Here is a 57,671-nt window from a genome sequence, read left to right on the forward strand (position 1 = left end):
AAACGTATAAAAGTGAAACTAAAAGGCCTGACTCCGATAGAATATCGAACTCAGGCCTTGAAAGCCGCTTAACAGAAATGTCCAACTTTACGGGGTCACTTCAGAAGGTGGCTTTTAAATTTTATTGGGTGCTACGACCCGTAAGCGAAAGTTACGCTTGTGGACGCATTGCCGGGAACAAGATCACGTCACGGATTGTGTGCGTGTTTGTAAATAGCATTGCTAGACGGTCGATACCGATACCTTGACCCGCTGTTGGTGGTAGGCCGTGCTCTAGTGCTGTGATGTAGTCTGCATCGTAGTACATTGCTTCATCATCACCCGCGTCTTTCGCGTTAACTTGCGCTTTGAAACGCTCGTCTTGGTCTTGTGCATCGTTAAGCTCAGAGAAGCCGTTCGCTACTTCACGACCACCGATGAAGAACTCAAAACGGTCTGTGAAGAACGGGTTGTCATCGCTACGACGAGCTAGAGGAGAGATATCCGCTGGGTAGCCTGTGATGAACGTTGGTTGAATTAGCTGAGGCTCAGCCGTTTCACCAAAGATCTCTTCAAGAAGCTGACCACATGTCCAGAACGTTTCCACTTCAACGTGTACAGATTTCGCGATTGCTACCATCTTCTCACGGTCTTGTAGGTCTGCTTCTGTTAGTGCTTGAATCTCAGCATGCTCAGGGTTGTAGTGCTTGATCGCATCGAACATGCTCATACGCGCGTACTTGCCACCGAACTCAACGGTTTCGTCACCGTAAGGCATAGAAGTAGAACCAAGAACGTCCATAGCCGCTGTGCTTAGCATCTCTTCAGTTAGATCCATAAGGTCTTTGTAATCAGAGTACGCTTGGTAGAATTCCATCATTGTGAATTCTGGGTTATGACGTGGAGACAGACCTTCGTTACGGAAGTTACGGTTGATCTCGAATACACGATCAAAACCACCAACCACTAGACGCTTAAGGTAAAGCTCAGGTGCAACACGTAGGTACATGTCGATGTCTAATGCGTTGTGGTGAGTGATGAATGGACGTGCAGTCGCACCACCAGGGATCACGTGCATCATTGGCGTTTCAACTTCTAGGTAGCCTTTTGAGCTCATGAAGTTACGGATTGAAGAAACAAGCTTAGAACGCACGATGAATGCGTTGCGAGAATCTTCGTTCACGATTAGGTCAACGTAACGCTGACGGTAACGCATCTCTTGGTCAGTTAGACCGTGGAACTTCTCTGGTAGAGGACGAAGAGCTTTAGTCAGCAGTTCAAACTCTTCCATGTTCACGTAAAGATCGCCTTTACCTGACTTATGAAGTGCACCTTTAACACCGATGATGTCACCGATATCTAGGCCTTGGTACTTCTCTTTCAGTACTTTTTGTACGTCTTTCGCTGCGTATGCTTGGATACGACCAGAAGTTTCTTGAATCGCAAGGAATGGACCACGCTTCGCCATTACACGACCAGCGATCGCAACGATGTGGTTAAGCTCTTCTAGCTCTTCCTTAGTCTTCTCACCGAATTCCGCTTGAAGATCGCCAGCTAGGTGCTCACGGCGGAAATCATTTGGGTGACCATTTGCTTTGCAGCTTTGGCGGATGTGATCCAGCTTGCTACGGCGCTCAGCAATTAGTTTGTTTTCTTCTTGTACGTTTTCGTTTTGAACAGCATCAGTCATTGAGATGTACCCTGCTTGTATAATTTGAACAGCTATATTTTCGCAAATATAGTCGGTAAAAAGCTTACAGACCTGATTTCAGGCTAGCTTCAATAAATTTGTCTAAGTCACCGTCAAGAACCGCTTGAGTATTACGGTTTTCAATGCCGGTGCGTAAATCTTTGATACGTGAATCATCCAGTACGTAAGAGCGGATTTGGCTGCCCCAACCGATGTCTGATTTAGTATCTTCATTCGCTTGTTTTTCAGCATTTTGTTTTTGAATCTCAAGTTCAAAAAGCTTAGCACGTAGCTGCTTCATCGCTTGATCTTTGTTCTTATGCTGCGAACGGTCATTCTGACATTGAACCACGGTGTTGGTAGGAACGTGAGTAATACGTACCGCCGATTCCGTGGTGTTTACGTGCTGACCACCAGCGCCCGAAGCACGGTATACGTCAATACGTAAGTCAGAAGGGTTAATGTCGATCGTAATGTTGTCATCAATCTCTGGGTAGATAAACGCAGATGCAAATGAAGTATGACGACGGCCACTTGAATCAAATGGTGATTTACGAACTAGACGGTGAACACCTGTCTCTGTACGCAACCAACCGTACGCGTACTCACCAGAGATACGTACTGTTGCACCTTTCAAACCAGCAACTTCACCTTCAGATACCTCGATAACTTCCGTTTTGAAGCCCTTCGCTTCAGCCCAACGCAAGTACATGCGCAGCATCATTGAAGTCCAGTCTTGTGCTTCAGTACCACCTGAACCCGACTGTAGATCGATATAACAATCTGAAGCGTCATGCTCACCAGAGAACATACGACGGAACTCAAGTTTACCTAACTTAGCTTCAAGCTCCGCTAGTTCTGGTTCAATTTCGTCGAACGTTTCTTGATCTTCTTCTTCAACCGCTAGCTCTAGAAGGCCATCAACATCCTCAACACCTTGGTCAAGTTGGTCAATCGTTTCTACTACCGCTTCCAGTGCAGAACGCTCTTTACCTAGCGCTTGAGCACGCTCAGGTTCGTTCCATACATCCGGTTGTTCTAACTCTGCGTTTACTTCTTCTAGACGCTCTTTCTTAGCGTCATAGTCAAAGGTACCCCCTCAGGATATTTGTGCGCTCAGACACATCCTGCAGACGGTTTTTTATAGGATTGATTTCAAACATTTTAGCTCATCATTTATGAGTAGAATTTAACCGGAGAATTGTACTCAAAAGTGTGACGGAGATACAGAAATTTTTAGAGGGCAAACCAATATTCAGTCACTTACAACAATATAAAGTTTTAAGCTCAGAAATTGGTGCCATTGCGGGCGATTTAGGAAAGAAAACAAGCCCTAATTTCACATCCGAGCTTGTTGTTTTGATAAGGCGAATGAAGCCGTAATCTTATTGAAGTTAGGCTATTTTGCTTCGATGTGGTCAACCATTAACTGCAATGACTGGTTACCACGAAACTCGTTAATATCCAGCTTATAGGCAAGATGTACCGTTTTCACTGAGGCATCTGGCCAGCGGCGCAAATCAACATTGAAAGCGATGCCGTCGATCATCACATTGGTTGGATGGCCTTTGTAAAGCGGCTCTAACATTAGCTTAAGGTGTTTTTCACCCACCAGCTTTTGATGCAGTACTTTAAACTCACCATCGAAGATAGGCTCTGGGAATGCTTGCCCCCAAGGACCACCCGCGCGTAGCGTTTCAGCGGTGTGCATAGAGAACTCTTCAGGCAGCAACTCTCCGTCAGACAAGATAATGCCCTTGAGTGCCGTTTCTCCGAGTTCTTGTTTCACTACATCGTTGAACAATTTGCTAAAGCGTTCAAAATCCTTTTCCATGATCGTTAAGCCAGCCGCCATTGCGTGGCCACCAAACTTAAGAATCAAACCTGGGTTTTGAGTGTCGATACGGTCTAGCGCATCGCGCATGTGCAAACCCGGAATCGAGCGGCACGAGCCTTTAATGCTCCCCTCTCCACCATCGGCGAACGCAATCACAGGGCGATGGTATTTGTCTTTGATACGCGAAGCCAAAATACCAATCACACCTTGGTGCCAATCACGTTGGAATAGTGCCAAGCCGGAAGGCAAGTCGTCTTTACCAAACTCAAGTCGTTCACAGAAAGCCATCGCTTCTTGTTTCATGCCCTCTTCGATCTCTTTGCGAGTCTGGTTCAAACCATCAAGTTCACTCGCCATGCGACGTGCAGCGTGGATGTTGTTACTCATCAGTAGCTCAACACCAAATGACATGTCGTCAAGTCGGCCGGCGGCATTGATACGAGGACCCAGTGCAAAACCAAAATCCGAAGCGACCAAACGTTTCGCATCTCGTTTTGCAATCTCAATCAAGGCTTGAATACCCGGACGAGCTTTACCCGCTCGAATCCGTTGCAAGCCTTGGTGCACCAAGATTCGGTTGTTTTCATCAAGTGGCACCACGTCCGCAACGGTGCCTAGAGCGACAAGGTCAATCAGCTCCATTAGCTTAGGTTCTGTCATGCCACGTTCAGCAAACCAATTCAGTTTACGCATGTGAACACACAGTGCCATCATCAGATAGAAAGCCACGCCAACACCAGCGAGGGCTTTAGACGGAAATGCACAGCTCTCTAGGTTCGGGTTCACCATCGCATCAACCATAGGCAATTCACTGCCCGGTAAGTGATGGTCAGTGACCAGAACTTCCAGCCCTTTCTCTTTGGCAAAACGCACCCCTTCAATCGAAGAGACACCGTTATCAACCGTCATGATCACTTCCGCACCAATCTCGATTGCTTGCTCCACAACTTCAGGGCTAAGACCGTAACCATCTTCAAAACGGTTGGGAACTAGGTAATCAACATTTGAACTGCCTAGCATACGCAGCGCAAGTACCGACAACGCAGAGCTAGTTGCACCATCGGCATCAAAGTCGCCAACAACAATAATGCGTTTTTGATGCTGAATCGCCTTAAACAACAATTCGACAGCGGCATCAATACCCCCTAGCTTTTGATAGGAGTGTAGACCTTTCGCTGCAGTCTCAAGTTGGTCTGCACTGTTAACTCCGCGGCTCACATAGATGCGTTTTAACAAATCTGGTAAATGAGCAGGTAAAACGGAAATGTCGACCTCAGGACGGCGTTGAATCTCTATCATATAAAAATGGGCCTGATATCAATCAGACCACTCCTTAAATCAAAAACGTGGGATATAAATAAGTCATACAGTCGCCATATTAACTGATGACGACTGTGACAACTCTGCTAAAGACGAAACTACTGCTCTAGACGCTGAAGCAGCTGTGCTGGCGGTAAGTAACCACTCACCAACTCACCACTTGCTAATACGATTGCAGGAGTGCCATTGATGCCAAGCTCACGACCCAGTTGGTACTGCTTAGCGATAATCTGTTTCTTCTCTTCAAGGTCTTTACTTGAAGCTGGCATCTTACGCTCTACCTTAGCATTGTGCATTGCGGCTTTTGGATCGTCAGAAGCCCAGATAGCCGCCATTTGATCGGCCACTTGGCCCGTAGCACCCTGACGTGGGTATGCCATGTAACGTACTGTGATACCTAAGTCGTTGTAGCCTTGCATTTGGCTGTGAAGACGAACGCAGTAACCGCAAGTAATGTCAGTAAACACGGTCACAACGTATTTTTCGTTATCTGCTTTATATTCGATAACCGTATCAGACAATGCCGCTACTTTCTCAGCATTGATTGGCGCTTGACGCTCTGCCAATACGTCGCTGAATTTGCCGTTTTCATCCAGAGAGTAAAGTGTGCCTGCTAGAAAATGGTCACCCGCTGGAGAAGAGAAAATAATGCCACTGTTGGTTTGAATCTCTAAAAGACCATCAATATCCGAAGGAACAATCTTATTGACCTTGATGCCGATTTTTTCAAAACGCTTGGTGAGCGCCGCAGTATCAATATCTTGAGCTGAAGCAACCTCTGCGGCTGTTGTGGTTTGTTCTACTTTCGCTTCTGATGCATTACATGCAGTGATCATCAGCGGCAGCGCTAATAGAGGAAGACGGCGTAATACGCTCATTAAGTTCACCTTAAAAATAAATGGATTTAAGCACGAGGGTGATGCTGAGTATGAATTTGCTTCAGCCTTTCAGTCGCCACGTGAGTATAAATTTGGGTTGTCGATAAGTCACTATGCCCAAGTAACATCTGTACGACCCTAAGATCGGCACCATAGTTCAGTAAATGAGTGGCAAAAGCGTGTCTCAAAACGTGCGGGGACAGCAATTCTGTGTCAATACCTGCGATAACCGCGTAATGCTTAATACGATACCAGAACGTCTGACGGGTCATTTGTTTAGCACGTTTGCTTGGAAAAACCACATCTGAACTGTTTTCACCAAGCAGTTGCGGGCGCCCTTGTTCAATAAAACTCTCAATCCAGTCCACAGCGTTTTCGCCCATTGGCACCAAGCGCTCTTTACCGCCCTTACCAATAACACGTACCACGCCCTGTCTCAGGCTGATGTTCTCCATCGTTAGGCTAACCAGCTCCGTCACGCGCAAACCGGTTGCATATAATAACTCAAGCATCGCCTTATCGCGAAGTTCAATCGGGTCATTCGGATCAGGTGCATCGAGCAAAGCATCCACTTGCTCTTCACTCAAATCTTTTGGCAGACGTTGTGGCAGCTTAGGACTAATCAACAACGCGCTCGGATCATCCGCTCTGACTTTCTCACGATGCAGGTATTGGAACAAACGACGAATCGCCGACAACATACGAGCACGGGAGGTCTGCTTAAAATCGGCATCAACCAACCAGCTTTGGTAATCCTGTAATCCCGACAGACTAATAAAGTCGAGGCGATAATTATTCTGTTCCATCCACGTTAATAGTTTGGATAAATCAGTACGATACGAGACAAGAGTATTCTCTGATAACCCTCGCTCCATCCACATAGCATCTAAAAACTGTTCAACGAGACCGTGGTCTGCGCTCTGCCCTTGAGGCGACTGCATAGTGTTACTCACAATATTGGAAACTGTTTTGAGAGTATGCCAGAGCAAATATGAATGCCATAAAAATTACAGCTTGAGCGGATAATCGCTGCAATCGAAGTCGATTTATGGTTAGAATTCGCCATCTGAAATTAAAATCGAACGTTTGCTATGAAAATTGGATTATTTTACGGCTCAACCACCTGCTACACAGAAATGGCAGCAGAAAAGATTCGCGGCATTATTGGTGAAGACCTAGTTGATATCCATAACGTGAAAGAGACTCCTCTTTCATTGATGGCAGATTACGACCTGTTACTGCTAGGTATCTCGACGTGGGACTTTGGCGAAATCCAAGAAGATTGGAATGAGCTGTGGGACGACATCGCGACAACACCAGTAAAAGGTAAGGTTGTAGCACTGTTTGGCTTAGGTGACCAAGAAGGTTACGGTGAGTGGTTCCTAGATGCGATGGGTCTATTGCATGACGAGCTCAAAACGGCCGGAGCTCAATTTGTTGGCTTCTGGCCAAACGACGACAGCTACGAGTTCGAAGCGTCTAAAGCGCTCACAGAAGATCAATCACAATTCGTCGGCTTAGCGCTGGATGAAGACTCACAATACGAACTCAGCGACGACCGTATCGCAAGCTGGGTAGAACAAGTTCTGGTTGAGTACAGCGAGAAGCTATAAGCCATGTAAGCTCTCGAACAGCTGTTCATATCAAAGCACACAGCATACAAAAAGGCCTCATTACTGCGAAGTAATGAGGCCTTTTCTATGTCATCTAGAATGACTATCTAATCTCAATCAGAGATTAAACCGTCTCTTCTGCCATCTCTTGCTCTGCTGACTTACCAACAAAGAACATACAGATGATTGCTGCCGCAGTTGGAAGTAACCAACCCATGCCGATCTCAAACAGAGGAAGCATCTTCAATGCAGATACATCAACACCCGCTACTTTCGCACCATCGATAAGAGCGAACAGTAGTGACACTAATACCACAACGCGGTACGCCGCTTTTGGATTAGGGAAACGGCTACGCAAGAACGTCAGTGCTACCAATGCGATCGCTACTGGGTAAAGTGCAAACAATACAGGAACAGACAGAGAAATAAGCTGAGAAAGACCAACGTTCGCTACCGTAGCACAAGCAACACCGTTGATGATTACCCAAGTCTTGTAAGACAGCGGCGTTAATGAGCTGAAGTAGTCAGAACACGCAGACACAAGGCCAATCGCTGTTGTTAGACACGCTAGTAGTACGATAACAGAAAGTACTAGCTGACCTGAAGGACCAAACAGTGATTGAACGTATAGGCTTAAGATCGCACCGCCATTGTCAGCGCCTGCAGCAACCGTTGAGCTTGTCGCGCCAAGGAAGAACAGAGAGATGTAAACAAACGCTAGACCAGCCGCTGCAATACAACCTGCACTGATCAGGTACTTAGTTGTCGCCGCACGGTCAGTGATGCCTTTGCTGCGGATAGAATCCACAATCAGCATACCAAACATCAGTGAAGCAAAAGTATCCATGGTGTTGTAACCTTCAAGGAAACCTTTTGTCAGCGGTTGAGTAATGTATTCACCGTGAGCAGCAAGAATGTCACCTTGAGGATTAACGAATACAGCGATAGCCAGTACAACCAAACCCACAAATAGAGCCGGTGTCAGTACCTTACCGATGACGTCAATAAGCTTACCTTGAGACCATGAGAAGAACATGGCAACCACAAAAAACGCGATAGAAAAGAAAGTTAGGTGGGCTTGAGAGGCATCGATGAAGAACGGTTTCACCGCCATCTCATAAGCAACAAGGCCGGTACGTGGTGCAGCAAATGCAGGACCAATAATAATGAAGATCAACACAGCCATGATGGTTGCTGCTTTCTTAGGAAGATCTTTAGTCAGGTGACCCCAAGAACCACCCGCAATTGCAACAGCTACGATAGTGATTAACGGCAGACCAACGGCAGTCAGCAGGAAACCAGACATCGCTGGAAGGAAATGATCACCAGCCAATTGACCAGCTAGAGGTGGGAAGATGATGTTACCCGCACCCAAGAAAAACGCAAAAAGCATAAAGCCCAATGCCATTATATCTGTTAGTTTTAGACTCTGTTTCACAGATAATCCTTAATTATATTTATGAATTTATGTTGTGCTTACGTGAATGTTACAGCGAAAAGCTGCCATTCAATCTATAAAATAGTCGCGCATAATGACGAAACAACTGGCTAGCTGCAAGTCACGACACAAAAACACCATATAAATTTGCATATACAAACAAAAAGCAGTGGATTCCACTAGATATGAAAAAATAGCCACAATTATAAACTAACCATAATTCACAACAATAGTTTCTCAAACAGAACATTGATCCATACAAGTGGTTAACATTAGAGCTAATCACTTAAAATATCTCGATACTCAGAACATTCATGAAAGACAAAATCGTGCAGACTAAAAGCTTCAATTTTAAGCAATTCTCAATTTACGGTGGGCAAAGCGGTATGCCAGTCAGCACCGATGGTGTACTCCTTGGCGCATGGGTAAGCATTACACCCAAGTCCTCGGCACTCGATATTGGAACTGGCACCGGGCTTTTGGCCTTGATGGCCGCGCAGCGTTCTACAGACGTCTCGATCTCCGCGATCGATATTGATCCACATGCGATTGAGGCTGCGACCATTAATATTGAGCAGTCGCCATGGCAAGATCGCATCACTCTGTATAATGGCAGTGTACTCACCACCGACTTTCCGAAAAAGTTTGACGCGATAATCTGCAACCCACCCTACTTCAACTCTGGGGAACAGGCACAGCAGAGCCAAAGAGCCACCGCCAGACATACCGACAGCTTGGATCACCTGCAACTTGCTAAACGATGTTTCGAGATAACAACCGAAACTGCAACCGCCAGTTTTATACTGCCAACGCCTGAGGGAGAAGGTTTTATCAAGCTTGCCAAACAGTGCGGTTGGTACTTGGCCAAACGTCTTGATGTCAAAACAACAGACAAAAAGCCCGCGAGTCGAATATTGTTTGAGTTATCGAAAGATCCTGCGTGTGAGGCCGATTTGCAGCGTGAATCGCTTACCATTCATCATCAAAATGGTTATAGCGAGGCATTTATAGCGCTCACCAAAGATTTTTATCTCAAGATGTAGCAAATACCATGTGATCCTAATCACTAATGCTTCTATAATGTCCGACTACTCTTTTTTATCGTCTGCTTTTTGAGGCAGAAACATTTATTGCTTGTGGAGAAACAACAGTGATCAGAACCTTTGCAGAACTCGATCTAAACCAAGAGCTGCTTAAAGCAATTGACGAAATGGGCTACGAACGCCCAACACAGATACAAGCTGAAGCTATCCCACAAGCGTTAGATGGAAGAGACGTTTTGGCTTCTGCGCCAACAGGTACTGGTAAAACAGCCTCATTCGTACTGCCAGCACTGCAGTACCTTCAGGATTTCCCACGTAAGAAAGCGGGCCCTGCTCGTATGCTTATCCTGACGCCGACCCGTGAATTAGCAATGCAGATCACTGACCAAGCTCGTGAGCTTGCGAAATACACTGCGCTAAACATCTTCACCATCACAGGTGGTGTGATGTACCAAGAGCACGCAGACATTCTTGGCACCACGCAAGACATCGTTGTTGCGACTCCAGGTCGTCTTATGGAATACATCGAAGCTGAGCGCTTTGATTGTCGTGCGATCGAATGGCTGATCCTAGACGAAGCAGACCGCATGTTAGACATGGGCTTTGGTCCTGTTGTTGATCGCCTATCTGCAGAGTGTCGCTGGCGTAAGCAAACTTTACTTTTCTCAGCAACGCTAGAAGGTAAAGGTGTTGAAGGTTTCACTGAAGACCTACTGAACAACCCAGCAGAGATCGACGCAAAATCATCACTACGTGAGCGTAAAAAGATCACTCAATGGTACCACCGTGCAGACACAGCTGAGCACAAACTCGAGCTGCTAAAACACATCATTACTAAAGAAGCTGAGCGTAGTATCGTGTTCTTAAAGACTCGTGAGCGTTTAGGCGACCTGCGCGCACTACTAGAGAGCGCTCAGATTCCATGTGCTTGGATTCAAGGCGAAATGCCTCAAGATCGTCGTAACAATGCAATTGCTCGTTTCCGTGATGGCACAGTAAACGTACTGCTAGCAACTGACGTAGCGGCTCGTGGTATCGACCTTCCAGACGTAAGCCACGTAATCAACTACGACATGCCACGCACGGCTGATGTTTACCTACACCGAATCGGCCGTACCGCTCGTGCAGGTAAAAAAGGCAACGCGGTTTCTCTAATCGAAGCGCACGATCAACTGATGATTGAACGTGTTGCTCGTTACACCAAAGAAGCGATCAAAGAGCGCTTTGTTGAAGGTATGCGCCCAACACACAAGAAAGCGGCTGTAACCAAGAAAAAGAAACCAAAGAAAGAAGATAAGAAAGCGGTAGAGAAACAGAAAATCGCGAAGAAGAAAAAAATCGCGAAGAAAAAGAAAGCGGCTAAGAAGAAGTAATTTGGCTGCTTCAACGATTCAATAAAAAAGCCCCATGCAGTTCGCTGCACGGGGCTTTTCTCTATCTGGCTGGTGTCTCGCCATAGAGCGTGACGACCATTAATCAATAACGTCTAGTTTTGCTCTTCACGCTTGAAGACCAACTCTTTCACATTCGACTCTTCTTCTACGAAGTAATAACCCGCAGTATCAAACTGAGTCAGCGCTTCAATTGAGTCCACTTTGTTCTCAATGATGTAGCGAGCCATCATGCCGCGCGCCTTTTTCGCGTAGAAACTGATCACCTTGTATTGACCATTCTTACAGTCTTTAAATACCGGTGTAATTACTTGGCCATCCAAGTTCTTTGGTTTTACCGCTTTGAAGTACTCGTTAGATGCTAGGTTGATCAGCACATTGTCGCCTTGAGCGTTCAGCGCTTCATTCAGCTTGTCTGTGATGATGTTGCCCCAGAACTGGTACAAGTTAGTACCACGAGCATTTGCTAAACGCGTGCCCATTTCTAAACGGTAAGGTTGCATCAAATCAAGTGGCTTTAGTAAGCCGTAAAGACCAGAAAGCATACGCAGATGATTCTGTGCATAGTCAAAATCTTCATCCGATAGTGTTTCAGCGTCTAGGCCTGTGTATACATCACCTTTGAAGGCAAGGATGGCTTGACGTGCATTCTCTTGGGTAAAAGTTTCGCTCCACTGCTCAAAGCGCGCTACGTTCAGCCCAGCGATCTTATCGCTCACTTTCATCAATGCAGAGACATCTGCAGGTGTCAGCTTGCGGCACTCTTCAATCAGTTCAGCAGAGTGTTCAACAAACTCCGGCTGACTAAAGCGTTCTGTCGCTAGTGGTGATTCGTAATCAAGTGTTTTGGCTGGAGAGACGACAACTAACATAACTTTACCCTAATCGGTTATCTAACTGGATGCTGCTAGAGTATAGAAAAAACATCAACTTGTCTTTATGACTCTTCCTATTACTTTGATAGATGATTCTAACCACCCACTTTCAATCACCAAAACCGCAAAATAACAAACGGTAGACAAAGAAAAAGGCTAAGGTCGAAACCTTAGCCTTTCTAATCGTTTTAGGATGAGCGGTTTATCGCTCCAACAAAATTACTTCTTGTTGTTGTCCCAAATACCGTCTTCCAGTTGAGACTTAAGCTCTGGGAAGTCATTTGAATCAAATGTCGGTACTTTACCTGCGTCTAGTTGACGATTGTAATCTTTCGCTAGCTTAATCACGATGCCTGATAGCAGGATAATCGCCACCAAGTTAACAATCGCCATTAGACCCATCGATACATCAGCCAGTGCCCATACCGTTGGTAGCGTTGCTAGAGAACCAAACATAACCATACCCAGCACAATAATACGGAACAGCACTAGGCCTTTCTTGTTGTTGTGCTCTAGGAAGATAAGGTTCGTTTCAGCGTACGAGTAGTTTGCAATGATTGAAGTGAAAGCGAAGAAGAAAATCGCTACCGCTACAAAGATGCCACCCCATGAACCCACTTGTGCTGTTAGTGCACGTTGAGTCAATTCGATACCCGTTACTTCACCGTGTGGTACATACTCGCCCGACATCAGGATGATTGCTACTGTCGCAGAACAGATAACGATCGTATCCATGAACACACCTAGCATTTGCACATAACCTTGTGATGCTGGGTGCGGTGGATAAGGCGTAGCAGAAGCTGCTGCGTTTGGCGCAGAACCCATACCTGCTTCGTTCGAGAACAAACCACGTTTAATACCGTTAATCATCGCTTGTGCAATTGCGTAACCTAGGCCACCCGCAGCCGCTTCTTGCAGACCGAATGCACTCTTGAAGATAAGAGCGATCACTTCAGGCACTTTCTCGATGTTCGCAAACATGATGAACAATGCGATAGCAAGGTAAGCCAATGCCATGATAGGAACGATGATTTCTGCAGTACGTGCGATCTTACGGATACCACCGAAGATAACGAATGCAGAGATAATTACGATTGCTACACCTGTGTAGCTACGCTCAAAGTCAAACGCAGTGTTCATCGCGCTTGCGATTGCGTTCGCTTGAACCGCGTTGAATACAAGACCAAATGCGATGATTAGGAAGATAGAGAATAGAACCCCCATCCAACGCATGCCTAGGCCTTTCTCCATGTAGTATGCAGGGCCACCACGGTAGTTACCGTCGTTGTCGCGTGTTTTGTATAGCTGTGCCAGTGTGCTCTCTGCAAACGATGTTGCCATACCTAGCATTGCAATTAGCCACATCCAGAAGATAGCACCAGGGCCACCAGCAGTAAGTGCAACAGCAACACCTGCCATGTTACCCGTACCTACACGAGCAGCAAGACTAGTACAAAGAGCTTGGAAAGAAGAGATACCAGCACTGTCTGCTTTACGGCTGTTCTTTAGAACCGAGAACATGTGGCCGAAATGGCGGAATTGAATGAAGCCTAGTCGTACGGTGAAGTAGATACCCACACCAACCAGTAAATAAACTAAGATAGATCCCCAAAGGAGATCGTTCATCAAATTGATTAAGTCTGTCACGTGAACCTCGTAATTGAGTTTAAGCACCGATCATGCTTCCAAGCCTTCCCCTAGATCACCTATGCCAGTGTCAATAGTTGTGTCGGCATTAGTTTTATATTTATTTGTTGCGATCTAGATTGTAAATGTCGCTTCATGCATCCATTTTACGTATCGGTGTATTTTTTGACGGGCGGATAATGCAGCGAGATGACCTAAAAATCAATATGCAAATGAATTTATATTAAAATGACATTTCACTAATAACACACCTTTTGTTAACACATTTTTCAACAATCCAGCCCAATAAAAGTCACATTATCGGGACATAATCTCAACATCAACAACCGACCCCACCGAATAAGAACGACACACTGTAAAAGTAACGTCAGCCTAGGTTTTACAAGGTATAGTGAAGATCTGTGTTTTTTTCTAGAGTAATAAGATCCCCGTCTCGTACAGTACAATACGCACTTAAATGCATTATCACTAAAATACTATTCCTTTCGCACAATGAATTAACATTCAATAACCTTTAATTTAATCGTTTACTTCGGTTTGTTTGCTCGTTTTTTGCACACAAAAATCACCACAATGTGTGAGCATGCATAAAAAACTAGAACAAAAGCTTCATAGTTTTGAAACAAATGAGAAACAAATCAAGGTTATGGTGAACCTAAATATGATATTTAATAGTTCGTAAGAACTAGTCCCACGGAAGGAGATATGGCTTATGGATAACTTTCAATTCGATGAAATATCAGAACTAGAAATGCCACGTGCAACTCAGAAAACACGCTCTAAACCACTCAAGCGTAAGTGGCGTGAAATTGAGGCAATCAATGACCGTAGACAGCTTGAGAAAGAGCTGCGAGAGATGAACCTAGGACTTGATTTCAGCCTTGACGATATAAAGCTTTAATCAGCACGATAAGAAAACAGATAGCAAAAGGCACCTATGAAGGTGCCTTTTTTATTTCATTTGGTGATATCGTACGCTGCGAGTCATTTTGAAATTTCCGTTGTGAGGGAAAATCCCCTTTAATATAGAGGGGAATACTGACTCGCTAAACACACTCTTGTTCATTTTGTCGCACGCGCGCCGCGAGTTGACGATACTGATCAGCAATCGTATCCCCAAACACGGGGTCATCTTCAGGTTGAAGCCATTGCGATTCAACCTCTTGCCAATCCTTCACTGTAAATGCTTGCACGATCATAGGTAACACATGCTTCTCTTCATACTCCATATGCTTTCGCTGCGCTTTAACAAAGCTTTCGAGTTGATCGATGAACACCTGCTGTGGCACCACGGCATCTTGGAGGATCATGTCTACCACACCTAAAAAGTCAGCCGTTTTCTCAGATAGCAATTGATGCTCGAGTTCCAAGTCCTCAATTGCTTGGTCACTGCCATATTGCTTAAGGTAATAGCGATAAATGACGTCTTCTTTAGGGTGATGCACTTTGTCTGAATGGTTCATCAAGTAGTGAACCACCTCAGCGATCAGGCTATAGTTTATTTCTCGCTCCTGCTTTAGCAGCTCTAACTTATTGTTGAGTATCGCGAGTAATCGAGCCATATAGCCATGCTCTCGTCTTATCCTTTCAATCATCATAGTATTGCACTCCATTACACCTACTATTTATAAGTGTATACGAAGATGCCGAGTTATGATTTGACCCTGCTCAGAAAACAACCAACCTACACTTCTGCAGGTAGGCGCCAGTCTATAGGTTGCTGATCCATAGAAGAAAGCAGTTTGTTAGCCGTTGAAAAATGCTGGCAACCAAAGAAACCGCGACGTGCCGACAGCGGTGAAGGATGAGGTGCAGCTAACACATGATGTTTCTGGGTATCAATCGCTTGGCCTTTCTTCTGCGCATGCGCGCCCCACAACAAGAAAATAATCGGCTCAGAACGCTGGTTCAGCTTTGCAATAATGGCATCGGTAAAGGTTTCCCAGCCACATTTGGCATGTGAGTGTGCTTGTGCCTCTTCTACTGTTAAAACAGTATTCAACATCAACACCCCTTGTGATGCCCAAGCTTCAAGGTAACCATGGTTAGGCGCTTCAAAACCTTCGATATCTTGTGCCAGTTCTTTGTACATGTTGCGTAGAGAAGGTGGGATTTTAACGCCGGGCAATACAGAGAAAGCTAAGCCGTGTGCTTGATTAGCACCGTGATAAGGGTCTTGTCCTAGGATAACCACTCGCACAGACTCAAAGGGCGTCATATCAAAAGCGCTGAATACCTGCTCTTGAGGTGGGTAGATGGTTTTCCCACTATTACGTTGCTGTTCGACGAAAGCGAGAACACTTTGGAAGTACTCTTTCTCACGTTCGTCATTAATAATGGATTCCCAAGTCTTTGGTGTGCTCATCGTTTTACTTCCCAATCATCATGGTTTCTAGGTTTCGCCAGTCAAAAAATAGCTGTATAGGCTAACTGTCCTAAATAAGGCGCTAGGGCGTGTTGACCTTTCGTGGTTAAATTTTGTTCGAGATAAAAGCGTTTTAATCGCGGCGAGGGAGAATTAGCCTAGTCATTCTAAGCAAATCTCCCTCAACAAAGAGTAAACCGCTTTTAGCCGAACCCTTCGGGCAGCGTTTGCTGGTCATTTCTACTGCGTTAGCGGCTTCTCATGTAGGCTAGCTACACGTCAAAGCCTCTGCCTTGTATAAATACCCAGCAACTCGCTGCAAAAATCAGCTCGAAAGATCAACACGCCCTAGTTATACCTCATACAGCTATCAATAAACATGATGTGTAGGGTTCACTTGTTGATGAATCATAATAATCAGTTCAAGTTGTGTTGATCTCGATTAACCGCTTTTCTGCTGAGTACGATGGTGACCATGGCTATGCACATGACGATTTGGAGTCGGTAAACGACGAGCGGCAGAAACAGTTGAAGTTTGGGCTTTTGAATACATAAAGGCACCTCCTATAAGACATCGTGAACTACATATTCACTTAGTAGCTATGAAAGAAAGGTGCCAATTCTTATAAAAAGAAGAAAATTAATTTTCCCCTCTATTATTACGCCTCTTCCGTCGCTAGCGTTGCTGAGCGATGAAACATTCTAAGTTGTTGAATCTCCTCTTTCCAGATCGTCGAATCAATCGTTTCTAAGATAAGAGGGATTCCGTTAAAGCGGGAATCTGAGGCAATATACTCAAAACAATCCCAGCCAATTTCGCCTTTTCCTAAAGAATGGTGTCTATCAACTCGGCTCGCGAACTCAGCTTTTGAATCATTGATGTGCATTGCTCTTAGATAGTGCATACCCACGATGCGGTCAAATTCAGCGAAAGTGTGTTCGCACGCTTCTTTTGTTCTTAGGTCATAACCCGCTGTAAAGGTGTGGCAGGTATCTAAACACACGCCAACACGCGATTTATCTTCTACTTGCTCGATAATCTCTGCTAGGTGCTCAAACTTCCAACCCAAGTTAGTGCCTTGGCCTGAGGTATTCTCGATCACCGCAATCACATCTGGAACCGCTTGATGGGCGAGGTTAATCGACTCTGCGATTTTAGCTAGACACTCAGTCTCAGAGATCTTTTTAAGATGGCTGCCAGGATGGAAGTTCAAAAGCGTTAACCCAAGCTGGTTACAACGTTCCATCTCATCAATAAAGGCAGCGCGTGATTTCTCTAGTTTCTCTTCTTCTGGTGCGCCGAGGTTAATCAAGTAGGAGTCGTGAGGAAGAATGTGCTCCGCTGAAAAGCCCAACATTTTGCAGTTGGCTTTAAAGGCGCTAATAGTTTTCGCCTCTAACGGCTTTGCAGCCCATTGCCTCTGGTTTTTAGTAAACAGTGCAAACGCATTAGCACCTATCTCTCGAGCTCTCATTGGAGCCTGATCAACACCACCGGCTGCCGACACATGAGCGCCAATAAACTTAATATTTGTTTCAGGTTTTGACGATGAAATTTTGTTTGTCATTAAATCACTTCACACTTTCAGAATGCATAATAAATAAAGGGCCGTATCGGTTATCGCTCAATAAAAGTGCAACAAATGTAGTAAAATTACAACAAATATAACCGTTAAATATTTTTTATAGTTTAAAATATTTTGTAATTAGTTTGTTTTCAAAGGTTTTATTGATTTACCTCAAAATAATCACCTTTGTAAAAATATGGTTTTTGGTTGTTTTTTGACTTAAATCAATGTTAACCTCACAAATATTAGGTATATATTACCCAGCTCAATAAAAATCGAAAGTTAACACCATAATCAAACCACATTCAGTGGACTAGGAGATAGTTATGATCCAAGGTATTCAAATTACTAAAGCAGCAAACGACGACCTACTAAACTCAATCTGGCTACTAGACAGCGAAAAGAATGAAGCTCGTTGTGTTGCAGCTACTGCTGGTTTCGAAGCTGACCAAGTTATCCCAGCTGCAGACCTAGGTGAATACGAGAGCCGTGAAGTTGCTATCGAAGCAGCACCACGTATCGAAGGTGGTCAACACCTAAACGTTAACGTTCTTAAGCGTGAAACACTAGAAGACGCAGTTGCTCACCCAGAGAACTACCCACAGCTAACTATCCGTGTATCGGGTTACGCTGTACGTTTCAACTCTCTAACAACTGAACAGCAACGTGACGTTATCGCACGTACGTTCACTGAGTCTCTATAATCTCAGAAACTAGAGTGTTAAAGATTTAAAAAGCTTGGTCAGAGATGACCAAGCTTTTTTCGTTTTTATGCTGCTCACATTTGCCTATACACCGGCTACGGCGCATTTCGCTGAGAAGGATCTTTAGTAAAGGCCTTAGCTAACGTTGTAGGATCCACTTTGTATCTCTGTAACGCTGCACCTTGTGCCCACCACATCAATTGATGGAAGGTTCGGTTCATGTATTCATCCCATTGATCTTGCTCTGACTCTTGGGCAACACAACCCTCTTCATCAAAGACTTCTTGTGCTTTAGGCAGATGAATCATCGCAGAAACCGGTAAACAACCGAGTTCAGATAAGAAGGTTCGCATCGAAACCGACGCTCTTGCCCCGCCCCACTGCCCTGCAGAATACGTCACAATCGCACTCGGTTTATATGAGAATAACGAGCTACCAAAATGGTTAAGAATATTGGCCAGTGCTGGGCTCATTGAATGATTATATTCCGGGCTTACCATCACGTAGCCATCAGCTTTGGCAATCTTATCGGCTAACTCCGCAAGATGTGCAGGTACTTTGGAACGATGGTAAGAAAACTCAGGCTTAAATACGTCACCAAAGTCGTAATCCAGTGGGTCGATAATCTCAACCGTATGATCTGAGTGTTTATTCGTTAGTAGTTTTGCACACGCCTTGCTGACTCTCACTCCTAATCGAGCAGGTCTTGGCGGTGTACTCTCACGTACAGAGCCAAGGAAAATCAAAAAATTCATACTATCCCTTTCCGTTGAGCTTGGGTTAAAACTATTAACCAGATAAACCATTTAACCCGAGGAAATGACCTAAATAAAGTTAACTTTATAAGCTATTGGGCAATAAAAAAGGTGAATGACTGCTCATTCACCTTTCTCTTAACCATCAGGTTCTACACGCAAATAAAAATTACGCCGGTTGAACTCGACGAAGTACTGCTTTTAGTGCTTCAAAATCATTATCTAAATCTTCAGATAACAACTCCATTGCAGCGTGTTTAGCTAGCGGACCTGGCAGTTCAATGTCTGAACCTAGGATATCATCAACCACTTCTTTGAACTTCGCTGGGTGCGCTGTACATAGGAACAAGCCAGTTTCATTCTCTTGAAGCTGCTCTTCAAGCAGGCGGTAAGCAATCGCACCATGCGGTTCACATAGGTAACCTTGTGCTTTTAGGTCACGTACTGATTCAGAGCTCTGCTCGTCAGATACTTTACCTTTGCCCAGTGTATCCAAGCCCCAGCCTTTCAGTTGGCAAAGCTCTTCGATACGTGGCCAGTTGTTTGGTTGGCTCACATCCATTGCGTTCGATGTTGTCGCAACTGTCGGTTTTGGAGCCCACTCGCCAGTTTCTAAGTAACGAGGAACCGTGTCATTTTCATTGGTAGCGGCGATAAAACGCTTCACTGGTAGACCAAGCGCTTTCGCTAATAGACCCGCAGTTAGATTGCCGAAGTTACCACTTGGTACCGAGATAACCAGGTTTTCACGTTGCTCTTTGGTTAGCTGAGAAGCCGCTTCAAAGTAGTAACAGATCTGAGCCATCAAGCGGCTGATGTTAATAGAGTTCGCTGAGTTAAGACCAATCTCTTCACGCAGTGCTGCGTCATCAAATGCATCTTTTACTAGCGCCTGACATGCGTCAAAGTCGCCATCAATCGCTACCGTGTGGATGTTCTTACCTAGCGTACAGAATAGTTTTTCTTGTAGCGGGCTGATCTTGCCTTTCGGGTAAAGAATCACAACGTTGATGTCTTCCATGCCGTAGAAAGCATGCGCAACCGCTGCACCAGTATCACCTGATGTTGCTGTCAGGATAGTGATTTGACCACCATTCGAAACTGCCGCTAGAGATTGAGCCACAAAGCGGCCACCGAAATCTTTAAACGCCAGTGTTGGACCATGGAAAAGCTCAAGCGCGTAGACGCCATCTTTCACTTGATTGATAGGTGCAGGGAATTGGAATGCCGCATCCACCATTTGATCTATCTGCTCTTTTGGTAGCTCATCACCAATCAATGCCGATAAGATCTTTGAACTACGAGGGACAAAATCCTCTGCTAGCAGCGCATCGATATCATCAAACTTAGGCAGTTCAGATGGGAAAAATAGACCTTGATTGCGACCTAAGCCTTGACGAACGGCTTGGCCAAAAGAGACTTGTTCATCATTTTCTTTGATGTTGTACAGTTTCATAACTCACTTCCTGTAACGATCGAACCTTGCTTATCTAGGCGACAAACGTGAACGAATCCTTCTTCATTTTGTACGTAATTTTGTTCTAACCAGCGCGCAACACGCTCGGCGACATCTTGTTCTTTGCAAATGCTAAATAGAGTTGGGCCACTACCAGAAATACCAGTAGCTAATGCACCTGCCGACAGCGCGTATTTACGTGCGTCAGCAAACCCTGGAAGCAGTTTCTCACGATATGGTTCAGCGATCACGTCTTTGATCATTTTCGCTGCCAGTTCAGGTTGGCCAGAGTGACACGCGTGGATAAAGCCCGCTAAGTGGCGACCATGAGCAATGATATCCTGACGACGGTATTGAGATGGTAAGATCTCTCTCGCTTCAGCCGTAGATACTTTAATGCCCGGATAAGCCATCACCCAGTACCAGTCATCAAAGCACGGCACTTCTTGGCTAATGATGCCTAGCTCTTCAAGCATTAGTTGCACACCACCAAGGTAGCACGGTGCTACGTTGTCGTAATGCACACCACCTGAAATTTTACCTTCCATCTCACCCATTAGGGCAAGCAGTTCAGTTTCATTCAGTGGCTGACCATGAAAACGGTTTAGCGCATCAAGCGCCGCTACGATTGAACATGCACTTGAACCTAAACCGGAACCGATAGGCATGTTCTTTTCTAGCGTCATTTCCAGTGGCTTAAGCGCAACGCCTTTTTTATCTAGCTCTCTAGAGAACACCACCCAGCAGTCGTAGACGATGTTTTCTTTGGCTTCAGTTGGCAGCTTAGAAACAAAGCTACCTGCTGTTTTAAGTGAGAATGGTTCATCACCTGCTTTAACCATAACTCGGTCACCCAGCAGTGTGCCATCTACTGGAGACACAGCGGCCCCCAGCACATCAAACCCTACACTGACATTACCGATTGATGCAGGAGCATAAACGACAACATCCATATCACTTGAACTCATTCCTAAACTCCTAATTTCCAACCAAGAGTACGCATCACATCAGAGAATACGCCTGCTGCTGTTACTTCAGTACCAGCGCCGTAGCCACGAAGTACTAGCGGGATTGGTTGGTAGTAACGGCTGTAGAATGCTAGAGCGTTCTCGCCATCTTTAATCTTGAACATTGGGTCGTCGCCATCAACAGCTGCGATACGAACCTTACATTTACCATCGGCGATCTCACCAACATAACGAAGTACTTTGCCTTCTTCTGCTGCGATAGCTGATTGCTCTTGGAAGTAAGCGTCCGCTTCAGGCAAGCGAGCCATGAACTCTTCAACCGTACCTGAATCATCAAAACCTGGTGGTAGAGCTTGGTCAACTTCAACGTCTTCAAGCTCAAGCGCCATGCCTGCTTCACGAGCAAGAATAAGTAGCTTACGCGCCACATCCATACCAGATAGATCATCACGTGGGTCAGGTTCTGTGAAGCCGTTGTCTTTCGCAATGTTGGTTGCTTGGCTTAACGTCATACCTTCATCAAGCTTACCGAAGATGTAAGAAAGAGAACCAGACAGAATGCCGTTGAATTTCTCAAGCTCATCACCTGCAGAGATTAGGTTCTGTAGGTTTTCGATTACAGGTAGACCTGCACCAACCGTTGTCTCGTACATCAGTTTACGACGTGAGTTACGTGCGACTTCACGCAGCTGATGGTAGTAAGCCATACTAGCTGTATTTGCTTTCTTGTTTGGTGTTACTACGTGGAAACCTGCTGCTAGGAAATCAGCATACTGCGCCGCAATATCTTCGCTAGACGTACAGTCAACCAATACAGGGTTGATGATATGGTTACGTTGAACAAGAGCGGCTAAGCGAGCGAGGCTGAACTCTTCTGTCGCACTCGACATGCGATCACGCCACTGTTCTAGTGGTAAGCCTTCACTGTCTAGCAATAAACCTTTGCTGTTGGCTAAACCACATACGCGAATCACGATGCCCTTTTCAGCCAGTTTGCCTTGCTGACGTTGGATCTGGTCAACAAGTTCGCCACCAACACCGCCAACACCAACAACGAATACGTCAAGGAAGTGCTTAGAGTTAAATAGGTTCTCGTGACACGCTTTGATTGCTTCTGAAATTTTATCTTCAGGGATAACCGCAGAGATAGCGCGCTCAGATGAGCCTTGTGCAATCGCAACAATGTTCACGTTCACTTCAGCTAAAGAAGAGAAGAACTGAGAAGCAACACCGCGTGAAGTACGCATGCCGTCGCCCACCAAGGTCACGATAGCAACGTCATCCATGAACTCAACTGGCTCTAGCAGGCCATCTTTAAGCTCAAGTTCAAACGCTTCTGATAGCACTTGCTTAGCTTTTAACTTATCAGCCGACTCGATACAGAAGCTGATGCTGTACTCAGAAGACGATTGAGTAATAAGAACAATAGATACGCCAGCCGAAGACATCGCGCCGAATACGCGGCTCGCCATACCAACCATACCCTTCATACCTGGGCCCGATACGTTAACCATCGTTAGGTCACTTAGTGTCGTGATGCCTTTGATCGCTAGGTTATCTTCGCCAGTGTCTTGACCAATCAAAGTACCAGCACCTTGTGGGTTAAAGCTGTTTTTGATCAGACAAGGAATGTGGAATTGTGCGATAGGAGCAATAGTTTTCGGGTGTAGAACCGAAGCACCAAAGTAAGAAAGCTCCATTGCTTCTTGGTAGCTAAGTGATTTAAGCAGACGAGCATCATCAACTAAGCGCGGGTCACAGTTGTAAACGCCATCGACATCAGTCCAGATTTCACAGCAATCTGCACGTAGACACGCCGCTAGCACAGCTGCTGAGTAGTCAGAGCCATTACGACCAAGCGTGACTAGCTCACCTTTTTCATTACCAGCAGTAAAGCCCGGCATGATGTTAACGTGGCCTTTCGGAAGTGGTGATTGTTGGAAGTTCTGTGTAGAGACATCCACATCGACCATAGCTTCAAGGTGATCGCCTTTAGCATATAGGTATTGAACAGGGTCAATCAGGCTTGCTGGTTGGCCTTTCGCTTCCAACACTGCTTTCATTAACTGGATAGAGATTCGCTCACCTTTACTGATGATGCGAGCGTTGACGTGGTTTGGGCACATACCAAGTAGGTTGATGCCATTCACGAACTGCTTTAGCTGAGCAAGAGAAGTATCCACCTGCTCTTGGAACGCAGAACCATCAATTGAAGGTACGACCGCTTTGATCTCTGCAAATAGTGCATTAAATGAAGATTCGATCTCTGTAATCTGTGCGTCAGCTTCACCATTTTTTAGTGCAGCTTCAATAACAGCGACCAACTTATTGGTTGTTTTTCCTGGAGCCGATAGTACAACGGCTAGCTCTTCTTGCTGGGCATTATTAGCGATGATATCAGCCGCTCGTAAAAAACGATCTGCATCAGCTAATGATGAACCTCCAAACTTTAAAACGCGCATCCCTTTCTCCATAAGTCATAAAAATGGTACAAAAAAAGGCCTGTATCTTGTTGGATACAGGCCTTTTTTTTAAAATCCGTTACTTAGCAGCCTGCCCCAACAATGTTAATGTCGGTAATAATAATGGTTGTGGTCATTACTAGGTGGCTTACGTGCTGCATATCAAATTCTCTGCTTGTGCTTTACTCTACGTGTATCAATTTTTACCACTAGACGTCAATGAAAAGTTGCGTTTTTTTTACATTCAGACCGTTTTTCAGAGCAAACCGTCATTTCAGTGATAAAACATCCAGTGCGCACCGACAATTCAGAGGTACGGTTTGATAAACGAACAGATATTAGCAAATCAATTTTATATAAGGTCATAACAAAATGCTATATCGATTGTTCAGCAAGCATACAAGAACTGTGCTTTAATTGAACGATAACGTTCGCAGAACAATAATAAATAACATCAGGAGTGGGAAGTGAAGAGATTACTTATTCTTTTAGCCTTTGCTATGCCTGTTGTATGTTCAGCGAATAGCTTGCCTTTATTGCCGAGTCAAATTGATCGTTCGGCCCACAAGTTCTTTATTTCATCTCAAAACGCATCCAACGAAAGTTTCGATACTTGGAAAGTCGACAGCGGTTACGCGTACAGCTTATTCGATGACGTGGATGTTTACGTCGGTACACGAATCAACAATGCGTCATTGAAACATGAAAGTGGATTCTTGAGCGGTGTCAGTTACCAGTTTTCAGAAAGGGTCTCGTTCAACAGTTCTTTGCACACCTATAAAGATGAAACAGAAGACAGTGACAAATCTGTTGCGGCTGAGGTGTCGAGCCGAGTGCAACTGACCGACAACTTGGATTTGCATGCCACCCTTGATTACGAAGAGTGGCAGCGAGGTGTCGAAGTAGGACTAGGGTTTCGCTTCTAATCCATAAGCTTAATATCGATGGACAAAGTTATGATCCAAACCTCATCTGAAGATCACACACCACTTATGATTCAAGCAGCAACTCAGATGAAATTAGCACGCCATTCCAATCGGCATAAATGTAATCTCCAGGCTGAATCAATTGGTTATGCACCGTCAGTGTCACATTCACTTGGCCTACGCCACGCTTCTCGGTTTTGAATGGTGATGCACCTAGCGCCTGAACACCCAAGTCCATTTGTGACATCATTCCAACATCACGTACAGCACCGTTTACAATCACGCCTTCCCAACCATTCTCTATGGCAAGAATCGCGAGTTGGTCACCAAGCAGTGCTTTTTGACACGAGCCATTTCCGTCAACAACCAATACTTTGCCGCTGCCGTCAGTATCTAAAACTTCGCGAACCTTCGAATTATCGTGATAACAACGAACTGTTACAATTTTTCCCCAGAACGCACCACGTTGGCCGAAGTTCTGTAATGGAAGGTTAAGTAGGGTGACTTTGCTTTCAAACTCATCACACAAGTCGGGTGTTATATCGTGCATATATCCTCCGTGAGTAAGGCGTACCTGAAAATCAGGCGAGCCCCTATGCTTTTATATTGTTATTAAAAATTATTCCTTTGTTTTCATTGTTCTATGCTCAATTTAATACTGAATCAAGGTTGATTGAACATATTTATCTACTAGACTCTAAGGACAGCGTTCAGCTTCCTTGGTTCATAATCAGGTCTTTAGCGGGCGAGATGTGATCACTATCTCGAATAATCATTCTGGTTTTCCTGCTAAATAGTCACCATAACACTGGTTAAGTTGTAGCCATACTATTAAAGTTTGTTGCGATACGGCAATTGATGTAAATCAACAAAGTGAATGGAATTAACATTCTCGCGTTGTTAGCATGCTGTTAACATTATAGAATCCGTTGCAATCACTAAAAGAATGATTGAAAGGCGTACTGGATCTACGTTATTGGGCAATACTTCAAGGAAGGCAGATAGCTGGAAGTAAGTGTTTTTTTGAAAACTTTAAGTTATCATCAAAAATACATTACCTGTATGTTATGTTTTTGCCTAGAATTTATTCTATTAGCACAGTTTCGTCACAAATTTAGGTACCGCCAAATGCAAACCCCGCAGATTCTTATCGTTGAAGATGAGCAAGTAACTCGTAACACTCTAAAGAGTATTTTTGAAGCAGAGGGATATGCTGTTTTTGAGGCTAGCGACGGTGAAGAGATGCACCAAGTGCTATCTGACAACCAAGTTAACCTTGTAATTATGGACATCAACCTTCCAGGTAAGAATGGCCTACTACTTGCGCGTGAACTGCGTGAGCAAGCAAATGTAGCGCTTATGTTCTTAACTGGTCGTGATAATGAAGTTGATAAGATCCTTGGCCTAGAGATCGGCGCTGATGATTACATCACTAAGCCTTTTAACCCTCGTGAACTGACTATTCGTGCACGCAACCTTCTTAACCGTTCAATGAGCACAAGCTCTGTTCAAGAAGAGAAGCGCAGCGTTGAGAAGTACGAGTTCAACGGTTGGGTACTAGATATCAACAGTCGTTCTCTGGTTAGCCCAGATGGCGAAGGCTACAAGCTACCTCGTTCAGAGTTCCGTGCTCTACTTCACTTCTGTGAGAACCCAGGTAAGATCCAAACACGTGCAGACCTTCTTAAGAAGATGACTGGCCGTGAGCTTAAGCCACACGATCGTACTGTAGACGTAACAATCCGTCGTATTCGTAAGCACTTTGAATCTGTTTCTGGTACTCCAGAAATCATCGCAACGATTCACGGTGAAGGCTACCGCTTTTGTGGTGACCTAGAAGACTAATTCGATTCGCGTTTCTAGTCGTTTAGCACATAGTGTTTAAACAGTTGAAGCGCAATCAATAGTTATTAAAAAGGGAGAATGCCAACGCATTCTCCCTTTTTTGTTGTTCTGAGTTGAATAAGGGTTAGTAAACCGTATCAACCTTAACGTCTTTCTCCACCAGCCATTTCACCGTTTCACCGTCTTTCAGTTCAACCGCAACATCAACCGGCTTTTCGCTGTCGATCTCTAGCTGCCATACAAACGCGACTTCCCACTGAGTCTCGCTGTGCGTTCTTAGATCAAGATCGTCAGCAGTTACTAACAAGGTATCTGCGCCTTGCTTAACGGTCACGCTTTCCACCGCCAGTGTTGCTGGTAATTCTGAATCTGACTCTAGGTAGATAGCGCCATGCAGAGTCTTGTCTTGAGTCTCTCCGATCGTTGGCATCTTGTTGTGCCAAAGGTTGCTTTTCATTGTGACTGTCGCTGCAGATACTTCAACTTGGTTGTCCTGCTGCCACTCAACTTGTGGTGCAGCACAGCCCGCTAATGCCACTACGCATGCGGCGAATGCTAATTTTTTCATTATTCTTCTACCTTTGGTTTAACCAACTCTTTAAGACTTCAATGTCATTCTGGTATTCGTTATTAATCTCATCGACCCAATCTGAAATATTTTCCCACCAAGCTGGTAGGTCTGGAGATTGGGCTTTTTGAGCTACTTGCTGGATGCGCTTCAAACCAATTGAACCTGCAGCGCCTTTAATCTTGTGCGCCTCAGAAACGATACTGGCTTGGTCTTTCGCGACCATATTGGAGTTCAATATTTCCATATACTCCGGCATCATATCTTCAAACATCACGATGCTATCTAAAACCGGCTTCGGTCCAACAATGTCAACATAAGACTCTAGCATATCAATATCAAGCAAACTGGTGTCAATCGAAGAAATCATCGGCTTACTCTCCTCTACCTTTTCGGTCGCTCCGGCTTCTTTCACAGCCTCTGATGCATCCTCGATAAGTTCGCTGATCACATCTTGAATCGCTCTCACGGATAGCGGTTTACTGATCGCCTCATCCATACCTTTCTGGAAATACTCTTGCTTGTTACTTAGTACATTCGCAGTCAATGCCACTAACGGCGGTAATTGGGTGTATTTCTCACGGTAGTACTGGGCAATATCGAAGCCTGTCATATCTGGTAGCTGGATATCCAACAATACCAAGTCATAGTCTTCTGGGTTGAAGGCAATTTGCGCCTCTTTACCAGTCATCACCACCGTCACTTCATGACCTAGGCTCTCCAACAGAGAGCGTGCAACCGTGATATTGAGTTCGATATCTTCAACCATGAAGATCTTAAGGTTCGACTGTTTTCGAGGTGTCTTAATCAAGGCTTGAGTGTCATGATTAACAGGCACACGAATCGAAACCGTGAAGGTACTACCAAAGCCCTCTTCACTGGTTACCTCAATGTCACCATCCATCATGTTGATCAACTGTTTAGAGACAGCAAGACCAATACCGGTTCCCACTGCATGCAAGTTATCGGTGCCTGATTTCACCTGATAGTACATCGCGAAGATCTTCTCGAGTTCGCTTTCAGGAATACCAATGCCTGTGTCTTCAACTTCCATAGTGATGTTGGCAAAGTCACCATCAATATCGGCGCTAACAGTCATCACCACGCCACCATCTTTGGTGAACTTCATCGCGTTACTAACTAGATTCCACAGTACCTGTCTTAGACGAGTACCATCAACTTCAACAGCCACAGGAAGATCAGACAATCGTTCTAAGTCGAACCTCAAGCCTTTCTGTTCAGCCATCAGTGCCGAGATACTTTCGATCTCCACAACAAAGTCTTCAAAGTTGATCGGGGTTGGGAATAGCTCAAGCTTGCGACGGTCGAACTTATCCATGTCGATAATATCGTTGAAGATGTTACCCAGTGTTACCGCGCTCACCTTGATAGTTTGCATCTGTTTGCGCTGCTCACTGGTCAGTTGGCTATCAAGCAACATGCGGCTTAAGCCAATAATGCCGTTAAGCGGTGTTCTTAACTCGTGGCTGATAGTAGAAATAAAGGTGGTCTTATCACGGCTAGCTTTCTCAATGGACTCTTGATGCTCTTTACGCTCGGTAATATCACGACCGAAGCCCACCAAACCAAGATGACGACCATCTTTGCTGTAGAAAGGCACTTTACGCAGTTCGAAGTAGCTCTTACGTCCATCTGGGTACTCAAGCCATTGATCGTAGGTGAGAGCCTGGTTGTCAGCAAAAACTTTCTTATCTGTTTCAACAACTTGCTGAGCGATTTCTTTGCTGTAGACATCCCACGGTGTCAAACCCACCAAGTCTTTTTCTGTCTTGCCAGTGAGCTCCTCAACTGCACGGTTACAACCCGAGAACACGCCGTCCTCATTACGGTAGTAAATAAGGTCAGGCGAGGCATCGATAAACGAGCGCAGCAGTGCCGTTCGCTCTGCAAGTTCAAGCTGAGTGCGCTCACGCTGAAATACTTCATTCTCGAGGTCATGCATCGCTTCAGCACGCGCCTCTTCGGCCTTTTCACGCTCTTCAATTTCTTGATTAAGCTTCTCGATATTAAGCTGCAACTTATTATTCAGCTCTTGGTCGCGCTCTCGCATGTCGCCAAGTTTAGAGACTAACTTAGCTAAACGCTGACGAGACTCTTCCAGCTGATCAACAACCACTGACAGAAAGTAAACGGCCCAAGGTGTGATCACTAAACCGAAGAATACTGAGCGGACAATGTCGATGTCATCAACATTACCTTTAAGTGCGAGAGTGATGCCGACTTGCACGACAACAGCGAGGGCAACAAGCGCTAAGGCGAGTAAGATAGAAAAGCGGACAATCCCCAGCTTTACGAGTAGATCCACGTAATACTGGGCGAGATTTTTCATGGGTTTCATTTAGCGCTCCATGCGATAAGACTAGCAACATTCTACCCTGTTTGAAGATAGGAGGTAAGCTAGCTACATCACATGCAGCAAGAGAGCTGGGTTATATTGTTTAAAACAGATAACCCAAGTAAATAAAGGCTAAGTCAGTGATAAATTTATTTAGCGAATCGACGATGGATGCACGCTCGAACGATTTCGACCATCAGACTTCGCTTGATAAAGCGCACTGTCGGCTAACGCTACCGCAGACTCCATCTCATCTTCAGGAGTCGGTACATAAGAGATAACACCAATACTGACGGTAATAAACTCAGAAACGGTTGATTTTTCATGGATCAGCCCCAGCTTTAGCACTTCATCATGAATTCGCTGTGCGACCATCAATGCTCCGTCCGCGGTTGTGTTTGGCAGAATAAAACCAAACTCTTCACCACCATAACGAGCCACACAATCTGACGAACGGTTAAGTACCTTCTTAAACGCCTGAGAGACTTGAATCAGCGCATCATCACCTTGTTGGTGACCGTAGTAGTCGTTGTAGCCTTTAAAGAAGTCGATATCACACAACATAATAGTAAGTGGTAACTTCTCACGTACATGGTAATGCCACAGGGTCGACAGTTGTTCATCAAAGCGGCGTCGGTTAGAAACCTGAGTCAGACTGTCCATAAAGCTGAGACGCTCAAGCTCAAGGTTCGCCTCTTCCAATTTCTGCTCAGCAAGGTAACGCTCGGTGATATCGCGAGCCATGATCAACACACCATTAGTGCTAGACGCTGGATCTCTAAATGGCGACTTCACCACGTCATACCAAGTGTATTCACCATCACTAGAGATCACCTTGTCGATATAACGCAGTGATTTCCCTTGATGAAGCACCTGATGATCGGACTCTGAGATACGCATATACATGCTATTTGGCACCACATCCTGAAGGCGCTTACCGACCAAATCACTGACCTCAGAAATACCAAGCGCTGCCACAAACGGCTTATTACAGGCTTGGTAAACCATGTTTTCATTAAAGATACCGATCGAGTCAGGGCTGGCTTCTAAGATGTTTTGTAAGATGGTGTCACGCTGAGCAAGGGCGACTTCGGTATCTTTACGTTTTTCCATCTCACCACGCAGTTTCTGCTGCATATCGTGCCAGTCGGTTACATCATGGCTAATAGAAAGCGTGCCGATGTTTTCCCCATCCTGAGATAACAACACACTTTGGTAGGTTTCAAGTAGGCAGCTTTTACCATCTTGGTCAGTCGTCCATGAACGTTCACTGACGCGGCCTTTTAAGGCTCCACCCGAAACGCTTAAAGTGCCCTCTTCCGGGCGACCATGCCAAAACTTCTTGAAGGAGCGATTGCTTGCTAGCAATTCACCTTTTTGGTCCTTTACATAAATCAACTCAGACAGGGAGTCCAAAGCGGTACGGGCGACATTCAGTTCACGCAGCTCTTGGGATTGCTCTTCATTCGTGTTTTTGTAAGGTGATGCGTGAATCATCCACGCTTTTTTGTTTCTAAAGTGGATCTTACGCCCCACAAGATTGATCTTGAAGGACTCAAATTCAGACAGTGCCCAAAGCGAGTTCTGAGCAAATGATCGAGAGTTGATGTGATTGGTTAAGTATTGACGGAAACTATTTTCGCTTTCCACGGTAGGAAAACGAAAGTTTACGCCAATCTGGCGGATACCAAGCAACTGCATTGCCTGACGGTTGGAATACAAGATCTCGCCGGTCCGGACATCAACGAAAAATAGAGGGGATGGCGTCGAGAGAAGTAACTTTTCAATATGAGACTGATAACGTGAATAAAGATGCCAGCAGATCAGAGCAATCAGCAACATGAAAACGATATAAACACCGTAGCCATACGCTCTGTCCCACAACCAAGTCATTACCAGTTCCATCTACTCTCAATCTATACCATAAAATCTGTGAGGGAAATGTTACCACTATTTACTGGTTTTATCTGCTGTTACCTACTTTCACCCATTTCTATCAATTCGTTATGTTTAAAACAGGTAATGTGTACTCGAACGCAGAACCTGTTTTAATGCCTTGAGCACCGGTTTTATCTAATGAACGACCTATCTCTGTCATCGCCAACCAACGGTTCTCACACCATAACGGAGATAGTAACGTAGGGCGTCTTGCCGCAGATGAAACACGATGGTAAACCACGTCCGCTGGCGTACGCTGAATGATATCGGTAGCAATGTCGATGTACTCTTCAAGGCTTGGAGCTTCTAGCTTGCCTGCTTTCCATGCCTTGGCCATGGTACTTCCCTCTACGATATGAAGGCCATGAAGTTTGATGCCATCCGTTCCTACCGCTAATACCTTATCTAGTGTTTCCAGGTTATCCGCTTTAGTTTCTTTTGGCAGGCCAACAATCAGGTGAGTACACACCTTGATTCCGAGAGCACGAGCACGTTGGGTGATCGTTTCATACACCGCAAAATCATGACCACGATTAACGCGTTTGAGCGTGCTGTTATTGGCCGTTTGCAAACCGAGTTCCAACCAGATCTCATACCCCTTTTCTACGTATCCAGCCAATAATTCTAAAACAGAATCAGGTACGCAGTCGGGTCTTGTGCCCACGCAAAGACCAACGATATCGGCACCAGGTGCTTTTAGCGCCTCTTCATACATATTCTTGAGCACTTGCACCTCAGCATAAGTGCTGGTGTACGCCTGAAAATAAGCCAGATACTTCTTAGCACGAGCAATTTCACCCGCACGATCTTTTAGTTGTTCTGCAATACTCTGAACCTGAGTTTGTTCATCGGCAAAAGACGCCACATTACAAAAAGTGCAGCCTCCACGGCCAATGGTTCCATCTCGGTTTGGACAACTGAAACCACCATGCAGTGTTAGTTTATGAACCTTTTCGCCATAACGACGTTGAAGATCTTGGCCGATAGTATTGACCAACTCATGTAATTGCATATTTTCAAAGCGCTCAAGTAAATAAGAATGAATATCAGTCTTTTTTTTGAAAAAAAATTACATCCCTGCAAAATTCGACCAATTAGTTTACTCAAGGCTTTTTGCGAGCAACCTATCAAATATCAATAAACATGCAAAAAATCGGCTCTATTTGCCTAATGTTGCACATTTGTTAGACAAAAAATTCAAAATAAAACGAAAAAAATGGTCTACATGGTTCAACTTTCATTGCAATTCGCCTAAACAAAATTGTAGGATACTTACACACATTGGCTATTTTTGAGTATTTACTTACAACAAAAACTTGCTAATAAGTCGGTGATATCTAACTCCCACCTATATAAACCACTAGTTTGTGGCTAAAAATAAACGGATATCACCAAGGATTGTTTTTCTCGCAATACTTTTCCTGCGAGATACGGAAAGGATTCAAACCGCCAACATAGGCAGGTTTAGACTCATAAATATAAAAGGACAAGGCTGACTTTATACAAAGAAGTTGCGCCTAGATTTAACTGGAAGGATGTATCTATGGTAGATCAAGAGCAGAACTCACAGGGTCTGTATACTCCTGAACTGGAGCATGACGCTTGTGGTATCGGTTTTGTTGCGCATCTCAAGAATCGCAAATCTCATGATGTAGTAACTCAAGCACTCGATATGCTTGCACGTATGGAACACCGTGGTGGCCAAGGCTGCGATCCGTGTTCTGGTGATGGTGCAGGTATCCTGCTACAGAAGCCGCACGAATTCTTACTAGAAGAAGCCGTAAAGCTTGGAATTAAACTGCCATCTTTTGAAAAATATGGTGTTGGTGTTGTACTTTTCCCTAAAGATGAACACAAACGTGCACAGTGTCGTGACATTCTAGAACGCAATGCACAACGCCTAGAGTTAGAAGTGATCGGCTATCGTGAACTTCCAACTGACAACTCAATGATTGGTGCTGACCCACTAAGCACTGAACCTCAATTTGAACACGTATTTGTCTCTGGCGGCCCTGGTATTACTCCAGAAGAGCTTGAGCGCAAACTGTACGTTCTACGTAACTACACCGTTCGCGTGTGTCTAGAAAGCGTTTCAAATATCGGTGATGACTTCTACATTAACTCAATGTCTTACAAGACATTGGTGTACAAAGGTCAGCTAACAACAGAACAAGTTCCTCAGTACTTCCTAGATCTGCAAAACCCAACCATGGTGACAGCTCTAGCACTTGTACACTCTCGCTTCTCTACCAATACATTCCCACGTTGGCGTCTAGCTCAGCCTTTCCGTTACATCGCGCACAATGGCGAAATCAATACGGTTCGCGGCAACCTAAACTGGATGAAAGCGCGTGAAGCGATCCTTGAATCGGATCTATTCACACAAGCTGAAATCGACATGCTACTGCCTATCTGTCAGGAAGGTAGCTCGGATTCATCAAACTTCGATATGGCACTAGAACTACTTGTTCTTTCAGGTCGTACTCTGCCACACGCATTGATGATGATGATCCCGGAAGCATGGCAAGAAAACAAAAACATGGACCCAACTCGTCGTGCGTTCTACCAGTACCACGCGAACGTAATGGAACCATGGGATGGCCCAGCTTCGGTATGTTTCACTGATGGTGTTCAAGTAGGTGCAACCCTTGACCGTAACGGTCTGCGCCCTTCTCGCTACACAGTGACCAAAGACGATTTCCTAGTGATGGCGTCTGAATCAGGTGTTGTTGAAATTGCACCAGAAAACGTTGAATACCGTGGTCGTCTACAACCAGGTCGTATCTTCGTTGCTGACTTAGAGCAAGGCCGCATCATTTCTGATGAAGAAGTGAAAGATGGCATCGCGAAATCTCAACCGTACGAAAAGTGGGTTGAAGAGAACCTTCTGAGCTTGAAAAAGCTACCAGACGCGAGCAACGAATTTAGCCAACCTTCTCCAGAGAAACTTCTTCACAAACAACAATCGTTTGGTGTGAGCTCTGAAGAAGTAAACGAAATCATTCTACCTCTTGCGAAGACCGGCTATGAGCCGCTTTCTGCAATGGGTGCTGACTGGCCGCTAGCGATTCTTTCTCATCAATCGCAGCACCTTTCAAACTACTTCAAACAGCTGTTTGCTCAAGTAACTAACCCGCCAATCGACCCGATTCGTGAGCGTATGGTTATGTCTCTGAACACTTACCTAGGTAAAGATCAGAACCTACTCGCTGAAACACCTGAGCACTGTCAAAAGGTAGAGCTTGAGTCTCCAGTACTGTCTAACTCTGAGTTAGAAAAGCTGCGTGCTATCGATAACGAGCACCTTCAAGCGAAGACGTTGGATATCGTATTCCAAGCAAACGGAGACCAAGGTAAGTTAGAGCGTGCTCTGAAACGTATTTGCCAATACGCAGAAGATGCCGTGATTGATGGTTACTCAATCATCCTACTAACTGACCGTGCGGTTAACTCTAACCACGCTGCAATTCCAGCAATGCTTGCTGTTGGGGCGGTACACCACCACCTAATCCGAAAAGGCCTACGTGCTAAGTGTGACATCGTGGTTGAAACGGGTGATGCACGTGAAACACACCACTTCGCAACGCTTCTTGGCTATGGTGCAAACGCAGTTAACCCATACCTAGTAATTGAAACGATTGTTGAACTACAACGTACTAAAAAACTAGACCCGAACGTTCACCCACGTGAGTTCTTCGATAACTACCGTAAAGGTGTTAACGGCGGTCTACTGAAGATTTTCTCTAAGATGGGGATCTCGACACTGCAGTCTTACCACGGTGCACAAATCTTTGAAGCACTTGGTATCAGCAAGTCAGTGGTTGAAAAATACTTCACTGGTACGGTTTCTCGTATCCAAGGTCTAACGATCGATGACATCGCTCGTGAAGTGCTTGTTCGTCACCGTGTTGGTTACCCAGCTCGTGAAATCCCAGCTCAAATCCTTGATGTTGGTGGTGTTTACCAGTGGAAACAACGTGGTGAGAAACACTTATTCAACCCAGAAACGATTTCTCTACTTCAAGAGTCGACGCGTAACAAAGATTACGGTCAGTTCAAGAAGTACGCAAAAGCCGTCGATGACCAAGGCGACAACGCAGCAACGCTACGTAGCCAACTTGATTTCATCAAAAACCCTGCAGGCTCTATTCCTCTAGCGGAAGTAGAACCAATCGAGAATATCCTTAAGCGTTTCGCTACTGGCGCAATGAGCTTTGGTTCTATCTCGCATGAGGCTCACTCAACACTGGCTGTTGCAATGAACCGCATTGGCGCGAAGTCAAACTCAGGTGAAGGTGGTGAAGATCCAGCACGTTTCGAACGCAAAGAAAACGGTGACTGGGAACGTTCAGCAATCAAACAAGTAGCTTCTGGTCGCTTTGGTGTAACGTCTTACTACCTATCGAACGCTGATGAGCTGCAAATCAAGATGGCTCAAGGTGCGAAACCTGGTGAAGGTGGTCAACTACCTGGTGATAAGGTTGATGACTGGATCGGCGCGACGCGTCACTCGACTCCAGGCGTAGGTCTAATCTCACCACCGCCACACCACGATATCTACTCAATCGAAGATTTGGCTCAGCTGATCTACGATCTGAAAAACGCGAACCGTAACGGCCGTGTCAACGTGAAGCTAGTATCAGAAGCTGGTGTAGGTACGATTGCATCAGGTGTAGCAAAAGCGAAAGCTGACGTAGTACTTATCGCAGGTTTCGATGGTGGTACGGGTGCATCTCCGATGTCTTCTATCCGTCACACTGGTCTGCCTTGGGAACTAGGTCTAGCAGAAACGCACCAAACACTACTGAAAAACGGCCTACGTAACCGTATCGTTGTTCAGTCTGATGGTCAGATGAAAACACCACGTGACCTTGCAGTAGCAACGTTACTTGGCGCGGAAGAATGGGGCGTAGCAACAGCAGCATTGGTTGTTGAAGGCTGTATCATGATGCGTAAGTGTCACAAGAATACCTGTCCTGTTGGTATCGCAACACAAAACAAAACTCTGCGTGAGCGTTTCGACGGCCGCGTAGAAGACGTAGTGACTTTCTTCCAATACATGGCTGAAGGTCTGCGTGAAGTTATGGCTGAACTTGGCTTCCGCTCTATCGATGAGATGGTAGGTCAATCGCACAAACTTAAAGTTCGTGACGACATCGGCCACTGGAAGTACAAGAACCTAGATCTAACACCTGTACTGCACATTGAGCAGGCTCGTGAAGAAGATGGTATCTACAACCAGACACAACAAAACCACAACCTAGAAGACGTTCTAGACCGCAAGTTGATTCAAGCGGCAATTCCTGCACTTGAGAAAGGTGAAGCTGTAAATGCGACCTTCCCTATCATCAACACGGACCGCTCAGCGGGTACCATGCTGTCGAACGAAATCTCGAAGGTTTACAAAGACCAAGGTTTACCACAACCAATGAACGTTAAGTTCCACGGTAGTGCTGGCCAATCTTTCGGTGCGTTCCTTGCGAAAGGCGTTAAGTTCGAAGTAGAAGGCGACGCGAACGATTACTGGGGTAAAGGTCTGTCTGGCGGTACTTTGGTTCTGTACCCAGACGCGAAGTCTTCTATCGTTGCTGAAGATAATATCGTGGTTGGTAACGTATGTTTCTACGGTGCAACCTCAGGTGAATCTTTCATTCGCGGTATGGCTGGTGAACGTTTCTGTGTTCGTAACTCAGGTGCGAAGGTTGTTGTTGAGGGCGTTGGTGACCACGGTTGTGAATACATGACTGGCGGTGTTGCCGTTATCCTTGGCTCAACAGGTCGTAACTTTGCTGCGGGTATGAGTGGCGGTGTCGCTTATGTTTGGGACAAAGCAGGTGACTTCGAAACCAAGCTTAACCCAGAACTTGTAGACCTAGATCCAATTGAACAAGAAGATAAAGATCTTCTACTAGATATGCTAACCAAGCACGTTGAATTCACAGGAAGTGAAGTTGCTCAGTCTTTCCTAGACAACTTTGAAGCAAGTGTTGCATCACTGATTAAAGTTATGCCACGCGACTACAAAGCAGTTCTTGAGAAGCGTAAAGCTGAAGCACAACAGGCACAAACGGAAGAAGTGGAGGCAGTATAATGGGTAAGCCTACTGGATTTTTAGAACACGGTCGCGAGCTTCCAAAGAAGCTCGACCCATCGGTTCGTATCGAAGACAACAAAGAGTTCGTACTTAACGAAGAGTTTGGTGACAAGATCAATACTCAAGCATCTCGTTGTATGGACTGTGGCGTACCTTTCTGTCACAGCGGTTGTCCAATTGGTAACATCATCCCAGAATTCAATGACGCGGTTTATCGTGACAGCTGGGAAGAGGCTTGGAACATCCTAAGCTCTACCAATAACTTCCCTGAGTTTACGGGTCGTGTGTGTCCTTCTCCTTGTGAGAGTGCTTGTGTACTAGGTATTAACCAAGACCCAATCACTATCTGTAATATCGAGAAAACGATTGTAGAAACTGCGTACCGTGAAGGGTACGCAAAACCAAAAACACCTCGCTCTCGCACGGGTAAAACCGTAGCGATTGTTGGCTCTGGACCTGCAGGTCTAGCCGCAGCCGAGCAGCTAAACAGCGCTGGTCACTCAGTGACGGTATTTGAACGTGACGAAAAAGTTGGCGGTCTACTGCGTTTCGGTATCCCAGATTTCAAACTGGGTATGGACGTGATTGATCGTAAGATCAACCTAATGGCTGAAGCAGGCGTAGAGTTTAAAGTTAACCAACACATAGGTGTTGATGTTAACGCTCAGCAACTACGCCAAGAGTTTGATGTGGTATTGCTAACTGGTGGTTCTACGGTTCCACGTGACTTGCCAATCCCAGGTCGTGAGTTGAAAGGCGTTCACTTTGCCATGGAGTTCCTTGGTCAAAACAACCGCCGAGCTAACAACCTAGATCTTAAAACAGAAGAGATTCACGCTAAAGATAAGCACGTTGTGGTTATCGGTGGTGGTGATACTGGCTCTGACTGTGTGGGTACATCAAACCGTCACAAAGCAGCGAGCATTACTCAGGTTGAGATCATGCCGATCCCACCAGAGAAGCGCCCAGCAAACATGCCATGGCCTCAATACCCAATGATCATGAAGACCACGACTTCTCACGAAGAAGGTTGTGAGCGTCACTGGAACATCTTAACCAAAGAGTTCATCGGTAACGATCAAGGTCAGGTGACGGGTCTACGTATCGCAGACATCGTATGGAAAGACGCAGCTCCTGGTGAGCGCCCTACTTTTGATGAAGTAGCAAACTCAGAGCGTGTTATTCCTTGTGACCAAGCATTCCTAGCGATGGGTTTCTTGCACCCAGAGCCAACAGGTGTACTTGCTCAGCTTGATATCAAACTGGATGAGCGCGGTAACGTTGCTTCTGAAGGTTACGCAACCAACCAGAAAGGTGTTTTCGCTGCTGGTGATATGCGTACCGGTCAATCTCTAGTAGTACGTTGTATTAATGAAGGTCGTGAATGTGCGATTGCCATTGATGACTTCTTAATGGGTAACTCAAACTTAGAAGCGAAAGCTGATTCACTCATGCTTTCCGCATAATATTTCTCGGGCTAACGTCAATGACGTTAGCCTAGAGGAAAAGCAACACCCTTCCTAACTTTTATATTTGGCTAGCACTCGATGCTAGCCTTTTTTCTATCTAGCCTTTCCCTCTCACAACTACTCCGCCACTATAAATGTTAAATATCATTAACATTTACCACTCATATCTAACTGATATCAATCGACTATTTTAGATTATTACGTGGTTAATCGCGTTTACGCATGATAATTAACCATGAACTTGACCTTAAACACAATTAGCTATACGTTGTAAAACTGGTGAAAATAAAACCACTGAGTTTTGTTAACACAAGGGATAACGTTGAACTAGCTAAAAGACTATAAGTTCATAAAAAATAACAAGTACATGAATAGTTAGTCATTTACTGTCTGGATGACAGAGAAGCAAAAGGGAGAATTGCAATGGCTCTATATGATCCTAGTCTTGAAAAAGACAACTGTGGATTTGGTTTAATAGCGCAAATGGAAGGCCAACCTAGTCATAAGTTGGTAAGAACTGCTATTTCAGCCCTAGATCGCATGACACACCGTGGTGGTATCGCCGCGGATGGTAAAACCGGAGATGGCTGTGGCTTACTACTACAGAAGCCTGACTCCTATTTAAGAATTATTGCAGAAGAGAATAATTTTAATCTCGGCAAGCAATACGCGATTGGCATGATTTTCTTCAGCCAAGACCCAATCAAAGCTCAATCAGCACAAGAGATCGTCAATAAAGAACTCGCCCAAGAGACATTGACTATTGCAGGTTGGCGCGAAGTTCCGACTAATACCGAGGTATTAGGTCCTATCGCAAAAGATTCTGTTCCAAACATTCAGCAAGTGTTTATCTCTGCTCCTGCCGGTTGGCGTGAGCGCGATATCGAACGCCGCTTATACATCGCGCGTCGCAGAATTGAAAAACAGATCACCGAAGACAAAGATTTCTATATCTGTAGCCTTTCAACACAAGTGATGGTCTACAAAGGCTTGTGTATGCCTGCCGATCTTCCGCGATTTTACCTCGATCTTGCAGACTTACGCATGGAATCAGCAATATGTCTGTTCCACCAGCGTTTCTCAACCAACACACAACCGCGCTGGCCGCTGGCTCAACCATTCCGCTATTTGGCGCACAATGGTGAGATCAATACCATTGAAGGCAACCGTCAATGGGCTAAGGCTCGCGCCTATAAATTCTCTTCACCACTGCTGCCAGATTTGCAAACCGCAGCCCCTTTCGTGAATGAAACCGGCTCTGACTCCTCAAGCCTAGATAACATGCTCGACCTATTCCTAGCCGGTGGTATGGATGTGTTTCGAGCGATGCGCATGCTTGTGCCGCCCGCTTGGCAGAATCACCCAGACATGGATCCAGACCTGCGTGCTTTTTACGACTTCAACTCCAAGCACATGGAACCGTGGGATGGCCCTGCTGGTATCGTTCTATCTGACGGTCGTTACGCGGCATGTAACCTCGATAGAAATGGCCTGCGTCCTGCGCGTTATGTCATTACCAAAGACAACCTAATCACACTGGCATCAGAAGTTGGTATCTGGAACTACGCGCCAGATGAAGTAGCAGAAAAAGGTCGTGTTGGGCCAGGTGAACTACTGGTTATAGATACTCGCCGTGGCAAGCTATGGCAATCTAACGAGATCGATAATGACCTCAAAAGTCGCCACCCTTACAAAGAGTGGATGGAAAAGAACGTTCACAAGCTAACACCATTTTCTGAGCTCGATGATGACCAAGTGGGTAAGCGTAGCTTCGACGATGACACGCTCAAAACCTACCAAAAACAGTTTGCAATGAGCAACGAAGAGTCCGATCAGGTATTACGCGTGCTTGGTGACATGGGACAGGAAGCAGTCGGCTCAATGGGCGACGACACACCAATGGCGGTACTCTCTTCAAAAGAGCGACTAGTCACTGATTATTTCCGTCAGAAGTTTGCCCAAGTCACCAACCCACCGATTGATCCTCTGCGTGAAAAGCATGTGATGTCGCTCGCCACCAGCATTGGCCAAGAGATGAACGTGTTCTGTGAAACAGATGGACACGCCTATCGTGTGACATTTGATTCTCCTGTTCTACTTTACTCAGACATGCAGCAACTTCTGCAACTGAATCAAAAGCACTACCGCCATGCGATCCTAAGCATGCACTACGATCCAGCGCAGCAAGACCTTGAACAAGCGATCAAAGCGGTATGTGATAGTGCAGAACAAGAAGTCCGCGAAGGCGCCGTTTTGGTTGTGTTATCCGACAAAGGTTTAGAGAAAGGCAAACTGCCAATTCCAGCAGCCATGGCGGTTGGTGCAGTACAGACTCGCCTTGCTGATACCAACCTGCGTTGTGATGCCAACATCGTAGTGGAAACAGCAACCGCTCGAGATCCACACCAATTCGCAGTGCTACTTGGCTTTGGTGCGACTGCGGTTTATCCGTACCTTGCTTATGAAGCGTTAGGTAAGATGCTCGATGATGGATCTTTAGACAAAGACTATCGTGCAGCGATGCAGAACTACCAAAACGGCATCAACAAAGGTCTGTATAAGATCATGTCGAAGATGGGTATTTCAACCATTGCTTCTTACCGCTGTTCACAGCTTTTCGAAGCCGTTGGCCTACATTCTGATGTCGTTGAGCTCTGTTTCCGCGGAGTAACTACTCGAATTCAAGGCGCAAGCTTTAGCGATTTCCAGCAAGATATTTACAACCTATCACGTAAAGCATGGACTAAGCGTAAGCCAATCGAGCACGGTGGTTTACTGAAATACGTCCATGGTGGTGAATACCACGCCTATAACCCAGATGTAGTTGGTACACTGCAAACCGCAGTAAAAACTGGCGAAACGTCGGATTACCTCTCTTTTGCTAAGCAGGTAAATGCTCGCCCTGCGGCAATGTTACGTGACTTGATGAGCCTAAAAAAAGCTGATAAACCATTAGCCCTTGAGCAAGTAGAACCAAGCAGTGACCTCTTTAAACGCTTTGACTCAGCGGCGATGTCGATTGGTGCCCTGAGTCCAGAAGCGCACGAAGCATTAGCTATGGCGATGAACCGTTTGGGTGGTTACTCAAACTCAGGCGAAGGCGGTGAAGATCCACGACGTTTTGGCACCGACCGTAACTCACGCATCAAACAAATTGCGTCTGGCCGATTTGGCGTAACACCACATTACCTAACCAATGCGGATGTTCTGCAAATCAAGGTCGCACAAGGTGCGAAGCCAGGCGAAGGTGGTCAGCTGCCAGGTCATAAAGTGACGGCAGAAATCGCTAAGCTGAGATACTCGGTTCAGGGTGTTACTCTGATCTCCCCGCCTCCGCATCACGATATTTACTCGATCGAAGATTTGGCTCAGCTGATTTTCGATCTTAAACAAGTAAACCCTAAAGCCTTGGTTTCAGTGAAGTTAGTGTCTGAACCGGGTGTTGGTACTATCGCGACTGGTGTAGCAAAAGCCTACGCCGATCTGATCACCATTTCTGGTTACGATGGCGGTACCGCAGCGAGCCCACTAACCTCGGTGAAATACGCAGGTTGCCCTTGGGAGCTTGGCTTAGCCGAAACTCAGCAAGCACTGGTTGCTAACGGGCTTCGTCATAAGATCCGCCTGCAAGTCGACGGTGGATTGAAAACCGGTCTCGATGTGATTAAAGGCGCGATTCTCGGTGCAGAAAGCTTTGGCTTTGGTACCGCACCAATGGTGGCAATGGGTTGTAAATTCTTACGAATCTGCCACCTCAATAACTGTGCGACAGGCGTTGCAACTCAAGATGAAACACTTCGCCGCGAATATTTCAAAGGCTTGCCTGATATGGTGGTGAACTACTTTACTGGCTTAGCCGATGAAGTTCGCCAACACCTCGCTGACCTTGGTGTAGAAAAACTCACTGACCTAATTGGACGCACAGATTTACTGGAGGCTGTTGAAGGTCTTACTGCGAAACAGAGCAAATTGGATCTCTCCTCGATACTGGAAGCTCCGGTATCACCAGAGGGTCACCCTCTGTATTGGACCGAACCAAACGCGCCATTTGATAAGGCTCAGCTCAACCAGCAGATTCTGGATGATGCTCTCTATGCGATTGAGAAACGACAGTCCACCAGCCTTTACTACAACGTGATTAATACAGACCGTTCGATAGGCGCACGTATCTCTGGCGAAATTGCTAAGCGATACGGCAACCAAGGCATGGCTGGATCGCCAATCAAATTGTACCTAGACGGTACTGCTGGCCAATCTTTCGCAGTTTGGAATGCTGGCGGCGTAGAGCTTTACCTAACGGGTGATGCCAATGACTATGTTGGTAAAGGCATGGCTGGCGGTAAGGTGGTTATCAAACCTCACCAAGGCACCGCATTTACTTGTAACGAAGCAACCATCATAGGTAACACCTGCCTGTATGGCGCAACCGGTGGCAAGTTGTTTGCCGCAGGTACGGCGGGCGAGCGATTTGGCGTACGTAACTCAGGTACGGTTGCCGTGATTGAGGGTGCGGGTGACAACGCTTGTGAATACATGACGGGCGGTATTGTTGCCATTCTTGGCGCAACTGGCGTCAACTTCGGTGCAGGTATGACGGGTGGCTTCGCTTATGTCATGGACAAGAACGAAGACTTCCAAGGCCGAGTGAACAACGAGTCGGTTGAGGCGCTTTCTCTATCTGACTTATATATCCACCAAGAACATCTGCGTGGCTTAATTGCAGAGCACTTAGAAGAAACGGGCTCAGTACACGCTGAAGCTATTCTGGCGAACTTTGATGAATGGATTCCGAAGTTCTACCTAGTGAAACCAAAGACGGCGGATCTCAACACCTTGCTCGGCCACCAAAGCCGCAGCTCAGCTGAACTTCGTGTTCAAGCGCAATAATTGGAAGGAGCCAATAATGAGCCAGAATGTATACCAATTTATTGATGTGAATCGCGTAGACCCAGCGAAGAAACCAATCAAGATACGTAAGATTGAGTTTGTAGAGATCTACGAACCTTTCACTAAACAGCAAGCGAAAGCGCAAGCAGACCGTTGTTTAGACTGTGGTAACCCATACTGTGAATGGAAATGTCCTGTTCACAACTACATCCCTCAGTGGCTTAAGCTTGCCAATGAAGGGCGTATTATCGAAGCCGCTGAACTGTCTCACCAAACCAACAGCCTGCCTGAGGTTTGCGGTCGAGTTTGCCCTCAAGACCGCTTGTGTGAGGGCTCTTGTACCCTCAATGACGATTTCGGTGCAGTAACCATTGGCAATATTGAAAAGTACATTACCGACAAAGCCTTTGAGATGGGTTGGAAGCCTAACATGTCTCACGTTGAATGGACCGATAAAAAGGTCGCAATCATCGGTGCAGGGCCGGCAGGTCTAGCGGCGGCTGATATCTTGGTACGCAATGGCGTAAAAGCTGTTGTGTTTGACCGCTATCCGGAGATCGGCGGTCTACTGACGTTTGGTATTCCATCGTTCAAGCTTGAGAAAGGTATCATGGAGAATCGCCGCCGCATCTTTAGCGAGATGGGTGTTGAGTTCCGAATGAATATCGAAGTTGGCAAAGACATTCAACTTCAAGAGCTGGTCGATGATTACGACGCTGTTTTCCTTGGTGTCGGCACTTATAAGAACATGCGTGCAGGTCTAGATAATGAAGATGCTCCGGGTGTTTATGACGCTCTGCCATTCTTGATTTCTAATACCTACAAGGTCATGGAACTGGACAACCCAACCCCATTTATCGATATGCAAGGTAAGAAAGTCGTCGTGCTTGGTGGTGGTGATACCGCGATGGATTGCGTTCGAACCTCTATTCGTCAGAATGCGGCAGATGTGGTATGTGCTTACCGTCGAGATGAAGCCAACATGCCGGGCTCTCGCCGTGAGGTGAAGAATGCACGTGAAGAAGGCGTGAAGTTCAAGTTTAACCTCCAGCCTATCGGCTTAGAGCTTGATAGTTCTGGGCATGTTGCTGGCGTTAAAGTCGTGAAAACCGCATTAGGTGAACCTGATGAAGCAGGCCGTCGCCGCCCAGAACCTGTTGAAGGCAGTGAGCACATTCTTGAAGCCGATGCCGTGATCATGGCATTTGGTTTCCAACCTCACGCTATGGAATGGTTAGAACCTTTCGGTGTCGAGCTTGATCAATGGGGCCGTATTAAAGCACCCGGTCAGCAAGAGTTTCAGTACCAAACCACCAACAGCAAAATCTTTGCCGGTGGCGATGCGGTTCGAGGCTCTGACTTAGTCGTGACTGCTATCGATGAAGGCCGCAAAGCCGCTGAAGGGATATTGGATTATCTAGAAGTGTGATTAGCCTAAGGTTTCCTTTATTACTCAAGCCGTTACTATGAAGAAAGGATCCGCATATGGATCCTTTTTTAAGTTCGATACGTTTACTAACGGCATAATAAAAAACACGTAAAACAATCGAAAATTAACCAATACCGAGAACTACAATTAAAACTAAAATTCGCCATAGGAAACACTATGAAAAAAGCCGCTCTCCTCTCGCTATCACTTTTAACTTTAACCGCTTGCAGCCAAGGGATCACGGACATGAAAGACAGAACATCATCACCTTGTGGTGACAAACCAAATTGCGTATCAACACAAGATGACCGTGAACAATATGCTTTGGCTGCATACGAGCTATCCGATTCAGCAAGCCTTGATGCCATTGAGCAAGTCGCTCTGACTTTGCCGGGCGCGAAAACGGCCAACAAAACCGATGATTACCTGCGTGTTGAGTGCACATCACGCATCATGCGCTTTGTCGATGACCTTGAGTTAAAAGTCGATGGAGACAAGCTCATCGTTCGTTCAGAGTCCCGCACTGGCTACTCTGACTTTGGTGTGAACCGTAAACGAGCAGAACAACTTCGTGCTAGCTTGCAAAGCGAAGGTCTAATCAAATAGACAAAGAATACTGGAGTAAATCCACACTATTCGGATGAGAAGTGCTTCTGGGCTGTCGCTCGACGCTTCTTATCCATGCTACAATTTCGCTCTACTGTTTAAATATTTTTTAATTAAGAGACTACACATGAAAATCGGCATCATTGGCGCAATGGAGCAAGAAGTTGCGATCCTAAAAGCAGCTATTTCAGACATTACTGAAGTTAATAAAGGCGGTTGTACCTTTTTCTCTGGTCAGCTAAATGGTGTTGACGTTGTTTTGCTTCAATCAGGCATTGGTAAAGTAGCTGCGGCTGTTGGTACCTCTATCCTACTAAGCGAATACCAACCAGATGTCGTTCTAAACACGGGCTCTGCTGGCGGTTTTGATTCAACTCTAAACCTTGGCGATGTAGTTATCTCTACAGAAGTACGTCACCACGACGCAGACGTAACAGCTTTCGGTTACGAAATCGGCCAGATGGCAGGTCAACCAGCTGCATTCAAAGCTGACGAGAACCTGATGAAGGTAGCTGAGCAAGCGCTAGCTCAAATGGAAGACAAGCACGCGGTTCGTGGCCTTATCTGTACTGGCGACGCATTTGTTTGCACAGCAGAACGCCAAGAGTTCATCCGTAAGCACTTCCCGTCTGTGGTTGCTGTAGAAATGGAAGCTTCTGCGATTGCTCAAGCTTGTCACCAGTTCCAAGTACCATTTGTGGTTGTTCGTGCAATCTCTGACGTTGCAGACAAAGAATCACCAATGAGTTTTGAAGAATTTCTGCCACTAGCAGCACAAAGCTCTTCTGAAATGGTTATCAAAATGGTTGCCCTACTAAAGTAAGCGACTAAGCATGCAAACACTGTTTGATCAGGTATTTGCAAATGGCGTGCTCCTTGTAATGTGGGGAGCACTGCTTTTTCATTTGATTCTACCTATCCCTCATGCCGCACACCCCACGACCTTATGGCATAAGTTTGCTGAGCTTTTAGCAAGCAAGGTTAATAACAACCAAAACTATTCCCAAAGCCTGATTTCTGGCACCTTAGCCTGGGGATTAATGGTACTTCCAACTCTGATTCTTCTCTTGGCACTGCAACCTCTGGTTTGGCAGACTCAGCTGTTTCAACTGGCTTTGTTACTGCTCGCCATTGATTGGCGTAATAATGAAAAGCTGGCAAACCAGCTCATCAAAACACTTAGCCGAGAAGATAAAGTGACTGCGCGTCAATTGCTGGCTCCGATTGTCAATCGCCAAACAGATTCACTATCATCATTAGGGCTCGGGAAAGCTGCGGCTGAAACCATCATCATGGGCTACGGTCGCAATGTGGTTTGTGTGCTGTTTTGGTACGCCATCGGAGGCGGAATCGCGGCGTTAATGTATCGCCTGATTATCGAATTAGCTCGAGCTTGGTCACCAAGTCGCAAGCAGTTCTCTCCTTTTGGCTCAACAGCCATCAAAATCGTCGCGATCCTTGAATTTATCCCAATGCGCTTATTTGCCTTGATGATCGTATGCGGTAATAAAGCGTCTCATACACTTAAGATGATGCTAACTCAAAGTCGCTCTTGGCCTCTGCCAGGCCCTGCGTGGTTGATTACAGCAGTAGGCAATAAGCTTGAGCTATCACTCGGTGGTCCGGCTATTTACAACGATACCAAAGCCATTCGCGCAAAATTAGGCGGAAGAATCGCCCCATCCGCACTGCACTTATCACAGGTTCAAAAGCTGCTATTTGGACGCATCGCTATTTGGATATTCTTACAAAGCTTAGTCTTACTCATTATTCACCAAGGGATTTAAAGTGAAACCCTCTCAACTTGTTACATCATGTGCAACTTTCGCGATCAGCTTTAGCTTATGGATACCAAGCACGCTTGCAACCGAAGTAACCAAGGCAAAACGCGTGGTCAGCTTAGCCCCTCACGCCACAGAGCTCGCATACAGTGCGGGGTTAGGCGATAACTTAGTTGCTGTGAGTGAACGAAGTGATTACCCACCACAAGCCGATAAGCTAGAAAAAGTGGCAAACTATCAAGGTATCAAGGTTGAGAAGATCATCGCGCTTCAGCCAGATCTTATCCTTGCTTGGCCAGCGGGTAACCCACCGAGAGAACTGGCGAAACTGGAGCAGTTTGGCTTTAATATTTATTATTCGAAAACCAAAAGCCTAGACAGCATCGCGACCAATATTGAGCAACTTAGCCAATACGCCAGCGATCCGAGTATCGGTGAGAATAATGCTAAGCAATACAAAGAGCAGCTCAACGCATTAAGGCTAAAATACAAAGATGCGGAGCCGGTCAGCTACTTCTACCAGCTAAGTGAAAAACCTATTATCACCGTGGCACAAGGACACTGGCCAAGTGAAGTATTTGAGTTTTGTGGCGGCCGAAATATTTTTGAAGACAGCGCTTCACCCTACCCGCAAGTCGGTATTGAGCAAGTTGTGCTGAATAAACCGCAAGTGATCTTCACTTCTCAGCACGCTATTGAGAATGGAACCATGTGGCAATCGTGGGCGGAAGAGATCCCAGCCGTCGCTAAAAATCAGATATGGTCGCTCAATTCAGACTGGATTAACCGACCAACCACAAGAACTTTGCAAGCTATCCAGCAAGTGTGCGATTACTTCGATAGAGTCCGAGAAAATCACTAACTTTTTAGTCTGTTTTTTCGTACAATTCGCCACCGACCTGTCCCTACAATTTTAACAATAAGAGCACCAGTATCATGGACTCCATGCTGCTTTATATTATCGATTTATTTGGCACTGCCATCTTTGCTATTTCAGGCGTATTTGTTGCTGGACGCCTAAAAATGGACCCTTTTGGTGTCGCCGTTCTCGGCAGTGTAACCGCTATTGGCGGAGGTACAATTCGAGACATGGCACTGGGTGCTACTCCTGTTTTTTGGATAACCGATACCACCTATCTTTGGGTCATTATCGTTACCTGTTTATTAACTATGATCATCGTGAGACGCCCCAAGCGTTTGGCATGGTGGATCCTACCCGTCTGTGACGCCATAGGTTTAGCTGTGTTCGTTGGTATTGGTGTTGAAAAAGCATTGGCTTATCAAGACTCAGCATTGGTTGCCATCATCATGGGCGTAATTACAGGCTGTGGCGGCGGCATTATTCGTGACGTACTTGCCCGAGAAGTACCGATGATCCTGCGAAGCGAAGTCTACGCGACCGCTTGTATCATCGGCGGTGCATTCCACACTATGGCTATTCGCATGGGCCACGATTCAGAGACCGCATTCCTAGCCGGCGTATTCTCTACATTGTTGATCAGACTTGGCGCCATTCGTTGGCACTTATCTTTACCAACTTTCGCGATTAAATAAGCTATCGCTAAAAAGAAAAGGGCTCCACTTAGGGGCCTTTTTTAACCTTGCCACCTCAGACTCCTGCTCTGCTTCTCCGCCTCAAGTCACTTCCGCCCTAGCTTAGTAATGTTTTTTATTTACTTAATCAATTGACGAGCTATATTAGTAAACGAATGGCTTTATAAACATATTCATTTACTAACAATGAGGGCTCTAGGATGAGCAGTAATAAAGTTGGAATTGTTTTCTTCTCTAAATGCGGCGCAACTAAGCAGGTCGCCGAACTGCTCGCAGAGGGCGTAAACACTCAGCTACCTGACTCAGCCCTACTCATCGAAGTACTGCCCTCGGAGATCATTGAAGGCCGATATGACAATGACGAAAAGCTCAAACTCCTAGACAGTTGTGATGCGATCGTTTTTGGCGCTCCAACCTATATGGGTTCACCTGCCGCTCAGTTTAAAAGCTTTATGGATGCGAGCAGTGACAACTACTGCAAGAAGTTATGGCGAAATAAACTCGCTGCTGGCTTCACCACTGGAGGCAGTCTTAACGGAGAGCAACAACAAACCCTGCTTAGCTTTTTCACTCTAGCTTGTCAGCACGGCATGATTTGGGTTGGCTTAGACGCCTCAAGACACACAGATAATTTAGGGTTAAACCGCACTGGTTCAAATATTGGTTTAGTGTCTAGTATCGATGATGGTGAAGATAGCATTAACCACAATGACTTACTCACTGCTCAATACTACGGTTCAAGAATAGCCAGCTTGGTTCAAGAACTCGTAAACAAAAGCTAGAGCAGCAGCCTTGATTGAGATAAGTTGGACGTACCATTCCCAACTTTCATGAATATCATCAAATGCTACTCGAAGGAATCGAAACTCTCTTAGTTTTGAGTAAAGCCAAAACCATGAGCCGCACTGGCAGCCTGCTGTATATCAGCCAATCAGCGGTAAGCAAACGGATTGCTAACTTAGAAAAGAAGTTGGGGAAAAAGCTGATTGAGCCGAGCGGTCGTCAGATAAAACTCACGCCAGACGCGATAGCACTGATCGAGAGTATTGGTCCTACGTTCAATGAACTTCGTGGTCTTATTTATGAACAGCAAGAGTTAGAAGATACGACTCTCATTACCTTAGACAGCTCTAAGTCTCTGATAGCCGGCTATTTAGGTGAAATGATGGGACAGTTTATCCAACAAGATAAATACATCACGATAACCACCAACCACACGCCCAGAATCATCGAGCGAGTTCAGTCCGGCAAGGCAACCCTAGGGTTATGCGCAGGCTTGTTGCCGCCGCATCATGGATTGATGACGTTTCATCTGTTCGACGAGCCCTTTTTCATTGTAAGTAAATTGCCGTTAAACGGGCTTCCACCCAAAGTCATCACTAATGATATGACTAACCCCGCCAACTCTTACCAACTCTCAGTATTAGAAAAATTTGGTATCAAACCTTTGATGGAGATGGATGCCTACACTGCCGCAGCGCAACTTGCACTAGGTGGAACTGGTCCTGCTTTAATTCCGCTCTCTATCGTAAAAACACTCAATATTGAGTCTCAATATCTGTATAGCTTCCAGGAATTAGCGGGCTTAATCCGGCCGATTCATGTCTGTGTAAGACCAAATAGCTACCAGTCTCCACGAGTTAAAACACTGATAGAATCCATTGTTGATGCTGTTCCCAGAGTAGTTTAGACGCCATGAGCATCGACATCACGATCACAAGGGGGCGGATCCACTTCTGCCCTTTTGTCACCACCACTTTCGCGCCCAGCTGAGCCCCCATAAAGCCGCCAATTGCCATCACTAAGCCGAGCTCCCAGATTGGCAAGCCTGCCAAAATAAAGAAGATCAGTGCAGCGATGTTAGAGGTAAAGTTCAACACCTTAGTGCGTGCCGTAGCATCGACTAAAGAGAAGTGACCAATTGCAACAAAGCAGACAGTAAAGATAGAGCCAGTACCTGGTCCAAAGAAGCCATCGTAAAAGCCAACACCACCACCAACGCACAAAGCAAACATCGCTTCAGAGATCTTCTGTTTACCTTCAGAGGTCTTGGTTTGTGGCGCTAATAGGAAGTAGAGTGAGATAGCGATCAGCAGCAGAGGGATCACACTGGTCAACAAGCTCGCATCAATGAACTGAACGAGTTCTGCCCCAATCGCCGAGCCAATGAAGGTACACAAAATGGCGAGGCGCATCTCCTTAATACTAACGATCCCGTTACGCACGAAGTACCAACTTGCGGAAAAACTGCCGAAAGAGCTTTGAAGCTTGTTAGTTGCTAGGGCTTGTGTCGGTGGAACTCCCGCTGCGAGTAGTGCTGGCAAAGTCAGTAGCCCGCCACCGCCAGCCATCGCATCGATAAAGCCCGCTGCTGTTGCGACAACAAACAAAATAGCCAATATTTCCAGAGTGATTTCCATATACCCAACGCCTCAAAGTCTCGTGTAGCGACAACTTACCATCCTGAGCTGGTGATCAATAACGAAACACAAGATTCTAACCTATTCCAAATATTCATCATTTAACTAACGCTGTATCACGGACATAAAAAAGCCCACTCCGAAGAGTGGGCTTTGAGCATTTATATCCGCTAACTTCAGTTCAGTTAGCTGAGCTAAGACAAATTAAGCTTGAGAAGCTTTCACCTGTGCGTGTAGCTCTTGAACAGAAGTTACTGTCGTCTTCGCGTCTGCAGTGTGCGCCATACATGTCGCAAATGCTGCGTTTAGCGTAGTCGTGTAGTTTACCTTCTCAGCAAGTGCACCACGACGAAGAACTTTAGAGTCTTCAATCGCTTGACGGCCAGCTGCAGTGTTCACGATGTAGGTATACTCGTTGTTCTTGATACGGTCAAGAATGTGAGGACGGCCTTCGTGTACCTTGTTTACTAGACGTGGGTTGATGCCCGCTTCGCCAAGAATCACTGCTGTACCGTGTGTTGCGTCTAGCTGGTAACCAAGCTTAGATAGCTTAGATGCTAGGTCTACAACGCGTTCTTTGTCGCCTTCGCGAACAGAAAGAAGTGCACGACCGCCTTCTGGGTAAATGTTGCCACAACCCAATTCAGCTTTAGAGTATGCTTCTGCGAACGTTGCACCAACACCCATAACTTCACCAGTAGAGCGCATTTCTGGGCCTAATAGTGGGTCAACTCCAGGGAACTTGTTGAATGGAAGTACCACTTCCTTCACTGAGTAGTACGGTGGGATGATTTCTTTGGTAAAGCCTTGAGACTCTAACGATTGACCCGCCATTACACGTGCTGCAATCTTAGCGATTGGTGCACCCGTTGCTTTAGATACGAACGGTACCGTACGTGCTGCACGAGGGTTAACCTCGATTAGGTACACTTGGTTGTTCTTAACAGCAAATTGCGTGTTCATCAGACCACGAACACCCAACTCGAACGCCAGTTTTTCAACTTGCTCACGCATTACGTCTTGGATTTCTTGGCTTAGCGTGTATGCAGGAAGAGAACATGCTGAGTCACCTGAGTGAACACCCGCTTGTTCGATGTGCTCCATGATACCGCCGATAACTACGCGCTCACCGTCACAGATAGCATCGATATCCACTTCAACCGCGTCATCTAGGAAGCTATCAAGAAGAACTGGAGATTCGTTCGATACACTTACTGCTTCGTTGAAGTAGCGACGTAAGTCTTGCTCATCGTATACGATTTCCATCGCACGACCACCAAGTACGTAAGAAGGACGTACAACCAATGGGAAGCCGATTTCGCGAGATTTCTCTACCGCTTGTTCCATTGTTGTTACTGTCGCGTTCTCTGGTTGTAGAAGACCTAGACGGTCAACAGCAACTTGGAAACGCTCACGGTCTTCTGCACGGTCGATTGCATCTGGACTAGTACCAATGATTGGCACGCCAGCCGCTTCAAGTGCGCGAGCCAGTTTAAGTGGCGTTTGACCACCGTACTGAACGATAACGCCTTTTGGCTTCTCAACGCGAGCGATTGCTAGTACGTCTTCCAGAGTTACTGGTTCGAAGTACAGACGGTCAGATGTGTCGTAATCCGTTGAAACAGTCTCAGGGTTACAGTTAACCATGATAGTCTCGTAACCATCTTCACGTAGTGCTAGAGATGCATGTACACAACAGTAGTCAAATTCAATACCTTGGCCGATACGGTTTGGACCGCCACCAAGAATCATGATCTTGTCTTTGTCTGTTGGGTTCGCTTCACATTCGTCATCGTAAGATGAGTACATGTAAGCCGTATCTGAAGAGAACTCAGCCGCACACGTATCAACGCGCTTGTAAACTGGGTGGATGTCGTATTGGTCACGTAGACGACGGATTTCGCTTTCCGCTACACCTAGAATCTTAGATAGGCGTGCATCCGCAAAACCTTTACGCTTCAGCTTGTTTAGCTCGTCTTTGTTCAAACCAGCAAAGCCTTTCGCTTTAAGTTCTTGCTCAAGCTTAACGATGTCTTCGATTTGAACTAGGAACCAACGGTCGATTTGCGTTAGGTTGAATACGCCATCTACAGACATACCCGCACGGAATGCATCCGCGATGTACCAAATACGCTCTGCGCCAGCTTCTTTTAGTTCGTGACGAATTGTTGTTAGTGCATCTGGCGCATCTAGGTCAACCATTTCGTCAAAGCCAGTCGCGCCAACTTCTAGGCCGCGAAGTGCTTTTTGTAGAGATTCTTGTTGGTTACGGCCGATAGCCATAACTTCACCAACAGACTTCATTTGCGTCGTTAGACGGTCGTTAGCACCTGCAAATTTCTCGAAGTTGAAACGAGGAATCTTAGTTACTACGTAGTCGATTGTTGGTTCGAATGATGCTGGTGTTGCGCCACCCGTGATGTCATTTTGCAGTTCATCTAATGTGTAACCCACAGCCAGTTTCGCTGCAATCTTAGCGATTGGGAAACCTGTCGCTTTAGACGCTAGAGCAGAAGAACGAGATACACGTGGGTTCATCTCGATGATAACCATACGGCCATCTTTCGGGTTGATACCAAACTGTACGTTAGAACCACCCGTTTCAACACCAATCTCACGCAGTACCGCTAGAGAAGCGTTACGCATTAATTGGTATTCTTTGTCTGTTAGCGTCTGTGCTGGTGCAACTGTGATTGAATCACCGGTGTGGATGCCCATTGGGTCAAAGTTTTCAATCGCACATACGATGATACAGTTGTCCGCTTTGTCACGAACCACTTCCATCTCGTACTCTTTCCAACCGATAAGAGATTCATCGATTAGAAGCTCGTTGGTTGGAGATAGGTCCAGACCACGACGACAGATTTCTTCAAATTCTTCTTTGTTGTATGCGATACCACCGCCAGTACCACCCATAGTGAATGATGGACGGATGATACATGGGAAGCCAACCATATCTAGAACGCCGTAAGCTTCTTCCATGGTTTTCGCAGTATCCGCACGTGGACACTCAAGGCCGATAGACTTCATCGCTTTATCGAAACGAGAACGGTCTTCTGCTTTATCGATAGCGTCAGCCGTTGCACCAATCATCTCTACACCGAACTCTTCAAGAACACCGTGTTTCTCTAGGTCTAGTGCACAGTTAAGTGCTGTTTGGCCACCCATTGTAGGTAGAACTGCATCTGGCTTCTCTTTCGCAATGATGTTGCGAACAACTTCCCATTGGATAGGCTCGATGTAAGTTGCATCAGCCATGTCTGGGTCAGTCATGATGGTCGCTGGGTTCGAGTTTACAAGAATAACTCGGTAACCTTCTTCGCGAAGCGCTTTACAAGCTTGAGCACCAGAGTAATCGAACTCACATGCTTGGCCGATAACGATCGGGCCAGCACCTAGAATTAGAATACTTTTAATGTCAGTACGTTTTGGCATTGTCTACTACTCCGAATTACGCTGTGTGCTTTTTAATTAGTTCAATGAAGTGGTCGAATAACGGCGCTGCGTCTTCTGGACCTGGGCTTGCTTCTGGGTGACCTTGGAAGCTAAATGCTGGTTTATCTGTACGATGGATACCTTGCAGAGAACCATCAAATAGAGACTTGTGCGTAGCACGTAGGTTTTCAGGAAGTGTGTCTTCGTCAGCAGCAAAGCCGTGGTTTTGCGAAGTAATCATCACAACATCACGATCTAAATCTTTAACTGGGTGGTTTGCACCGTGGTGACCAAACTTCATCTTCACTGTCTTAGCGCCTGACGCAAGAGCAAGAATTTGGTGGCCTAGACAGATACCAAAGATTGGTAAGCCTTTTTCTAGGAACACTTTTGTCGCTTCAATTGCGTAAGTACATGGTTCTGGGTCACCAGGGCCATTTGAAAGGAATACACCGTCTGGGTTTAGTGCAAGCACTTCTTCAGCAGAAGTTTCAGCTGGAACAACCGTTAGGCGGCAGCCGCGGTCAACGAGCATTCGTAGGATGTTTCGTTTTGCACCGAAGTCATAAGCAACAACGTGGTATGGCAATTCTGAGTCTGCTTTCGCTTCAGGAAGTCCACCCGTAAGCGTCCACGAACCTTGTTTCCATTGATACGCTTCTTTTGTTGTAACTTCTTTCGCAAGGTCCATACCTTTCAGGCCAGGGAATTCTTTTGCCTTAGCTAGAGCCAAAGCTTCGTCTAAGTTGTTACCCGCTACAATACAACCGTTCTGAGCGCCTTTTTCACGAAGAATACGCGTCAGCTTACGAGTATCGATATCAGCGATACCAACAACGTTTTGCGACTTAAGGTAATCAGAAAGGGATTGTTCATTACGGAAGTTAGAAGCGATAAGAGGGAGATCGCGAATCACAAGGCCTTGAGCGTGGATTGAAGAGGATTCTTCGTCTTCGGAATTGGTTCCGGTATTGCCAATGTGAGGGTAAGTAAGGGTAACGATTTGTTGAGAATAGGAAGGATCAGTGAGGATTTCTTGGTACCCCGTCATCGAGGTATTAAAAACGACTTCACCAACTGCAGAACCTACAGCGCCAATGGCTTCACCGTGAAATACTGTCCCATCTTCTAGGACAAGTAGTGCTGACTTTTTCAAGACAACCTCCAGAAATAAATATGCATTAAAATTGATTTAATTTGCAAATCTACCTTCCTGCAACACTTAAAAGTGAGTGTTTATGGAAATTAGACAAATTGGCGGTATTTTAGTGATGTGCGTGATACGTGTCAACATTTAACGCAAAAGAAATTAAAGATTTGTACGCACTAATTCAATTTACCCTTCCAAAGCTCCAAAAGTTCAACTTTCATGGTCAATTAAGCACGATATTGAGATTTTCCAATTTTATCCCATTACTTTTGTCTGCCTTTAAGTACTAAAAACATCACCAACAAAAAGCAATCGATAAATACAAACAGAAAACATGAAGATTTAAAGATCTAATCCAAAAATAAGACCAAGACAACAAAACAACAAGAAAAGTGAGGTAAAAACGATGTTAAAAGGTAGGTTTAAGAGAGAGGTGAGAAACAAGAATACTGCGTTAAAGGTAGCAAATAAAGAAAGCGCCGGCAATTGCCGGCGCATAATTATCTATTTACAGATCATTCAAACCAAGGACATCTGTCATGGTATAAAAGCCTGCTGGCTTGTCATTGAGCCAAACAGCAGCTTTGATCGCACCGTTTGCAAAGGTCATTCGGTCAGTCGCTTTATGAGTAATCTCCACTCGTTCGCCGATATCTGCAAACATAGCAGTGTGTTCTCCGATGATGTCACCGGCACGAATCGTTGCGAAGCCAATCTCATCTTTCGTACGTTCGCCAGTAATGCCTTCACGTGACCATACCGCCACATCGTTCAGCTCATTGCCCATAGCACCGGCGATCGCTTCACCCATACCAATCGCAGTACCTGATGGTGCATCCACTTTATGACGGTGGTGGGCCTCAACGATTTCAACATCACAGTAATCGCCCATCACTTTAGCGGCTTTCTCTAGTAGCTTAAATACTAGGTTGACGCCTACGCTGTAGTTTGGTGCCATTACAATAGGCATCTCTTTTGCAGCAGCGTCAATCACCTGCTTCTCCTCTTCTGAGAAGCCTGTCGTACCGATGATAAGTTTTTTGCCGTGACGTTTACAAAGTTCAATATTCGCTAATGTGCTAACAGGTGCGGTAAAGTCGACAATCACATCAAACTCTTCGATGGCTTTAGACAAATCATCCACTAGAGCAACATCAAAGCGACCTTCCCCACATAGCTCGCCAACATCAACGCCTACTAATGATGACTCGGGACGTTCCGAGC

The 57,671-nt window shown here is 45.7% G+C and carries 43 protein-coding genes and 1 other annotated feature (1 of these 44 running past the window's edge); of the genes, 19 read left to right on the top strand and 24 right to left on the bottom strand.

Annotated elements, in window-relative coordinates:
* The coding region (locus F0251_RS24650) for an IS3 family transposase (protein ID WP_353057852.1) at window positions 1–72 on the top strand (72 nt) is incomplete at its 5' end.
* A 79-nt stretch (window positions 73–151) separates the two neighbouring features.
* On the opposite strand, the gene lysS is transcribed toward F0251_RS24650, so the two are convergent.
* The 5 genes from lysS to xerD form a co-directional block, all read right to left on the bottom strand.
* On the bottom strand, window positions 152–1,669 hold the full coding sequence (gene lysS, locus F0251_RS09050) for a lysine--tRNA ligase (protein ID WP_061033349.1): 1,518 nt from the start codon (window positions 1,667–1,669) through the stop codon (window positions 152–154).
* A gap of 64 nt (window positions 1,670–1,733) precedes the next feature.
* Window positions 1,734–2,832, bottom strand: a protein-coding gene (prfB, locus tag F0251_RS09055) for a peptide chain release factor 2 (protein ID WP_100205982.1) whose coding sequence is annotated in 2 segments (ribosomal slippage) — window positions 1,734–2,756 and window positions 2,758–2,832 — 1,098 coding nt in all. Because the reading frame shifts where the segments join, the coding sequence is not laid out codon by codon here.
* 236 nt (window positions 2,833–3,068) lie between these two features.
* Window positions 3,069–4,805, bottom strand: a complete 1,737-nt coding sequence (recJ, locus tag F0251_RS09060) for a single-stranded-DNA-specific exonuclease RecJ (protein WP_061033350.1) — start codon at window positions 4,803–4,805, stop codon at window positions 3,069–3,071.
* 119 nt (window positions 4,806–4,924) lie between these two features.
* Window positions 4,925–5,704, bottom strand: coding sequence for a thioredoxin fold domain-containing protein (locus tag F0251_RS09065; protein ID WP_105058975.1), 780 nt, complete (start codon window positions 5,702–5,704; stop codon window positions 4,925–4,927).
* A 26-nt stretch (window positions 5,705–5,730) separates the two neighbouring features.
* Complete coding sequence (gene xerD / locus F0251_RS09070; RefSeq protein WP_008224436.1) at window positions 5,731–6,645, bottom strand: site-specific tyrosine recombinase XerD; 915 nt, start codon at window positions 6,643–6,645, stop codon at window positions 5,731–5,733.
* Window positions 6,646–6,795: 150 nt separating this feature from the next.
* On the opposite strand from xerD, the gene fldB reads away from it, so the two are divergent.
* Window positions 6,796–7,317, top strand: coding sequence for a flavodoxin FldB (fldB, locus tag F0251_RS09075; protein WP_061033352.1), 522 nt, complete (start codon window positions 6,796–6,798; stop codon window positions 7,315–7,317).
* 124 nt (window positions 7,318–7,441) lie between these two features.
* On the opposite strand, the gene brnQ is transcribed toward fldB, so the two are convergent.
* Window positions 7,442–8,755 carry a branched-chain amino acid transport system II carrier protein gene (brnQ, locus tag F0251_RS09080; protein WP_171730843.1) on the bottom strand — a complete coding sequence of 438 codons (1,314 nt, stop codon included), beginning with the start codon at window positions 8,753–8,755 and terminating at the stop codon, window positions 7,442–7,444.
* Between the two features lie 314 nt (window positions 8,756–9,069).
* On the opposite strand from brnQ, the gene F0251_RS09085 reads away from it, so the two are divergent.
* The gene (locus F0251_RS09085; protein ID WP_061033354.1) at window positions 9,070–9,798 is read left to right on the top strand and encodes a tRNA1(Val) (adenine(37)-N6)-methyltransferase; all 729 of its coding nucleotides are present in this window, start codon (window positions 9,070–9,072) and stop codon (window positions 9,796–9,798) included.
* Window positions 9,799–9,905: 107 nt separating this feature from the next.
* A complete protein-coding gene (gene srmB / locus F0251_RS09090) occupies window positions 9,906–11,171 on the top strand; it encodes an ATP-dependent RNA helicase SrmB (RefSeq protein WP_061033355.1) in 1,266 nt (421 codons plus the stop codon).
* A 113-nt stretch (window positions 11,172–11,284) separates the two neighbouring features.
* Here srmB and yaaA read toward each other — a convergent pair whose 3' ends face one another.
* Window positions 11,285–12,061 carry a peroxide stress protein YaaA gene (gene yaaA, locus F0251_RS09095; RefSeq protein WP_171730844.1) on the bottom strand — a complete coding sequence of 259 codons (777 nt, stop codon included), beginning with the start codon at window positions 12,059–12,061 and terminating at the stop codon, window positions 11,285–11,287.
* A gap of 222 nt (window positions 12,062–12,283) precedes the next feature.
* A complete protein-coding gene (locus F0251_RS09100) occupies window positions 12,284–13,711 on the bottom strand; it encodes a sodium:alanine symporter family protein (protein WP_061033405.1) in 1,428 nt (475 codons plus the stop codon).
* Window positions 13,712–14,423: 712 nt separating this feature from the next.
* On the opposite strand from F0251_RS09100, the gene F0251_RS09105 reads away from it, so the two are divergent.
* A complete protein-coding gene (locus F0251_RS09105) occupies window positions 14,424–14,612 on the top strand; it encodes a DUF3545 family protein (RefSeq protein ID WP_004739567.1) in 189 nt (62 codons plus the stop codon).
* 145 nt (window positions 14,613–14,757) lie between these two features.
* Here F0251_RS09105 and F0251_RS09110 read toward each other — a convergent pair whose 3' ends face one another.
* From F0251_RS09110 to nfo, 3 genes are all read right to left on the bottom strand, one after another.
* On the bottom strand, window positions 14,758–15,309 hold the full coding sequence (locus F0251_RS09110; protein ID WP_032498816.1) for a hemerythrin domain-containing protein: 552 nt from the start codon (window positions 15,307–15,309) through the stop codon (window positions 14,758–14,760).
* Between the two features lie 86 nt (window positions 15,310–15,395).
* Window positions 15,396–16,076 (bottom strand): uracil-DNA glycosylase, encoded by a 681-nt coding sequence (gene ung, locus F0251_RS09115; RefSeq protein ID WP_171730845.1) that lies wholly within the window; start codon window positions 16,074–16,076, stop codon window positions 15,396–15,398.
* A gap of 659 nt (window positions 16,077–16,735) precedes the next feature.
* A complete protein-coding gene (gene nfo, locus F0251_RS09120; RefSeq protein WP_008224350.1) occupies window positions 16,736–17,644 on the bottom strand; it encodes a deoxyribonuclease IV in 909 nt (302 codons plus the stop codon).
* 326 nt (window positions 17,645–17,970) lie between these two features.
* On the opposite strand from nfo, the gene grcA reads away from it, so the two are divergent.
* Window positions 17,971–18,348 carry an autonomous glycyl radical cofactor GrcA gene (gene grcA, locus F0251_RS09125; RefSeq protein WP_004739575.1) on the top strand — a complete coding sequence of 126 codons (378 nt, stop codon included), beginning with the start codon at window positions 17,971–17,973 and terminating at the stop codon, window positions 18,346–18,348.
* Between the two features lie 95 nt (window positions 18,349–18,443).
* Here grcA and F0251_RS09130 read toward each other — a convergent pair whose 3' ends face one another.
* The 4 genes from F0251_RS09130 to thrA form a co-directional block, all read right to left on the bottom strand.
* On the bottom strand, window positions 18,444–19,103 hold the full coding sequence (locus F0251_RS09130; protein ID WP_171730846.1) for an NADPH-dependent FMN reductase: 660 nt from the start codon (window positions 19,101–19,103) through the stop codon (window positions 18,444–18,446).
* Between the two features lie 169 nt (window positions 19,104–19,272).
* On the bottom strand, window positions 19,273–20,559 hold the full coding sequence (thrC, locus tag F0251_RS09135) for a threonine synthase (protein WP_171730847.1): 1,287 nt from the start codon (window positions 20,557–20,559) through the stop codon (window positions 19,273–19,275).
* Window positions 20,556–21,512, bottom strand: a complete 957-nt coding sequence (thrB, locus tag F0251_RS09140; RefSeq protein ID WP_008224344.1) for a homoserine kinase — start codon at window positions 21,510–21,512, stop codon at window positions 20,556–20,558. The genes thrC and thrB overlap by 4 nt, the downstream gene beginning before the upstream one ends.
* Before the next feature lie 17 nt (window positions 21,513–21,529).
* Window positions 21,530–23,989 (bottom strand): bifunctional aspartate kinase/homoserine dehydrogenase I, encoded by a 2,460-nt coding sequence (gene thrA / locus F0251_RS09145; RefSeq protein WP_008224342.1) that lies wholly within the window; start codon window positions 23,987–23,989, stop codon window positions 21,530–21,532.
* A gap of 29 nt (window positions 23,990–24,018) precedes the next feature.
* Window positions 24,019–24,137: a sequence feature (Thr leader region), on the bottom strand.
* A gap of 319 nt (window positions 24,138–24,456) precedes the next feature.
* Between thrA and F0251_RS09150 the strand changes: the two genes are divergently transcribed.
* Window positions 24,457–24,915, top strand: a complete 459-nt coding sequence (locus F0251_RS09150; protein ID WP_116870024.1) for a ribonuclease regulator — start codon at window positions 24,457–24,459, stop codon at window positions 24,913–24,915.
* A gap of 64 nt (window positions 24,916–24,979) precedes the next feature.
* Here the strand turns inward: F0251_RS09150 and F0251_RS09155 are convergent, their stop codons facing one another.
* A complete protein-coding gene (locus F0251_RS09155; RefSeq protein ID WP_116870023.1) occupies window positions 24,980–25,465 on the bottom strand; it encodes a putative 4-hydroxy-4-methyl-2-oxoglutarate aldolase in 486 nt (161 codons plus the stop codon).
* 578 nt (window positions 25,466–26,043) lie between these two features.
* Here F0251_RS09155 and arcA point away from each other — a divergent pair.
* Window positions 26,044–26,760 (top strand): two-component system response regulator ArcA, encoded by a 717-nt coding sequence (gene arcA, locus F0251_RS09160; protein ID WP_004741534.1) that lies wholly within the window; start codon window positions 26,044–26,046, stop codon window positions 26,758–26,760.
* A 124-nt stretch (window positions 26,761–26,884) separates the two neighbouring features.
* On the opposite strand, the gene F0251_RS09165 is transcribed toward arcA, so the two are convergent.
* The 4 genes from F0251_RS09165 to F0251_RS09180 form a co-directional block, all read right to left on the bottom strand.
* Entirely contained in the window at window positions 26,885–27,328 is a 444-nt protein-coding gene (locus tag F0251_RS09165) for a hypothetical protein (RefSeq protein WP_008222882.1), read from the bottom strand.
* A 7-nt stretch (window positions 27,329–27,335) separates the two neighbouring features.
* On the bottom strand, window positions 27,336–29,687 hold the full coding sequence (arcB, locus tag F0251_RS09170) for an aerobic respiration two-component sensor histidine kinase ArcB (protein WP_116870022.1): 2,352 nt from the start codon (window positions 29,685–29,687) through the stop codon (window positions 27,336–27,338).
* 150 nt (window positions 29,688–29,837) lie between these two features.
* A complete protein-coding gene (locus F0251_RS09175; RefSeq protein WP_105058984.1) occupies window positions 29,838–31,589 on the bottom strand; it encodes a diguanylate cyclase in 1,752 nt (583 codons plus the stop codon).
* A 91-nt stretch (window positions 31,590–31,680) separates the two neighbouring features.
* Complete coding sequence (locus F0251_RS09180) at window positions 31,681–32,634, bottom strand: TIGR01212 family radical SAM protein (protein WP_105058985.1); 954 nt, start codon at window positions 32,632–32,634, stop codon at window positions 31,681–31,683.
* Between the two features lie 531 nt (window positions 32,635–33,165).
* Between F0251_RS09180 and gltB (F0251_RS09185) the strand changes: the two genes are divergently transcribed.
* From gltB (F0251_RS09185) to F0251_RS09235, 11 genes are all read left to right on the top strand, one after another.
* Window positions 33,166–37,713 carry a glutamate synthase large subunit gene (gene gltB / locus F0251_RS09185; protein WP_171730848.1) on the top strand — a complete coding sequence of 1,516 codons (4,548 nt, stop codon included), beginning with the start codon at window positions 33,166–33,168 and terminating at the stop codon, window positions 37,711–37,713.
* The gene (locus tag F0251_RS09190; protein WP_061033364.1) at window positions 37,713–39,182 is read left to right on the top strand and encodes a glutamate synthase subunit beta; all 1,470 of its coding nucleotides are present in this window, start codon (window positions 37,713–37,715) and stop codon (window positions 39,180–39,182) included. Before gltB (F0251_RS09185) ends, F0251_RS09190 begins: the two co-directional genes overlap by 1 nt.
* A gap of 426 nt (window positions 39,183–39,608) precedes the next feature.
* Entirely contained in the window at window positions 39,609–44,072 is a 4,464-nt protein-coding gene (gene gltB, locus F0251_RS09195) for a glutamate synthase large subunit (RefSeq protein WP_171730849.1), read from the top strand.
* Between the two features lie 16 nt (window positions 44,073–44,088).
* Window positions 44,089–45,501, top strand: a complete 1,413-nt coding sequence (locus F0251_RS09200) for an FAD-dependent oxidoreductase (RefSeq protein ID WP_171730850.1) — start codon at window positions 44,089–44,091, stop codon at window positions 45,499–45,501.
* A 177-nt stretch (window positions 45,502–45,678) separates the two neighbouring features.
* Window positions 45,679–46,107 carry a DUF1499 domain-containing protein gene (locus tag F0251_RS09205; RefSeq protein WP_171730851.1) on the top strand — a complete coding sequence of 143 codons (429 nt, stop codon included), beginning with the start codon at window positions 45,679–45,681 and terminating at the stop codon, window positions 46,105–46,107.
* 127 nt (window positions 46,108–46,234) lie between these two features.
* Window positions 46,235–46,930: a 5'-methylthioadenosine/S-adenosylhomocysteine nucleosidase gene (gene mtnN / locus F0251_RS09210; protein ID WP_004741524.1), complete on the top strand. Its 696-nt coding sequence runs from the start codon at window positions 46,235–46,237 to the stop codon at window positions 46,928–46,930.
* Window positions 46,931–46,940: 10 nt separating this feature from the next.
* Window positions 46,941–47,894 carry a cobalamin biosynthesis family protein gene (locus F0251_RS09215; protein WP_171730852.1) on the top strand — a complete coding sequence of 318 codons (954 nt, stop codon included), beginning with the start codon at window positions 46,941–46,943 and terminating at the stop codon, window positions 47,892–47,894.
* Window position 47,895: 1 nt separating this feature from the next.
* Complete coding sequence (gene btuF, locus F0251_RS09220) at window positions 47,896–48,750, top strand: vitamin B12 ABC transporter substrate-binding protein BtuF (RefSeq protein ID WP_008222870.1); 855 nt, start codon at window positions 47,896–47,898, stop codon at window positions 48,748–48,750.
* 74 nt (window positions 48,751–48,824) lie between these two features.
* A complete protein-coding gene (locus F0251_RS09225; protein ID WP_061033370.1) occupies window positions 48,825–49,442 on the top strand; it encodes a TRIC cation channel family protein in 618 nt (205 codons plus the stop codon).
* Window positions 49,443–49,642: 200 nt separating this feature from the next.
* Window positions 49,643–50,224 carry a flavodoxin family protein gene (locus F0251_RS09230; protein WP_171730853.1) on the top strand — a complete coding sequence of 194 codons (582 nt, stop codon included), beginning with the start codon at window positions 49,643–49,645 and terminating at the stop codon, window positions 50,222–50,224.
* Window positions 50,225–50,286: 62 nt separating this feature from the next.
* Window positions 50,287–51,132: a LysR family transcriptional regulator gene (locus F0251_RS09235; RefSeq protein WP_171730854.1), complete on the top strand. Its 846-nt coding sequence runs from the start codon at window positions 50,287–50,289 to the stop codon at window positions 51,130–51,132.
* Here F0251_RS09235 and F0251_RS09240 read toward each other — a convergent pair.
* The 4 genes from F0251_RS09240 to dapB form a co-directional block, all read right to left on the bottom strand.
* On the bottom strand, window positions 51,083–51,862 hold the full coding sequence (locus tag F0251_RS09240; protein ID WP_061033373.1) for a TSUP family transporter: 780 nt from the start codon (window positions 51,860–51,862) through the stop codon (window positions 51,083–51,085). The genes F0251_RS09235 and F0251_RS09240 overlap by 50 nt on opposite strands.
* A gap of 204 nt (window positions 51,863–52,066) precedes the next feature.
* A complete protein-coding gene (gene carB, locus F0251_RS09245; RefSeq protein ID WP_128162012.1) occupies window positions 52,067–55,297 on the bottom strand; it encodes a carbamoyl-phosphate synthase large subunit in 3,231 nt (1,076 codons plus the stop codon).
* Window positions 55,298–55,313: 16 nt separating this feature from the next.
* A complete protein-coding gene (gene carA / locus F0251_RS09250; RefSeq protein WP_004740731.1) occupies window positions 55,314–56,453 on the bottom strand; it encodes a glutamine-hydrolyzing carbamoyl-phosphate synthase small subunit in 1,140 nt (379 codons plus the stop codon).
* A gap of 502 nt (window positions 56,454–56,955) precedes the next feature.
* Window positions 56,956–57,671, bottom strand: partial view of a 4-hydroxy-tetrahydrodipicolinate reductase gene (gene dapB, locus F0251_RS09255; protein ID WP_081090357.1) — the 3' portion only. It continues 109 nt past the right edge of the window; 716 of the gene's 825 nt are visible here — the last part of the coding sequence; the start codon falls outside the window, past its right edge — the gene reads right to left on this strand; it ends in the stop codon at window positions 56,956–56,958.

Origin of the sequence: Vibrio sp. 070316B, from assembly GCF_013114115.1 — a bacterium.
In the GTDB taxonomy this organism is placed as follows: Bacteria; Pseudomonadota; Gammaproteobacteria; order Enterobacterales; family Vibrionaceae; genus Vibrio; species Vibrio chagasii_B.

Excerpts from the sequence above, each read along its gene's own strand:
- F0251_RS09200 (WP_171730850.1), top strand. The coding sequence starts at position 44,089 with ATGAGCCAGAATGTATACCAATTTATTGATGTGAATCGCGTAGACCCA.
- F0251_RS09105 (WP_004739567.1), top strand. The coding sequence starts at position 14,424 with ATGGATAACTTTCAATTCGATGAAATATCAGAACTAGAAATGCCACGT.
- F0251_RS09215 (WP_171730852.1), top strand. The coding sequence starts at position 46,941 with ATGCAAACACTGTTTGATCAGGTATTTGCAAATGGCGTGCTCCTTGTA.
- F0251_RS09155 (WP_116870023.1), bottom strand. The coding sequence starts at position 25,465 with ATGCACGATATAACACCCGACTTGTGTGATGAGTTTGAAAGCAAAGTC.
- F0251_RS09130 (WP_171730846.1), bottom strand. The coding sequence starts at position 19,103 with ATGAATTTTTTGATTTTCCTTGGCTCTGTACGTGAGAGTACACCGCCA.
- yaaA (WP_171730844.1), bottom strand. The coding sequence starts at position 12,061 with ATGTTAGTTGTCGTCTCTCCAGCCAAAACACTTGATTACGAATCACCA.
- F0251_RS09190 (WP_061033364.1), top strand. The coding sequence starts at position 37,713 with ATGGGTAAGCCTACTGGATTTTTAGAACACGGTCGCGAGCTTCCAAAG.
- lysS (WP_061033349.1), bottom strand. The coding sequence starts at position 1,669 with ATGACTGATGCTGTTCAAAACGAAAACGTACAAGAAGAAAACAAACTA.
- gltB (WP_171730848.1), top strand. The coding sequence starts at position 33,166 with ATGGTAGATCAAGAGCAGAACTCACAGGGTCTGTATACTCCTGAACTG.
- ung (WP_171730845.1), bottom strand. The coding sequence starts at position 16,076 with ATGAGCACACCAAAGACTTGGGAATCCATTATTAATGACGAACGTGAG.
- arcA (WP_004741534.1), top strand. The coding sequence starts at position 26,044 with ATGCAAACCCCGCAGATTCTTATCGTTGAAGATGAGCAAGTAACTCGT.
- F0251_RS09065 (WP_105058975.1), bottom strand. The coding sequence starts at position 5,704 with ATGAGCGTATTACGCCGTCTTCCTCTATTAGCGCTGCCGCTGATGATC.
- arcB (WP_116870022.1), bottom strand. The coding sequence starts at position 29,687 with ATGAAACCCATGAAAAATCTCGCCCAGTATTACGTGGATCTACTCGTA.
- fldB (WP_061033352.1), top strand. The coding sequence starts at position 6,796 with ATGAAAATTGGATTATTTTACGGCTCAACCACCTGCTACACAGAAATG.
- F0251_RS09165 (WP_008222882.1), bottom strand. The coding sequence starts at position 27,328 with ATGAAAAAATTAGCATTCGCCGCATGCGTAGTGGCATTAGCGGGCTGT.
- gltB (WP_171730849.1), top strand. The coding sequence starts at position 39,609 with ATGGCTCTATATGATCCTAGTCTTGAAAAAGACAACTGTGGATTTGGT.
- F0251_RS09240 (WP_061033373.1), bottom strand. The coding sequence starts at position 51,862 with ATGGAAATCACTCTGGAAATATTGGCTATTTTGTTTGTTGTCGCAACA.
- F0251_RS09235 (WP_171730854.1), top strand. The coding sequence starts at position 50,287 with ATGCTACTCGAAGGAATCGAAACTCTCTTAGTTTTGAGTAAAGCCAAA.
- thrA (WP_008224342.1), bottom strand. The coding sequence starts at position 23,989 with ATGCGCGTTTTAAAGTTTGGAGGTTCATCATTAGCTGATGCAGATCGT.
- xerD (WP_008224436.1), bottom strand. The coding sequence starts at position 6,645 with ATGCAGTCGCCTCAAGGGCAGAGCGCAGACCACGGTCTCGTTGAACAG.
- F0251_RS09110 (WP_032498816.1), bottom strand. The coding sequence starts at position 15,309 with ATGATGATTGAAAGGATAAGACGAGAGCATGGCTATATGGCTCGATTA.
- F0251_RS09085 (WP_061033354.1), top strand. The coding sequence starts at position 9,070 with ATGAAAGACAAAATCGTGCAGACTAAAAGCTTCAATTTTAAGCAATTC.
- recJ (WP_061033350.1), bottom strand. The coding sequence starts at position 4,805 with ATGATAGAGATTCAACGCCGTCCTGAGGTCGACATTTCCGTTTTACCT.
- mtnN (WP_004741524.1), top strand. The coding sequence starts at position 46,235 with ATGAAAATCGGCATCATTGGCGCAATGGAGCAAGAAGTTGCGATCCTA.
- F0251_RS09180 (WP_105058985.1), bottom strand. The coding sequence starts at position 32,634 with ATGCAATTACATGAGTTGGTCAATACTATCGGCCAAGATCTTCAACGT.
- F0251_RS09205 (WP_171730851.1), top strand. The coding sequence starts at position 45,679 with ATGAAAAAAGCCGCTCTCCTCTCGCTATCACTTTTAACTTTAACCGCT.
- F0251_RS09230 (WP_171730853.1), top strand. The coding sequence starts at position 49,643 with ATGAGCAGTAATAAAGTTGGAATTGTTTTCTTCTCTAAATGCGGCGCA.
- carB (WP_128162012.1), bottom strand. The coding sequence starts at position 55,297 with ATGCCAAAACGTACTGACATTAAAAGTATTCTAATTCTAGGTGCTGGC.
- grcA (WP_004739575.1), top strand. The coding sequence starts at position 17,971 with ATGATCCAAGGTATTCAAATTACTAAAGCAGCAAACGACGACCTACTA.
- thrB (WP_008224344.1), bottom strand. The coding sequence starts at position 21,512 with ATGGATGTTGTCGTTTATGCTCCTGCATCAATCGGTAATGTCAGTGTA.
- nfo (WP_008224350.1), bottom strand. The coding sequence starts at position 17,644 with ATGACAAACAAAATTTCATCGTCAAAACCTGAAACAAATATTAAGTTT.
- F0251_RS09175 (WP_105058984.1), bottom strand. The coding sequence starts at position 31,589 with ATGGAACTGGTAATGACTTGGTTGTGGGACAGAGCGTATGGCTACGGT.
- F0251_RS09225 (WP_061033370.1), top strand. The coding sequence starts at position 48,825 with ATGGACTCCATGCTGCTTTATATTATCGATTTATTTGGCACTGCCATC.
- thrC (WP_171730847.1), bottom strand. The coding sequence starts at position 20,559 with ATGAAACTGTACAACATCAAAGAAAATGATGAACAAGTCTCTTTTGGC.